At 56.2% G+C, this 54,239-nt stretch carries 56 protein-coding genes and 2 tRNA genes (2 of these 58 running past the window's edge); 30 read left to right on the top strand and 28 right to left on the bottom strand.

Annotated elements, in window-relative coordinates:
* On the top strand, positions 1-191 hold the end of the coding sequence (rimM, locus tag YBN1229_RS04730) for a ribosome maturation factor RimM (protein ID WP_046477096.1). It extends 358 nt beyond the left edge of the window; only the last 191 of its 549 coding nucleotides appear in the window; its start codon lies off the left edge, out of view; it ends in the stop codon at positions 189-191.
* Positions 192-217: 26 nt separating this feature from the next.
* Here the strand turns inward: rimM and YBN1229_RS04725 are convergent, their stop codons facing one another.
* On the bottom strand, positions 218-1,456 hold the full coding sequence (locus YBN1229_RS04725) for an FAD-dependent monooxygenase (protein WP_046477094.1): 1,239 nt from the start codon (positions 1,454-1,456) through the stop codon (positions 218-220).
* Between the two features lie 133 nt (positions 1,457-1,589).
* Here YBN1229_RS04725 and tesB point away from each other — a divergent pair, with 133 nt between their 5' ends.
* The 3 genes from tesB to YBN1229_RS04710 all read left to right on the top strand — a co-directional run bounded on the left by tesB (position 1,590) and on the right by YBN1229_RS04710 (position 4,469).
* Complete coding sequence (tesB, locus tag YBN1229_RS04720; RefSeq protein WP_046477092.1) at positions 1,590-2,480, top strand: acyl-CoA thioesterase II; 891 nt, start codon at positions 1,590-1,592, stop codon at positions 2,478-2,480.
* 269 nt (positions 2,481-2,749) lie between these two features.
* A complete protein-coding gene (locus tag YBN1229_RS04715; protein WP_046477090.1) occupies positions 2,750-3,088 on the top strand; it encodes a P-II family nitrogen regulator in 339 nt (112 codons plus the stop codon).
* A gap of 19 nt (positions 3,089-3,107) precedes the next feature.
* A complete protein-coding gene (locus YBN1229_RS04710; RefSeq protein WP_046477089.1) occupies positions 3,108-4,469 on the top strand; it encodes an ammonium transporter in 1,362 nt (453 codons plus the stop codon).
* 122 nt (positions 4,470-4,591) lie between these two features.
* On the opposite strand, the gene YBN1229_RS04705 is transcribed toward YBN1229_RS04710, so the two are convergent.
* Positions 4,592-5,008, bottom strand: coding sequence for a L,D-transpeptidase family protein (locus tag YBN1229_RS04705; RefSeq protein WP_244465008.1), 417 nt, complete (start codon positions 5,006-5,008; stop codon positions 4,592-4,594).
* A gap of 341 nt (positions 5,009-5,349) precedes the next feature.
* Here YBN1229_RS04705 and YBN1229_RS04700 point away from each other — a divergent pair, with 341 nt between their 5' ends.
* Positions 5,350-6,036, top strand: a complete 687-nt coding sequence (locus tag YBN1229_RS04700; RefSeq protein ID WP_046477087.1) for a response regulator transcription factor — start codon at positions 5,350-5,352, stop codon at positions 6,034-6,036.
* Between the two features lie 17 nt (positions 6,037-6,053).
* Here YBN1229_RS04700 and YBN1229_RS04695 read toward each other — a convergent pair whose 3' ends face one another.
* Positions 6,054-7,496 (bottom strand): mannose-1-phosphate guanylyltransferase/mannose-6-phosphate isomerase, encoded by a 1,443-nt coding sequence (locus YBN1229_RS04695; RefSeq protein ID WP_046477085.1) that lies wholly within the window; start codon positions 7,494-7,496, stop codon positions 6,054-6,056.
* A 379-nt stretch (positions 7,497-7,875) separates the two neighbouring features.
* Here YBN1229_RS04695 and YBN1229_RS04690 point away from each other — a divergent pair.
* Together YBN1229_RS04690 and YBN1229_RS04685 are read left to right on the top strand one after the other, a co-directional pair.
* Positions 7,876-7,952: transfer RNA gene (locus tag YBN1229_RS04690), tRNA-Arg, on the top strand.
* A gap of 12 nt (positions 7,953-7,964) precedes the next feature.
* The gene (locus YBN1229_RS04685) at positions 7,965-8,360 is read left to right on the top strand and encodes an autotransporter domain-containing protein (protein WP_152024957.1); all 396 of its coding nucleotides are present in this window, start codon (positions 7,965-7,967) and stop codon (positions 8,358-8,360) included.
* A 66-nt stretch (positions 8,361-8,426) separates the two neighbouring features.
* Here the strand turns inward: YBN1229_RS04685 and YBN1229_RS04680 are convergent, their stop codons facing one another.
* The 5 genes from YBN1229_RS04680 to YBN1229_RS04660 all read right to left on the bottom strand — a co-directional run bounded on the left by YBN1229_RS04680 (position 8,427) and on the right by YBN1229_RS04660 (position 16,297).
* Positions 8,427-10,214 (bottom strand): potassium/proton antiporter, encoded by a 1,788-nt coding sequence (locus tag YBN1229_RS04680; RefSeq protein WP_090227115.1) that lies wholly within the window; start codon positions 10,212-10,214, stop codon positions 8,427-8,429.
* A 384-nt stretch (positions 10,215-10,598) separates the two neighbouring features.
* Complete coding sequence (rnk, locus tag YBN1229_RS04675) at positions 10,599-11,051, bottom strand: nucleoside diphosphate kinase regulator (protein WP_046477082.1); 453 nt, start codon at positions 11,049-11,051, stop codon at positions 10,599-10,601.
* 417 nt (positions 11,052-11,468) lie between these two features.
* Entirely contained in the window at positions 11,469-14,603 is a 3,135-nt protein-coding gene (locus YBN1229_RS04670; protein WP_046477080.1) for an efflux RND transporter permease subunit, read from the bottom strand.
* A 14-nt stretch (positions 14,604-14,617) separates the two neighbouring features.
* Positions 14,618-15,748, bottom strand: coding sequence for an efflux RND transporter periplasmic adaptor subunit (locus YBN1229_RS04665; protein WP_052743708.1), 1,131 nt, complete (start codon positions 15,746-15,748; stop codon positions 14,618-14,620).
* Between the two features lie 267 nt (positions 15,749-16,015).
* Positions 16,016-16,297, bottom strand: a complete 282-nt coding sequence (locus YBN1229_RS04660) for a hypothetical protein (RefSeq protein ID WP_046477078.1) — start codon at positions 16,295-16,297, stop codon at positions 16,016-16,018.
* A gap of 353 nt (positions 16,298-16,650) precedes the next feature.
* Here YBN1229_RS04660 and YBN1229_RS04655 point away from each other — a divergent pair, with 353 nt between their 5' ends.
* The 3 genes from YBN1229_RS04655 (at position 16,651) to gcvT (ending at position 20,249) form a co-directional block, all read left to right on the top strand.
* The gene (locus YBN1229_RS04655; protein ID WP_046477076.1) at positions 16,651-17,070 is read left to right on the top strand and encodes an NUDIX hydrolase; all 420 of its coding nucleotides are present in this window, start codon (positions 16,651-16,653) and stop codon (positions 17,068-17,070) included.
* Positions 17,071-17,140: 70 nt separating this feature from the next.
* Positions 17,141-18,712 carry an inorganic phosphate transporter gene (locus YBN1229_RS04650; RefSeq protein ID WP_082101017.1) on the top strand — a complete coding sequence of 524 codons (1,572 nt, stop codon included), beginning with the start codon at positions 17,141-17,143 and terminating at the stop codon, positions 18,710-18,712.
* Positions 18,713-19,070: 358 nt separating this feature from the next.
* The gene (gene gcvT, locus YBN1229_RS04645; protein WP_046477073.1) at positions 19,071-20,249 is read left to right on the top strand and encodes a glycine cleavage system aminomethyltransferase GcvT; all 1,179 of its coding nucleotides are present in this window, start codon (positions 19,071-19,073) and stop codon (positions 20,247-20,249) included.
* 24 nt (positions 20,250-20,273) lie between these two features.
* On the opposite strand, the gene YBN1229_RS04640 is transcribed toward gcvT, so the two are convergent.
* Entirely contained in the window at positions 20,274-21,179 is a 906-nt protein-coding gene (locus YBN1229_RS04640) for a LysR family transcriptional regulator (RefSeq protein WP_046477072.1), read from the bottom strand.
* A 125-nt stretch (positions 21,180-21,304) separates the two neighbouring features.
* Between YBN1229_RS04640 and YBN1229_RS04635 the strand changes: the two genes are divergently transcribed.
* Positions 21,305-22,009, top strand: coding sequence for a pirin family protein (locus tag YBN1229_RS04635; RefSeq protein ID WP_046477070.1), 705 nt, complete (start codon positions 21,305-21,307; stop codon positions 22,007-22,009).
* Between the two features lie 129 nt (positions 22,010-22,138).
* Positions 22,139-22,606, top strand: a complete 468-nt coding sequence (locus YBN1229_RS04630; protein ID WP_046477068.1) for a DoxX family protein — start codon at positions 22,139-22,141, stop codon at positions 22,604-22,606.
* 45 nt (positions 22,607-22,651) lie between these two features.
* Here YBN1229_RS04630 and YBN1229_RS04625 read toward each other — a convergent pair whose 3' ends face one another.
* Both YBN1229_RS04625 and YBN1229_RS04620 read right to left on the bottom strand, forming a co-directional pair.
* Positions 22,652-23,809, bottom strand: coding sequence for an AI-2E family transporter (locus YBN1229_RS04625; RefSeq protein WP_052743707.1), 1,158 nt, complete (start codon positions 23,807-23,809; stop codon positions 22,652-22,654).
* 66 nt (positions 23,810-23,875) lie between these two features.
* On the bottom strand, positions 23,876-24,379 hold the full coding sequence (locus YBN1229_RS04620; RefSeq protein WP_046477067.1) for a DUF883 C-terminal domain-containing protein: 504 nt from the start codon (positions 24,377-24,379) through the stop codon (positions 23,876-23,878).
* A 223-nt stretch (positions 24,380-24,602) separates the two neighbouring features.
* On the opposite strand from YBN1229_RS04620, the gene YBN1229_RS04615 reads away from it, so the two are divergent.
* From YBN1229_RS04615 to YBN1229_RS04605, 3 genes are read left to right on the top strand one after another with little or no spacing between them, the layout of a single operon-like run.
* Positions 24,603-24,893 carry a DUF883 family protein gene (locus YBN1229_RS04615; protein WP_046477065.1) on the top strand — a complete coding sequence of 97 codons (291 nt, stop codon included), beginning with the start codon at positions 24,603-24,605 and terminating at the stop codon, positions 24,891-24,893.
* A 57-nt stretch (positions 24,894-24,950) separates the two neighbouring features.
* Entirely contained in the window at positions 24,951-25,181 is a 231-nt protein-coding gene (locus YBN1229_RS04610; protein WP_052743706.1) for a glycine zipper domain-containing protein, read from the top strand.
* Positions 25,182-25,202: 21 nt separating this feature from the next.
* Positions 25,203-25,610, top strand: a complete 408-nt coding sequence (locus YBN1229_RS04605) for a hypothetical protein (protein WP_046477063.1) — start codon at positions 25,203-25,205, stop codon at positions 25,608-25,610.
* Positions 25,611-25,670: 60 nt separating this feature from the next.
* On the opposite strand, the gene YBN1229_RS04600 is transcribed toward YBN1229_RS04605, so the two are convergent.
* A complete protein-coding gene (locus YBN1229_RS04600) occupies positions 25,671-27,245 on the bottom strand; it encodes a GTPase family protein (RefSeq protein WP_052743705.1) in 1,575 nt (524 codons plus the stop codon).
* Positions 27,242-28,525: a GTPase family protein gene (locus tag YBN1229_RS04595; RefSeq protein WP_052743704.1), complete on the bottom strand. Its 1,284-nt coding sequence runs from the start codon at positions 28,523-28,525 to the stop codon at positions 27,242-27,244. The genes YBN1229_RS04600 and YBN1229_RS04595 overlap by 4 nt, the downstream gene beginning before the upstream one ends.
* A 253-nt stretch (positions 28,526-28,778) precedes the next feature.
* Between YBN1229_RS04595 and YBN1229_RS04590 the strand changes: the two genes are divergently transcribed.
* The gene (locus YBN1229_RS04590; protein WP_046477058.1) at positions 28,779-29,765 is read left to right on the top strand and encodes a glutathione S-transferase family protein; all 987 of its coding nucleotides are present in this window, start codon (positions 28,779-28,781) and stop codon (positions 29,763-29,765) included.
* Positions 29,766-29,781: 16 nt separating this feature from the next.
* On the opposite strand, the gene YBN1229_RS04585 is transcribed toward YBN1229_RS04590, so the two are convergent.
* From YBN1229_RS04585 to YBN1229_RS04575, 3 genes are all read right to left on the bottom strand, one after another.
* Entirely contained in the window at positions 29,782-30,345 is a 564-nt protein-coding gene (locus YBN1229_RS04585) for a type 1 glutamine amidotransferase domain-containing protein (protein ID WP_170832413.1), read from the bottom strand.
* A gap of 232 nt (positions 30,346-30,577) precedes the next feature.
* On the bottom strand, positions 30,578-31,492 hold the full coding sequence (locus YBN1229_RS04580; RefSeq protein WP_046477056.1) for a hypothetical protein: 915 nt from the start codon (positions 31,490-31,492) through the stop codon (positions 30,578-30,580).
* Positions 31,493-31,535: 43 nt separating this feature from the next.
* Positions 31,536-31,691: a DUF3309 family protein gene (locus tag YBN1229_RS04575; protein ID WP_197540907.1), complete on the bottom strand. Its 156-nt coding sequence runs from the start codon at positions 31,689-31,691 to the stop codon at positions 31,536-31,538.
* 186 nt (positions 31,692-31,877) lie between these two features.
* Here YBN1229_RS04575 and YBN1229_RS04570 point away from each other — a divergent pair, with 186 nt between their 5' ends.
* The 4 genes from YBN1229_RS04570 to YBN1229_RS04555 are packed head-to-tail and all read left to right on the top strand — an operon-like array spanning position 31,878 to position 34,256.
* The gene (locus tag YBN1229_RS04570; RefSeq protein WP_046477052.1) at positions 31,878-32,633 is read left to right on the top strand and encodes a dienelactone hydrolase family protein; all 756 of its coding nucleotides are present in this window, start codon (positions 31,878-31,880) and stop codon (positions 32,631-32,633) included.
* Positions 32,634-32,682: 49 nt separating this feature from the next.
* A complete protein-coding gene (locus tag YBN1229_RS04565) occupies positions 32,683-33,063 on the top strand; it encodes a DUF6152 family protein (RefSeq protein ID WP_046477049.1) in 381 nt (126 codons plus the stop codon).
* An 18-nt stretch (positions 33,064-33,081) separates the two neighbouring features.
* Positions 33,082-33,567, top strand: coding sequence for a hypothetical protein (locus YBN1229_RS04560; protein WP_052743703.1), 486 nt, complete (start codon positions 33,082-33,084; stop codon positions 33,565-33,567).
* A gap of 44 nt (positions 33,568-33,611) precedes the next feature.
* A complete protein-coding gene (locus YBN1229_RS04555) occupies positions 33,612-34,256 on the top strand; it encodes a histidine phosphatase family protein (protein WP_082101016.1) in 645 nt (214 codons plus the stop codon).
* A gap of 4 nt (positions 34,257-34,260) precedes the next feature.
* On the opposite strand, the gene YBN1229_RS04550 is transcribed toward YBN1229_RS04555, so the two are convergent.
* The 5 genes from YBN1229_RS04550 to YBN1229_RS04530 all read right to left on the bottom strand — a co-directional run bounded on the left by YBN1229_RS04550 (position 34,261) and on the right by YBN1229_RS04530 (position 37,936).
* Positions 34,261-34,671, bottom strand: coding sequence for a (R)-mandelonitrile lyase (locus tag YBN1229_RS04550; RefSeq protein ID WP_046477046.1), 411 nt, complete (start codon positions 34,669-34,671; stop codon positions 34,261-34,263).
* Positions 34,672-34,695: 24 nt separating this feature from the next.
* The gene (locus YBN1229_RS04545) at positions 34,696-35,733 is read right to left on the bottom strand and encodes a succinylglutamate desuccinylase/aspartoacylase family protein (protein ID WP_046477043.1); all 1,038 of its coding nucleotides are present in this window, start codon (positions 35,731-35,733) and stop codon (positions 34,696-34,698) included.
* Between the two features lie 3 nt (positions 35,734-35,736).
* Positions 35,737-36,642, bottom strand: coding sequence for a 30S ribosomal protein S6--L-glutamate ligase (gene rimK / locus YBN1229_RS04540; protein ID WP_046477038.1), 906 nt, complete (start codon positions 36,640-36,642; stop codon positions 35,737-35,739).
* 55 nt (positions 36,643-36,697) lie between these two features.
* Positions 36,698-37,192 carry an ATP-dependent zinc protease family protein gene (locus YBN1229_RS04535; RefSeq protein ID WP_046477032.1) on the bottom strand — a complete coding sequence of 165 codons (495 nt, stop codon included), beginning with the start codon at positions 37,190-37,192 and terminating at the stop codon, positions 36,698-36,700.
* Positions 37,193-37,333: 141 nt separating this feature from the next.
* Positions 37,334-37,936: a 2-hydroxychromene-2-carboxylate isomerase gene (locus YBN1229_RS04530; protein WP_046477027.1), complete on the bottom strand. Its 603-nt coding sequence runs from the start codon at positions 37,934-37,936 to the stop codon at positions 37,334-37,336.
* Positions 37,937-38,243: 307 nt separating this feature from the next.
* Between YBN1229_RS04530 and ppk2 the strand changes: the two genes are divergently transcribed.
* A complete protein-coding gene (gene ppk2 / locus YBN1229_RS04525) occupies positions 38,244-39,173 on the top strand; it encodes a polyphosphate kinase 2 (protein WP_244465006.1) in 930 nt (309 codons plus the stop codon).
* 75 nt (positions 39,174-39,248) lie between these two features.
* On the opposite strand, the gene YBN1229_RS04520 is transcribed toward ppk2, so the two are convergent.
* The 3 genes from YBN1229_RS04520 to YBN1229_RS04510 form a co-directional block, all read right to left on the bottom strand.
* Positions 39,249-39,324: transfer RNA gene (locus tag YBN1229_RS04520), tRNA-Arg, on the bottom strand.
* A gap of 72 nt (positions 39,325-39,396) precedes the next feature.
* Entirely contained in the window at positions 39,397-40,158 is a 762-nt protein-coding gene (locus YBN1229_RS04515) for an ABC transporter permease (protein WP_046477024.1), read from the bottom strand.
* Complete coding sequence (locus YBN1229_RS04510; RefSeq protein WP_046477021.1) at positions 40,155-41,081, bottom strand: ABC transporter ATP-binding protein; 927 nt, start codon at positions 41,079-41,081, stop codon at positions 40,155-40,157. The genes YBN1229_RS04515 and YBN1229_RS04510 overlap by 4 nt, the downstream gene beginning before the upstream one ends.
* Positions 41,082-41,364: 283 nt before the next feature.
* On the opposite strand from YBN1229_RS04510, the gene YBN1229_RS04505 reads away from it, so the two are divergent.
* Positions 41,365-42,513, top strand: coding sequence for a putative sulfate/molybdate transporter (locus YBN1229_RS04505; RefSeq protein ID WP_046477017.1), 1,149 nt, complete (start codon positions 41,365-41,367; stop codon positions 42,511-42,513).
* A gap of 90 nt (positions 42,514-42,603) precedes the next feature.
* Here YBN1229_RS04505 and YBN1229_RS04500 read toward each other — a convergent pair whose 3' ends face one another.
* Positions 42,604-44,202, bottom strand: a complete 1,599-nt coding sequence (locus YBN1229_RS04500) for a glucan biosynthesis protein (RefSeq protein ID WP_052743702.1) — start codon at positions 44,200-44,202, stop codon at positions 42,604-42,606.
* A 430-nt stretch (positions 44,203-44,632) separates the two neighbouring features.
* Between YBN1229_RS04500 and YBN1229_RS04490 the strand changes: the two genes are divergently transcribed.
* Complete coding sequence (locus tag YBN1229_RS04490) at positions 44,633-45,370, top strand: DUF4336 domain-containing protein (RefSeq protein WP_046477008.1); 738 nt, start codon at positions 44,633-44,635, stop codon at positions 45,368-45,370.
* 24 nt (positions 45,371-45,394) lie between these two features.
* Here the strand turns inward: YBN1229_RS04490 and YBN1229_RS04485 are convergent, their stop codons facing one another.
* Both YBN1229_RS04485 and YBN1229_RS04480 read right to left on the bottom strand, forming a co-directional pair.
* Positions 45,395-45,760 (bottom strand): GFA family protein, encoded by a 366-nt coding sequence (locus YBN1229_RS04485; RefSeq protein ID WP_280136732.1) that lies wholly within the window; start codon positions 45,758-45,760, stop codon positions 45,395-45,397.
* A 158-nt stretch (positions 45,761-45,918) separates the two neighbouring features.
* A complete protein-coding gene (locus YBN1229_RS04480; RefSeq protein WP_046477006.1) occupies positions 45,919-46,248 on the bottom strand; it encodes an ArsR/SmtB family transcription factor in 330 nt (109 codons plus the stop codon).
* Between the two features lie 51 nt (positions 46,249-46,299).
* Between YBN1229_RS04480 and YBN1229_RS04475 the strand changes: the two genes are divergently transcribed.
* A complete protein-coding gene (locus YBN1229_RS04475) occupies positions 46,300-46,755 on the top strand; it encodes an SRPBCC domain-containing protein (RefSeq protein WP_046477004.1) in 456 nt (151 codons plus the stop codon).
* Positions 46,756-46,765: 10 nt separating this feature from the next.
* Here YBN1229_RS04475 and YBN1229_RS04470 read toward each other — a convergent pair whose 3' ends face one another.
* Complete coding sequence (locus YBN1229_RS04470; RefSeq protein ID WP_432264127.1) at positions 46,766-48,235, bottom strand: AMP nucleosidase; 1,470 nt, start codon at positions 48,233-48,235, stop codon at positions 46,766-46,768.
* Positions 48,236-48,450: 215 nt separating this feature from the next.
* Between YBN1229_RS04470 and phnC the strand changes: the two genes are divergently transcribed.
* The 6 genes from phnC to YBN1229_RS04440 form a co-directional block, all read left to right on the top strand.
* Positions 48,451-49,212, top strand: coding sequence for a phosphonate ABC transporter ATP-binding protein (gene phnC / locus YBN1229_RS04465; protein WP_046477002.1), 762 nt, complete (start codon positions 48,451-48,453; stop codon positions 49,210-49,212).
* Positions 49,213-49,241: 29 nt separating this feature from the next.
* Positions 49,242-50,114, top strand: coding sequence for a phosphate/phosphite/phosphonate ABC transporter substrate-binding protein (phnD, locus tag YBN1229_RS18630; protein WP_046476999.1), 873 nt, complete (start codon positions 49,242-49,244; stop codon positions 50,112-50,114).
* A 6-nt stretch (positions 50,115-50,120) separates the two neighbouring features.
* Complete coding sequence (phnE, locus tag YBN1229_RS18625) at positions 50,121-50,924, top strand: phosphonate ABC transporter, permease protein PhnE (RefSeq protein WP_046476997.1); 804 nt, start codon at positions 50,121-50,123, stop codon at positions 50,922-50,924.
* Positions 50,925-50,934: 10 nt separating this feature from the next.
* Complete coding sequence (locus tag YBN1229_RS04450) at positions 50,935-51,927, top strand: NAD(P)-dependent oxidoreductase (RefSeq protein WP_052743700.1); 993 nt, start codon at positions 50,935-50,937, stop codon at positions 51,925-51,927.
* A 29-nt stretch (positions 51,928-51,956) separates the two neighbouring features.
* Positions 51,957-52,814, top strand: coding sequence for a LysR family transcriptional regulator (locus YBN1229_RS04445; RefSeq protein WP_046476994.1), 858 nt, complete (start codon positions 51,957-51,959; stop codon positions 52,812-52,814).
* A 230-nt stretch (positions 52,815-53,044) separates the two neighbouring features.
* A protein-coding gene (locus YBN1229_RS04440; protein ID WP_046476993.1) for a fatty acid desaturase family protein crosses the window boundary here: on the top strand, positions 53,045-54,239 show its 5' portion. It continues 167 nt past the right edge of the window; the window shows 1,195 of its 1,362 coding nt (coding positions 1-1,195); its start codon is at positions 53,045-53,047; its stop codon lies beyond the right edge, outside the window.

The following is a 54,239-nucleotide window of genomic DNA, read 5'->3' as shown; positions in this document are numbered from 1 at the left end:
TCGGTGTCGAAAACTATGGAGCCGGCGATCTTCTGGAGATTCGGCTGAATGGCGTGCGTCGGACGGAGCTCGTCCCTTTCAGCGAGGCTTTTGTACCCGAAGTCGATATTTCGGCCGGAAAAGTTATCGTCGCGTGGCCGTTGGAGTTCGAGATCGCCAATGAGGCGAAGGATTCGGACGAAAACGAATAGGTGCGTATTTCCGGCCCCGTGTGACCTTAAAGGGGTTGGCCCTGTAAGAGACGAGGTGGATTGCCGGTCAGTCCGGCAGCTTCTTTGACGAAGGCGGCTTTTGCAATAGGCAAACGGTCGACGAGGCCGAGGCCGGCTTCACGCAAAGATCGCAGCAGCGTTGTATCGTTTGAGAAGAGGCGGTTAAGGCCGTCAAATGCTGCGGTGGAGAGCGTTGAATCAAACCGACGCCAGCGTTCGTAGCGCTCGAGCGCTTGTTGGTCACCCGCGTCGAGACCTACGCGGACGCTTTCCGTTATTGTTTCAGCCAAAGCGGCCACGTCGCGAAGTCCAAGATTTAAACCTTGTCCGGCAATCGGGTGAACACCTCGCGCCGTGTCGCCGACAAGCGCCAGTCGAGGTGCGATAAAACCTCGGGCTAAATGCATCGAAAGCGGCCATGAAGCCCGGGTTCCGACTAAAGAGAGTTCACCGAGCTTGTGACCAAAACGCCGGGTAAGCTCATCCAAGAAAGTCGTGTCGTCCATGCCCATGAGGCGATCGGCTTCCTGGCGTTCCTCAGTCCAGGTCACGCAGCTGCGATTGCCGGGTAATGGGAGAACTGCGAAGGGCCCTGACGGCAGGAAATGCTGGACGGCGCGGCCATTGTGCGGATCTTCATGGGCGACGGTCGTGCAGATACCGGACTGTTTATAATCCCACGAGATCAGCCCAATGCCCGCCAAGTCGCGGATCTTCGAGCGCCGTCCGTCCGCTGCCACCAGGAGGCTGCAGTTAAAGGTGCGGCCATCTGCGAGCGTCACAGTGAGGCCGCCCGGAATTTCATCGAACGACGCTGCTTCAGCTCCAGATATCCAGTCGACGTTCCTGGCTTCCTTTGTCGCTTGGCGTAGCGATGCTGCGATTAACGCGTCGGGCACAATGAACGAGGCAGGTTCACCGTCATCGAGGTGGTTGTCATATGTGAGTAGGACGGGGCGAATGCCGGCTTCGAGGCTTGAATCCGTGATTTCAATTTCGCTGACGGGCTGTGCGTTGTCGGCGATGCTGCTCCAAATGCCGAGTGTCTCCAGCATGCGTTTCGAAGCGGATGACAACGCAAACGCGCGTGGACTCGTGTTGGGGCGCGCAGGATCTTCGGATCCCGGGTTGCGATCGAGAATGGCGATAGAGAGGTCCCCACGCAGCGCTTGGGAGAGAGCGCAGGCAAGGCTCAGCGCGGTGTAGTTGGCACCGGAAATGACGATGTCGTAGCGTTGGGTCATAGGGACTCGTAGGTTCGCAGTGTTAGATGTCTCTGGTGAGGGCGTGCTTGCCCCGTGTTCCGGCGTGTGCGAAAGGGTTGTGGTACCTGAATATTGTCTCTCTTCTGCCCCTTGGGTAAGCCATTCCGACGCAATGAGCAAAGACGTAGGGTCGATTACGACTGAGCTGCTTTCCATTCTCGATCTTGAGCGGCTTGAAGACAATCTCTTCCGGGGCGTGAGTCTATGGGAGGGATGGCAACGGGTTTATGGCGGCCAAGTGCTCGCGCAAGCGCTAACCGCAGCTATTCGGACAGTTGAGCCTGCCCGGCAGGTACATTCATTACATAGCTATTTTCTTCTGGCTGGTGATCCGCAACATCCCATCATCTATGATGTCGAGCGGCTGCGTGAAGGTGGGAGTTTCTCGACACGCAGAGTCAAAGCCATACAGCATGGCGCCGTTATCTTCATAATGAGCGCTTCCTTCCACAAGGCGGAGGACGGTTTTGAACATGCCGCCGAAATGCCGGATGTGCCTGGCCCCGAAAAGCTGTTGAGCGCCAGTGAGTTAGTCGCAGACAGAATCAACGAAATTCCTGATTCCATGCGAGATTATTGGAGTCGGCCGCAGCCATTTGACATGCGTCCGGTCGATATTTCCCGCTATCTCAATCAGACCGCCCGGCCGCCGCAACAGTCGATTTGGATTAAGTCGACAGAGGCGCTGCCGGAAGATCCGGCGGCCCATCAGGTGGTGCTCGCTTACGCATCTGATTTTACCCTGCTCGATACGGCTTTGATCGCGCATGGCAAAACCTTGTTTGATACAGATGTCCAGTTAGCGAGTCTGGATCACGCGCTTTGGTTTCATAGACCGCTTCGCGCAGACGAATGGCTTCTCTATGTGCAGGATAGCCCGAATGCTTCAGGTGCTCGCGGTTTCTGCAGAGGGCAGGTGTTCACGCGTGAAGGCGTCTTAGTTGCATCGAGTGCGCAGGAAGGTCTGATGCGCCGGCGATCAACTAATTTCTCGATCCGGTGATCAAGTGGTGCATAAATTTTATGCAATCTAGGTCATTTGCGTAAAATTTAATCATAATGGTGGTGGCCAATCCGTCATCACCCGGGGTGCGCCTCAAATATTATCACACGATTTCATCGCTTTAGATCGAAATTTCGAATCTGGCACAGCTCTTGAGTCTTAACGATCCGGTAGCTGAGGGCCCTTGGGCTTTCGGTCGTCCGCGGCGGGTGCGACCGTCGTACCGCAATTTCATATTGCTGGTTCAGAACCGTTAAACGGGGTCGAGCATGAAATTACTGACTGCGATAATAAAACCGTTCAAGCTGGAAGAGGTGCGTACCGCGCTCACCGACCTTGGACTTCAGGGAATGACGGTAACCGAGGTCAAGGGTTACGGTCGACAAAAGGGTCATACAGAGATCTACCGCGGCGCTGAGTACGCTGTGAGTTTCCTTCCCAAAATCAAAATCGAAATCGTTATCCCATCCGACCAAGTTGAGAAGGCGGTTGAGGCTGTGCAGACCGCAGCCAAGACCGGTCAGATCGGCGACGGCAAAATCTTCATTTCACCCATCGATCACACCGTTCGCGTTCGTACCGGCGAGATCGATGTGACGGCGCTTTGAGTAGCAGGAGGGAATCTGAATGAACTTCTTTAAATCTAAGCTCGGAGCCGGACTGCTCGGAGCCGGATTGCTGGGCCTGATGATCGAACCAAGTGTGGCTCAAGAGGCCGCAGCTGCGGCCGCTGATCCTAAGACTGCTGCTACGGCGGCAAACGTTGACTACGTCTTCAACACGCTGCTCTTCCTTATGGCCGGTTTCCTCGTGATGTTCATGGCGGCTGGTTTCGCAATGCTCGAAGCTGGTCTTGTCCGTTCCAAGAACGTCGCTATGCAGTGCACCAAGAACATCGCGCTGTACTCGATCGGCGGTATCATGTTTTGGCTCGTCGGCTACAACCTGATGTATCCTGGCGAGTCATGGATCATTGCAAATTACATTGGTGCGATTGCGCCGGTTTCCTTGCCTGATCCGGCCGCGGATACCGCCAACGCTTATGCCACCGGATCCGACTGGTTCTTCCAGATGGTGTTCTGCGCCACCACGGCATCGATCGTGTCTGGTACGCTGGCAGAACGCATCAAGCTTTGGCCGTTTCTTATCTTCATCGTGGTCCTGACGGGATTCATCTACCCAATTCAGGGTTCCTGGGAGTGGGGTGCAGGCTGGCTCGATGACATGGGCTTTTCTGACTTCGCAGGCTCGACGCTTGTTCACTCTACCGGTGGCTGGGCCGCTCTGGCCGGTGCTCTTCTGCTCGGCGCACGGCACGGCAAGTACGGACCTGACGGTCAGGTCAACCCAATGCCTGGTTCCTCCATGCCATTGGCGACGCTTGGTACGTTGATCCTGTGGCTTGGCTGGTTCGGCTTTAACGGCGGTTCTCAGCTTGCTCTTGGTTCGCTTGAGAATGCTTCGGCCGTTTCGCGCATCTTTGTGAACACCAACATGGCTGCGGCTGCGGGTGTCATGGTTGCTCTTCTCATGACGCAGATCATCTACGGCAAAGTCGATCTGACCATGGGCCTGAACGGTGCCCTGGCTGGCTTGGTGTCCATCACCGCTGAGCCACTGGCTCCTGCTATCTGGCAGGCGGTTGTTATCGGCGCCGTCGGCGGTGTGATTGTCGTTCTTACGGTCCCGCTGCTCGACAAATTGCGCATCGATGACGTTGTTGGTGCGATCCCTGTTCACCTCTGCGCAGGTATCTGGGGTACGCTGATCGTCGCTTGGACCAACGCTGAAGCAAACCTCGCCGTCCAGGGTCTCGGCGTCGCTGCTATCGGTGCCTTCGTCTTCCTGGCGTCCTTCGTGATTTGGGTAATCCTGAAATTCACGATTGGCATCCGCGCATCGCTCGAGGAAGAGATGCAAGGGCTCGACAAGGCGGAAATTGGTCTGGAAGCGTACCCTGAGTTTGGGGTCGGCAGCCAACGACTCTAAGTGCTCTTCCACTAGACTGATGGGCAGGGACCTCCCCGATCCTGCTCTAGCCTTGACCCGGCATGACGATGCCGGGTCATTTTTTTATAACATCCCAACATCGCCATTTCGAAGATTGGGAGTTAGCGCCAGTGATAAGGGCCGATGTGAAGATCCTGTCCCGGCCGCATCATGCCAACGAGTTGGATCAGGTCGTTCCGGCGGAGCGCGATGCAACCCTCAGTGGGCGCGAAGTCCGGTGTCGCGACGTGTATGAATATAGCGCTGCCTCGACGACGGCTTCGTTGGACGTCATTGTAGCCCACGACGATGATGAGGTCGTACAGGTGGTCGTGGCGCCAAAGACGTTCTGCGCTCGCCCTGTAGGGGTGGGATACGGGGCGATTGTAGTTCGGGTCACAGGGAGCGTCGCACCAACCGTCGGTTGGACGAATTGCCTGCAAAGGTAAGCCTGTTATAGGGCGTTGAATCCGATCGGCGCGATAATAGGCTCGGCGTAGCGCCCAGCGTCCTATCGGAGTCGCACCGTCGCCTTCCATCTTTATGCTTGAGAGGCCGCTGCGGCCTAATGCACACGGAAATTGCCGACTATCGAATTGAACTACGCCGACTGCTGCATGTGCATTCTTAACGTTCACGGTCAATTGACGGAAATGTGGTTCGATGTTCCATCCTTTCAGGTATTTTCAGCGCCTTGGATCTGTTGGCTGATAACCAGCTATTCGACGGCGAACCATTGTTTTCCCAGGTTGTCCGGTTACGTACAGTGACAACAACCTGCGGCATTGGCGCAGGACGCATGCGGCGGTTGAACCCTATGGTATCAGCACGACAGGTGATAGAATTTATAGAAGCAATCCATTGATATGGAGCATTCATTATGAGCACGGCCCGCAAGATCCTCATTGTCGATGACGATGATGACCTTCGCGATTCCTTAAGAGATCAGCTGTCACTCCACGATGAATTCGAGGTTAGTGTCGCTGAGACTGCGGCACGCGGAATAGAAATTGCCAAGTTCGAACACCACGATCTTGTGCTGTTCGACGTTGGTCTTCCGGATATGGATGGGCGCGAAGCGGTTAAGCAACTGCGCAAGACCGGCTTTAAAAGCCCCATCGTTATGCTGACGGCAAATGATTCCGATGCGGATCAAATCCTTGGTCTCGATGCGGGTGCGAACGACTATGTGACGAAGCCCTTCAAATTCGCGGTGCTTCTCGCGCGGATTCGCGCCCAGCTTCGTCAGCACGAGCAGAGCGAAGATGCGGTGTTTACGATCGGGCCGTATTCCTTCAAGCCTGCGTCCAAGCTGCTGCTCGACGCGAAGGGATCGAAGATCCGGCTAACCGAAAAAGAAACTTCGATTTTGAAGTATCTCTATCGGGCCGGGGAGAAAGTGGTGACCCGTGATGTGCTGCTGCACGAAGTTTGGGGTTACAATGCCGGCGTTACGACGCATACGCTCGAAACGCATATCTATCGTTTGCGTCAGAAGATCGAGACGGATCCGTCCAATGCGGAGCTTCTCGTGACGGAAACAGGCGGTTACAAGCTCGTGCCCTGAGGTACGAGCTTCCCCCTCTATTTGGTTTCCTCAGCAGAGCGCTTGTAAATGTCGTCCGAACGGATGATGTCGTCTTCGCCCAGATAGCTACCCATCTGCACTTCTATCAGTTCCAGCGGGACCTTTCCGGGATTCTCCAGGCGATGCCATTGCGTGGCGACGATGTAGACGCTCTCGTTTTCCCGAACCAGCGATTCCTTGTCGCCGATAACGACCTTGGCTGTGCCTTGCACCACGATCCAGTGTTCGGAGCGATGGTGGTGCATTTGCATGGAAAGCTTGCCGCCCGGTTTGACGTGCAGTTTCTTGACCTGAAACCGTGGCGCTAAGCTCAGGGTTTCGAAAAAACCCCAAGGGCGGTAGTTGCGGACGTGTTGTTCGTGCTCTTTGCGGCCTTCATCTTTCAAGCGTTTGACAATGCCCGATACATCCTGAGCGCGTGTGCGATCAGCGACGAGCAATGCGTCCGGCGTATCGACGATGATGAGATTTTCAACGCCGAGGGTGGCCACGATCGGTTTGTCGGAATGGATAAAGCAGCCTTGCGTTCCTTCCGTTACGGCGTTGCCATTGATGTAGTTGTCGTCGGCATCGTGTTGCGCGACGTCCCACAGAGACGACCATGAGCCGACGTCGTTCCAGCCGACGTCGATGGGCAGCATGGCGGCGCGATCGGTTTTCTCCATGACGGCATAGTCGATCGAAATACTGGGCGCCGAGGCGAATGCCTTTGCCTCAAGGCGGAGGAAGCCGAGATCGGTTTCGGCATTCTGGACAGCTGCGGTTGCCGCTTTGAGAATGCCGGGTTCGAGGTTTGCGAGTTCGTTGATGAACGTCCCGGCCCGCAGAACGAAGATGCCGCTGTTCCAAAAGTAGTCGCCGGAAGCGAGGTATTGTTCTGCGGTCTTTTTATCGGGTTTTTCAAAGAAGGCGTCGACGTGAAACACGCCGTTGAACTCCGTGAACGGTGAGCCTCGGCGGATGTAACCGTATCCCGTATTCGCTTCGGACGGCGTAATTCCGAAAAGAACGAGGCGACCGGATTTGGCGACCTTGGCCGCAGCCAATATACTTTCACGGAAAGCGGTCTCATTGCCGATGATGTGGTCGGATGGCATGACCGCGAGAATGGCCTCGGGATCATTCTTCATTGCGATAAGGGCCGCGGCGGCGATCGCTGGCGCCGTATTGCGGGCAGCAGGTTCGAGAACGATGGCCTGGGCTTCTATCCCGGCAGATTCAAGTTCTTCCTTGATCAGAAATCGATGGTCGTTGTTGCACGAGAGAATGGGTGCGCCGAATCCTTCTTCCGCGGGAAGGCGGCGCAGGGTTGCCCCGAGGAAACTCGTTTCTTGATCATTGAGGAAGCGGATGAACTGCTTGGGGTACATGGACCGCGAGCGTGGCCATAGGCGCGTGCCGGAACCGCCCGATAGGATCACTGGCGTAATCGTCGCCATACCGTTCAACACCTTCCGATTAAGATTTGGGGGAACCGCAGGGGCGGTGAGTGACCGAGCCCTACGCCCACTCTACAGGCCTGACATTACCGAGCTGAAAAAAATTCTCTAACACGATGGTGAACATGACCGCGAATGTGTCAGCGCAGTTAATTTCCGTTTGTTCAGAGCGATGGTTTGGCCACGCGCGTGGGTAGAGCGGGAACCATTACCGCTGAAGTTAGAGAACTTTTCGAGCATTTGCAGCCACGGTTGTTTGATCGAGACCGAAGCATGTTAGTTTAACGTTTGTTGGCTCTATTGACGTTCTCAGCGTGAGACGGTTAATCGAGCTGGAGAACCTCGCATAGATCTGGTCATCTTGGCGAGGACGTGGTCAGGCCCCGTAGCTCAGCAGGATAGAGCATCAGATTCCTAATCTGAGGGTCACAGGTTCGAATCCTGTCGGGGTCACCATTTCTTTGGTGCATGCAAGTCGGAGCCAGTCCGTTTTGGAGGCTGGTTTATCCTATTTGTGCCTTGGCCCGCCCCCGGTGCGGTACACTGGCACCAGGTAATTCGATTGGCATCGGTCTCAGAGCTTCCACGATGATGACGTTCGGCAGTGTTACGGCTGCTGCGCATGGTCTGCTCGGTTGGCGCCACGCCTTCGGCGACACTGTCCCACTGGCCGCGCACAGTGTCGTCGGCAGCGGTTCTTTCTTAATTGCCGGAGCTCCTATTGCCGATGACACAGCGCTTATCGAGGCGGGTATCGACTTCAATCTTGCTGTAAACTCCAGCTTGAACTTTTCTTATTCCGGCCAGCTTGCCTCGGACGCGTACGATCACGGAGTGAACGCCGTTCTCTCCGTGCGATTCTGATCTGCGGCCCGAAATCCGAACTGGCTGCCGCTGCCGGAATGGGGGCGATGGGGCTTTGTCGGCGTTCTATTTTTTCGAGCGGAATGAGTGCAGGGCCTCAAGCCACCGGATAAAGAACGGTTGATTGTCGACGGGCTCGTATTCGGGCCCAAGATAGAGGCCAACCGCTTTAATGCGTCCCGAGCCGTCGATGTCGCGGACAATCAAATCCATACTCCCGAAATCCACGCGGTCGCCGGGTTCGGGTGGCCCTGACAGACGGTCTTCCATGTATTCGGCAATGGTCAATTCTGAACCAACCTTTGAACGCACACCATACATGTCTGCCAGCCGCTCCAACGGCTGCGTTGGGTCCAGCTGGAATTGCCCGAACAGTGTCGGATCATCTTCATCCACGCTCGTTGCGGCGCTGGCAAAGAGACGGTCGAGCATTGGGACGAGACGCGGTGGCGTGAAGATGTAGATATGGTCGCCGGTCTGGAGCCGTCCGGCATCATGCAATCGTAGGGAAGCGCCATCGCGGAGAATGAGCGATGGCCGGGCCCATCGCGGTAACCTTGCGCCAGTTGCGATGGGGCTGTCGGGGACGATACGGTAAGATACAAGCTCATGGGATGTGCCGCCGGGGAGCTCGAGTTCTATCTTTTCCAGCGGACCGGTTTTCGGTGGCACGATCTGCCCCAGCCAGCGGGCGACCGGACGTATGGTCCAACCCTGCAGAAGCAGTGATACCAGCACCGCAATGAATGTAATGTTGAAATACAGCTGGCTGCTTGGCAGGCCGCCTGTGATTGGTAGCACGGCAAGCAACACCGATACGGCGCCGCGCAGGCCGACCCAGGAAATGAACGCGGTATCCTGTGGCCGATAGTTGAAGGGGAGTAGACATAACCAGACGGCGATTGGCCGGGCGATAAAGGTCAGCACCGCAGCGACGACAATGCCCTGCACGATGGCGTCTGGAAACTGGGAGGGACTAGCCAACAGCCCCAGTAACAAGAACATTGCGATCTGGAAAACCCAAGTCAGGCTGTCCTGGAATTTACGGAGCGAGATGATGCCGCTGAATTTGGCATTGCCTGCAATGACACCAGCGACGAAAACGGCAACAAAGCCACTGCCGCCGACCATGCCGGTTATACCGAAGCAGAGCACCGCCAATCCCAATGTAATTAAGGGGTAGAGGCCTGCTTCGAGGTTTAGCCTGGTGACCACCTGAATAATTACGAAGCCCCCCAGTACGCCGAATGCCAAGCCCAACCCGGCTTGTTGGAACGCGGTTATTGCGAAGGCGAGCAGCCCTGAGGGTGTATCAGGACGTGCGAGAAGTTCGACAAATACGGTGGTGAGTAGGATAGCGATCGGGTCGTTCGAACTCGATTCGACTTCCAGAGTCGAACGCACGCGGTCGCGGATTGTCACGCCACCGACGCGAAGAAGGAAGAAGACCGCGGCGGCGTCCGTCGATCCAATAATCGAGCCAAGCAACATGCCTTCCAGTAATGAGAAGCCGAAGACAAAATGTGCGGCGAGCCCGACGATACTGGCGGTGATGACCACGCCTGCAGTTGCCAAAAGTAGGGATGGGCCTGCCGAGAGCCTCAAGGACTGCAGTTTGGTGTTGAAACCGCTGTCATACAGGATGATGGCGAGGGCTATGCTGCCGAAGAAATAGACGGATTCTGCATCGTCAAATTGGATACCCCCTATACCGTCTTCGCCAGCAAGCAGGCCGATGGAGAGGAAGACGAGAAGAAGCGGGGCACCGAAGCGGAAAGCGATGATGCTCGTCAATGCCGAAATAATCAGTAGTGAAGATCCTACTATGATTATTCCGTACATGGACGTCAGCATTGCGTTCTCGATCTCCTCTCCGGCTTGTTCATTAAAGCGATCCGATCTCGGCGAGCGTATCGTCGCAAACCAACAGTCGGAAGTCCCGTTAGGACGACAGACCAGCGACGTTATCGATGCGAGGAATGCCCGAACTATCGTACGTGACCGTGCGGTTCTGTCTAGAGGTCAGAACACCGTGTTACTGGGAAAAATGCGCACGGTTACTGGAAGTTTGAGAAAAATTGAGGCTCTTGCCGGGGGACGAGGCAGAATTGGGAGATTGATACGCAGTTGAATTGAAATTGAACTGAGGCGCAGCAGGGGGAAGCGATTGTGAGAACAACTTCCGGAGCGAGAAAGGATTGACCGGCGTTGCGCCGGTCTCCGTGGCATCAGACTTCTCTATGCGGCAGCAGGACCGGGGTCCGTATCGTCCGTCGGTGGAAGTGTGTCGATGGTTCCTTCAACCTTGACGACGGTCATGGATCGGCGATGACCATCACGCGTCATCCATGAAATAGATTGCCCTTCGGACAGTCCAATGAGGGCCGTACCGATTGGTGTCAGAATCGAGATCTTTCCTTCCGCGATGTCGGCCTGGCCTGGAAAGACAAGTGAGACCCGGCGCTCGCGCCCGTCGTCGGCTTTGTAGAGGACGGTTGAGCCCATCTGCACCGTTGTCGGGGGAACGGATTGAGCGGGAACGACTTCCGCACGCTCCATTTCGTTGAGGAGTTCTTCGGCAACTTCCGGCGCTCGATCGAGTGCCGTTGTCGCGAGTGTCGTCAAGCGGCGCTGATCTGCGTCACTGACAATGATGCCGGGCTTTTTTGGAAATTGAATGGTGTCGGTCATGGCTAGGCGCACCTTGCGATATTTGTCCGTGGACTTGTCCTACGGTTCAAATGAAATGGTTGAGGCGGTTGCGCACCGAGGCCGATATGCGGAACTTTCCGCTAAGAGCAATTGCGTATCGGAAAGACGCGCCCCAGGCTCGGAGGGTGCGCGTTGGCCGAGCTGGGGTTACTATTCTGCGATGAGCAGAATCCGAAGCGCACGTGGCGCACTAATGCTGGCCAAAGTTTTCATAACGATCAGTTTGGGGTTTCCGCGACTGTTGTCAAGCCAGAGCTTGCAGTGCTGTTTCTGGGCCGGCTGCAACGAAGTTTAGATCGTCGCAGGAAAAAAAGGCTGAATTTGGCAGCGGACAAGCTGAGGTTGGAGAGGCGATCCTCGCCAACTGCCAAGCTCAGCTTGCGTGCCGATGTGAGATCAGGTCGTCTCTGAAGTTTGTTTTCTTCCGGTCGCTCGGTGGAAGCGTTCTCTCATCTTCTGGAAGATCACGTAGAGCGGTGGCACGATGAAGATGCCGAGAATACTCGCGCCAAGCATGCCGGCCAGGACCGGGACGCCAACGGCAAACATGCTACCGGCGCCGGGCCCACTCGCCAGTACGAGTGGGATCAGACCCATGATAAACGCGATACTCGTCATCATAACCGGCCGGAAACGCAGGCGGGCACCGTTGATCGCAGACTCGAGAACACTTTCACCTTCGGCGCGTCTTTCGACGGAAAACGCGACGATCAGAATAGCGTTTTTGGCAGCCAGAGCGATCAACACGACGATGCCGATCTGGGCATAAAGCGTGAAACTCAGACCGACGAGCCACAGTCCAAGAAGTGCGGCGAATATGGCGACAGTTACCGAGAGGACCACGGGAATTGGGATCGTCCAGCTCTCATAAAGGCCTACGAGGAAGAGGAAAGCAAAGACTATTGCGAGTCCGAGCACGATCGGTGTTTGGCCTGCGGATTGGATCTGCTCGAGCGCCTGTCCCGTCCATTCGAACGAATAGCCTGGGGGCAGGGTACTCTTTGCGACTTGCTCCATGACCGTGATGGCTTCACCTGTGCCAATTCCAGGGGCAGCCTGGCCGTTAATCGAGATCGCACGGTAGTTGTTGTAGCGCGTGAGGGTACGGGGGCCGACATCTAGTCGCGCGGTGGCAATGGCCGACATAGGGGTCATTTCTCCGGCGGCATTTTTGACGTACACGCCGTAGATGTCGTCGATAGCGCCGCGGAACTGGCGCTGGGCTTGAATGCGTACCGTCCAGGTGCGGCCATAAAGGTTGAAGTCGTTGATGTAATAGCCGCCGAGTGTTGACTGGAGTGCAGCGAAGACACTGGCGAGGTTGATGTTCAACGCCCGTGTCTTATCGCGATCGATATCGAGCCGGACAATCGGTGTTTCAGCGTCGAACGTGGAGAAGACCGAGGTCAATTGAGGTTGCTGGTTTGCAGCCACGATGAGCCCGCGCATAGCCCCCGCCATGTCGGAGGCTTCTTGTCCCTGGAGGGCCTCCAGCATGAATTCAAAGCCACCTACCTGACCAAGACCAGAGATTGATGGGGGGTTGAGCGGTATGAAATTGCCATCCGGAATCGTCGAGAGCTGTCCATAGAGCCGTCGAACAACTGCTGTAGAACCCATGTTCCGTGCTTCGCGCTCGCCATACGGTTTCAAGCGAATGAACATCACGCCCGCGTTGGAAGCGGCGCCGCCTCCGAGGAAGTCGAGACCAAGAATTGTGGTAACGCCGTCGACGGCTGGATCTTTTGAAACGATCGCTTCTGCTTTGGCGGCGGCCTCAGAAGTTCTATTCAGCGACGCACCGGCAGGAAGATTAACGATGGCCATGATGAACCCGCGGTCCTCGTCGGGGAGGAAGCCAGAGGGCGTTTGAGAGAAGAACCAATAGGTCAGACCGGCTACGGCCGCGAGCGCCACGATGCTTAGCATCGCGACTCTGACTGCCTTAGAGACTAGCGCTGCGTAGCCATCCCCGATGTGATCGATGCCGCGCGTGATCCGGCCCATGATGCCTTTTGGAGCGCCGGGTGTCAGGAATACGGCGCACAGAGCCGGCGACAACGTCAGAGCGTTGATGGCCGAAATGACCATCGCGGCCGAAATGGTGACGGCGAACTGGCGGAAGAGGACACCTGATGAGCCGGGCAAGAACGCCACAGGAATGAACACCGACAATAGTACCAGCGTAATTGCGATGACCGGTCCAGCAATCTGCGACATGGCCTTGCTTGTGGCTTCGGCCGGTGTGAGGTGCGGCTCCTCGTGCATGACGCGCTCGACGTTCTCGACGACGATGATGGCGTCATCGACGACGATACCAATGGCGAGAACGAGAGCCAGGAGAGAAATGGTATTGGCCGAATAGCCGAAGGCAAGCAGGACCGCGAACGTCGAAATGATCGCTACGGGAACGGCAATGAGCGGAATGATTGTTGGGCGGAAACGGCCGAGGAACAAAAAGACGACAATAGCCACGAGTGCGAACGCTTCGAGAAGAGTACTGATTACCTTCTCGATCATGGCGCCGACAAACTCAGCAGTGTTGTAAACATACTCGAATTCGACCCCCTCGGGGAACCGCGGTCTCAGGGATTCGAGTTTGTCGGTAACGGCCTGTGCAACCGACACGGCGTTTGCACCCGGTGATAGATACACACCGACAGGGGCGGCGGGGTTTCCTTGATAACGGGCTTCGGAGTCAAACGAGGCGGCTTCGAGCTTGACGTCCGCCACATCTTTCACACGGACGAAGGCGCCGTTTTCACCGCCGCGGACAATAATGTTTGCGAACTCGTCTTCGGACACAAGGCGGCCTTGTGTGACGATCGAAAGCTGCATGCGCTGGTCAGAAGACAATGGCGCGGCACCAATGCGGCCCGCTGCGGCCTGCACGTTTTGCGACTGGATCGCTTGGATGACATCCTGCGCCGAGAGATCGAAGTTAGCCAGACGCTCGGGATCAATCCAGATACGCATGGAGTAGTCGCGCGCACCGAAGATGGAGGCATCGCCAACGCCGGGCACGCGTTTGATCTCGTCCAGAATGGAGATGTTTACGAAGTTTGAGAGGAAGAGCTGATCTTTACTGCCGTCAGGTGAGTGGAACAGAAAGACCTGCAAAAGGTCAGTTGAAACCTTGGCTACCGTCAAACCTGTACGGCGGACCTCTTCGGGTAATTTCGAAGTTGCGAGACCCGTACGGTTCTGAACGTTGACCGTGTTGATGTCGGGGTTGGTTCCGAGCGTAAAAGCGACCGTCAGACTGTAAGAGCCATCATTGGACGAGGTCGACTTCATATAGCGCATGTCCGAGACGCCGTTGATGGCGTTCTCGAGCGGCTGAGCGATGCTTTCCTCCACCGTCACCGCGTCTGCACCGCCATAGTTGGCGCTGACACGAACCGTTGGTGGGGCAATGTCTGGATACTGCGCGACAGGAATAACAAGTGTAGCGATGACCCCAGCGAGGGTCATCACGATGGAAATGACCATCGCCAGACGTGGGCGACGAATGAAGACGTCAAAAATCATCGCTGAGCGCCGCCTTAGTTCTGAGCCGAGATGTCTGCTTTTGCGAGATGTGGCTCGACGAGCGAGCCCGGCCGTGCCTTCAGGTGTCCACTGACTATCACGCGGTCACCCTCCTCCAGGCCTTTATTGATGATGACGTTCGGCGAGACTTGGTCTCCGAGCTCAACGCGTCGCATCTCAACCTTGTTATCTTTGTTCACGACAAGAACATAGGCCCCCTCCTGATCGAGTAGGACGGCTGATTGAGACATCACCAGCTTCTTTTCGGCTGTTTTGGAAATAACCGATACGCCAAGGAGCTGCTGATCGACGAGGAGGCGCTCTGGATTGGGAATGGACGCGCGAATTGTCACCGTGTCCGTGCCCGCATTGCCTTCCACTTCGGCGAAGCTAATGGAACCATCGTGCTTGTAAATTGAGCCGTCCGGAAGCGTTAGCCGGACAATGACGTTATCTGAATTGAAGCCTTCACGGCGGGCGTGGAGCAATACACGCTGCGGCACCGCAAACGCGACGTACATCGGGTCCTGCCGGACGACGGTCACGAGGGGATTACTGCTGGGCGTGACGTACTCACCGACTGCATAAGTCGCGCGGCCTGTTCTTCCGTCCATAGGGGATCGGATGACCGTGTAATTCAAATCGAGTTGTGCCTTCGTTAGATTAGCTTTTTCGGCTTCGACGGCGGCTTTGGCTTGCGACAGCTTCGCGTCGGCGTCGTCCAGCGTAGCTTGAGACGTCGTTCCCTTGTCTGTCAGAGGCTTAATGCGGTCGTATGTGGCTTGGGCGAGCGCTTGTCCGGCTTGAGCGCTGGCGAGATTGGCTTTGGCCAACTCAACAGCTGCTTCATAGGGTTCACGTTCCAGTTCGAACAGGATTTGTCCGGCTTTGACTTCGGCCCCCTCTTCGAAGCCGCGACTTTTTATGAAGCCTGAAACTCGCGCCTTAATCGTGACTTTGTCGATGGCCTGCACACGTCCGGTGAACGTCTGTTGTGGCGAGATTTCCTGGTTGTGTACCGCGTCCACGATAACGCTTGGTGGCGGTTGATTGGCTCCAGGCGTTTGGCTGCGTGCTTCTTTTGGCCATACCGAACACACCGAAAGGCATATGGCGAGAACGGTGAGAATAGGCTTCGGCGTCATTCAGACGGCTCCTCACAGGAGTTCAATGGCTGAGGGAAAAACCCGTTTAGATCTTATAAGCAAGATTGGCTCGGAAGGTGCCGGCAACGGCACGCTGGGCTAACCTACGATAGAGGCGGGGCTCAACCAAGCTGAGTTTCGCGGTTCCAGCGCATAATGTTTGGCCCGTGAAGCGTCGTCTCACGGGCCAAACAATGACATACGTGCGCAGACGGATGAGGTCCAGGGAGAGTAGGTAAACTTATTGTTGCGTGAGGGGCTAGGGCCTCAGCGACGTTCGTGATCGCGTTGCCAATATACAAACAGCACGGTGACAACCGCCGTGAGGATCATCGTGGCCAGAATGTCAGTTCGGTAGATAAAGGCCAGCCAAGTGTCGAATCCTTTGAAGGTCTTGCCTTTAGCGACCAACAGACCATTGCCTACGACGACGGCCAATACGACCAACGCCGTTAATGCTACGGCGGAAGCGATTTGGATAAGTCTTTTGAAGAACCGCGGAACGGACAACTTTTTGCCGGGTAGGACCAGGGTCGTCTTCACGGACATGGCTCGTCTCTCCGATTTGGCCGATCGGCAAAACATACCTGATTCGTGGCTGGCAAGGGGGATGCTGGCTGTTTCCTCGTGCGTGCGCGCACGGCTGATTTGTCGGTTTTTTCGCGCTTCGTTCGCCTTTTCTGACTGAGATAACTTGTTAAAAGGCTTTTAGTCAGATTGGACAAATCGACTGTTCTGGGATGACCTGCCGCGCAGGATGATGCACATAGAGGGCGGAATAGGGCACGGGACAGCGGGTGGCGGTCGCATCAGTCGCCGTGTCAATTAGGATTTGCGTTGTCCGAGGTCCTTAGGGGCTACGGGAGGGAGGTTGCGCCACGGCGGAACCTGAAAAAGGCGTTATGAAAACCGAACTCGTACAATACGGAGCTTTGCCTTACGTCGTTGTCGACAACGAGCCACTGATTTGTCTTGTGACCACTCGGGAAACGAAACGATGGATCATCCCGAAAGGTTGGTCGAAGGTCGGTATGCCGGACTCGACGGTCGCGTCACGGGAGGCCTTCGAGGAAGCGGGCGTCTCAGGGACGATAAGCGAAAAAGTCCTCGGATCGTACGAATATCGTAAGAAACTACATGCTTTTGCTTATGCAAAGTGTCGAGTTAGCGTTTTCGCGCTGCATGTCGATCGTCAACTTCTCGATTGGCCGGAGCGGCGGCAACGTCAAATTGCTTGGCTTGTTCCGCATGACGCTGCAAACCGTGTCAGCGAACGCGGTTTAGCCAATTTGATTGCTGCGTTCGCATACGAGGAAGTATGAGGCGCACGACCGTAATTCCTTTGAAGCCGAGCGTTGACGCCGCGATCTTGACGATGGTCCATAAAGTTCAATGACAATTTCCAACGACGGCAGACTGGTTCGAGGGAGCGCAACACCTGCAACCGACGAGGCGGGCGATGTGGCTCAGCCGGTCTTGCGCAAAGCCTCTCTTGATAAAGATCTGCGAAAGATCGCACACCTTGAGGAAGCGACCCGGTCGATTTCCTTCGGGCTTATGGCTCCAGGCTTGGCGCTGCTGTTTCTCGCGTTTGCTGGAAGCGTTGCTGCAATTTACATCGGTGCGGAACCGAACGCTGTCGTCATCATAGCTGCCGCGGTTATCGGCGGCTATATGGCCCTCAATATCGGCGCGAATGATGTCGCCAACAATGTTGGCCCCGCGGTGGGTTCACGCGCGATGACGTTGTTTGGCGCACTTATTATTGCGGCGATCTTCGAGTGCGCTGGTGCGCTTATCGCGGGTGGAGACGTCGTCGAAACCATTGCCAAAGGGATTATCAGTCCCAGCGTTCTGCCGAGTGAGCAGCAGTTTGTCTGGGCTATGATGGCCGCATTGTTGTCATCAGCACTTTGGATTCACCTTGCGACCTATATCGGTGCGCCAGTGTCGACGACGCATGCGGTTGTTGGCGGAGTCGTGGGCGCGGGCATTGCCTCAGTCGGCTTCGGTGCAGTGAACTGGACGACGATGGGGGCAATTGCGGCAAGCTGGGTTATATCGCCTTTGCTGGGCGGCGTGATCGCCGCGATATTTCTAGCCTTCATTAAAACGTACATCGTTTATCGTGACGACAAGATTGATGCGGCGCGTTTCTGGGTCCCGATCCTTATTGCGATCATGGCCGCGTCGTTTACGGCCTATCTGATAATGAAGGGGCTCAATCACATTTGGAAGCCCGACGGAACGACGCTCTTACTTACCACCGTCGCGACGTTTTTCGTGTCATTGGCAGTTCTGCGGCCTCTCATTCGCCGGCAATCGGAGGGGATGGAGAACCGTAACAGGTCCTTGCGAAAGCTCTTTCATGTTCCGCTCATCTGTTCGGCAGCATTGTTGTCGTTCGCCCACGGTGCCAACGATGTTGCGAATGCGATCGGCCCCCTTGCAGCTATTCTCAATGCAGTCGAGCAAGGTTCTGTCGGGGCGGCTGTGGATGTTCCTGTTTGGATTATGCTCATAGGAGCGCTGGGTATCAGTATCGGCCTATTTCTCTATGGGCCCCGGCTCATACGAATGGTCGGTCAGCAGATCACGAAGATGAATCCGATGCGCGCCTATTGCGTCGCGCTGTCCGCGGCGATCACCGTTATTCTCGCTTCAGCGCTGGGTTTGCCGGTTAGTTCCACGCATATCGCGGTCGGTGCGGTTTTCGGGGTTGGGTTTTTCCGTGAATATTATACGACCCACAGCCGCCGCCGCCGCGAGTACATGCTCAAGAAGAACAAAGGGAAAAAACAGACGGCGCGCCACTACGTGGTTGACTCCCAAAAGTTGCAGCGCCGGAAGCTTGTTCGCCGCTCGCACTTCATGGTCATTGTCGCAGCTTGGCTCGTAACGGTTCCCGCAGCGGCAACCCTTTCGGCCATCCTCTATACCGTCATTATGCTTTGGCAGGGTTGAGTTGCTGTTTGTTTATCGAATGATATCAAAATTTTTGAACGAACGACGTAAGAGCCGCGTGTTTGAAGCAATTTGAGCTCTAGTAGGGTTGACTGCGACAGGCAGGCGCACCATCCTTGCACCGCAATGTAAGTTGGCCCGTGGCAGAACCGTGTGTCTCAATATGCCACCGGAAATCGAGAAACGATCCGAAGAGCCAACACTGGGAGGGCGCCGGCTTGGCCGAGACCCTGTCAAGAATGATAGAATACTGCATTAGGCAGTAACGGTCCGAACATGTATGGACGGGAGCGGCTTCGGCTCCGCTTGCAGATCCCTAAGGGGTCGGCGTGCGCCGAATGTATCCGGGAGCCTAACTATGAGTGATGACTCGGTTGAAACTGAGGAATTGAAAATTACACCTTTGTATGACCTGCACGTAGAGCTTGGCGGTCATATGGCGGAGTTCGCCGGATACGACATGCCGTTGCACTTTGGTGATGGGCTGTTGAAGGAACATTTACACACGCGCACCCAGGCCGGATTGTTCGACATCTCGCATATGGGACAGATCCGGATACGCCCAAAATCTGGCCATATGGCAGATGTCGCGGAAGCCCTGGAACGGCTCGTTCCGGCTGACATTGCCGGCCTGAGTGTAGGCCAGATGCGCTATTGTCTCTTCACGAACTCACGCGGACGGATCCTTGATGACTTTCTCGTCATTCATGGTGGAGACCATTTTCTGCTCGTGACAAATTCGGGCCGCAAGAGTGCTGACGAAGCCTACCTGCAGCAGCACATTTCAGATGAGTGCTCGATTGAGCCTCTCGACCGCGGGCTCATCGCATTGCAGGGGCCCGAAGCCGAGGTCGCCCTTTCCGATGTTGCACCGCGTTGTGCCGAGCTGCGGTTCAGGGAGGCCGCGGAGTTCGAAATTCTTGGTGCGTCTTGTGTGGTCTCCAGATCAGGCTACACCGGTGAGGATGGTTTCGAGATTTCCGTTCCGGCCGACAGAGCCCGTGAGATTGCCGAGGCGTTGCTCGAGCACGAGGCCGTTGCCCCGATTGGATTGGGTGCGCGCAACTCGCTTCGTTTGGAAGCGGGCTTGTGCCTGTATGGTTGTGACATCGATGAAACGACAACACCCGTAGAGGCCGGCTTGAGTTGGGCTATTGCGAAATGCCGTCGTCCGGGTGGCACTCGCCCTGCAGGATTTCCCGGTTCCGACGTGATTTTACAGCAGCTCGAGAATGGTACAGGGCGGCGTCGCGTCGGGTTAAGACCTCTCGGGCGGACACCTCTGCGCACCGGCGCTCTCCTGGTCGCTGAGGAGGAAGACGAACTGGCTGTCGGAAACGTCACTTCGGGCGGGTTTGGTCCAAGCCTTGGCGGTGCGCCAATCTCTATGGCTTACGTGGATGCCTCGTTTGCCGTTCCGGGTGCCGGGGTCGTTGCGGAAGTTCGCGGGCAATTCTTGCCGGCTATGGTTGTTGAGCTGCCGTTTGTTGCCCCGCACTACAGACGTGGAAATGGGAACAGTTTACGGTCTAAGTGATGTCGGTGCTTAGGGCACTGTTCCTCAGTCAATTTCCCAGGGTGGTTTTGAACCAAAGCGTTTGACCAGGAAATCGATGAAGACGCGCGTCTTCGCCGCGAGATATCGGTTCGGTGCATAGAGTGCCGATATGCTCAAATCGTCTGGTGGATAATCTGCGAGTACGACTTGCAGGTCGCCTGCCCGGATCGCTGGGCCGATAATGAATGTTGGCAGGCTGGTGATACCGTGGCCGGCGATGGCCGCAACGCCCAGGATCTCTCCATTGTTGCAGCACATTTTTGAGTTTACCGGGACCGTGAGAAGTTTTTCGCCGTCTCGTAGACGCCATCGCTGCATGGCTGTGGCGTAGCCGTATGTCAGGCAGTCGTGGCGGGATAGCTCTGAGGGATGCGTTGGAATCCCGCGCTTCTCCAGATATGCCGGCGCGGCTGCGAGTACCAGACGTGCGGGTGCAAGTCGTCGCGCAATCAAGCTTGAGTCGGTGAGTTCTCCAATCCGGATCGTTATGTCGACGCCCTCGGCGATGGGATCGATGAAGCGGTCATTGAGCGTCATCTCGACGGATAAATCCGGATAGAGCTGCATGAACTCGGCGATGCTTTCGGCCAGGTAAAGCGTTCCGAACGATGTTGGAGCATTGATCTTGAGGATGCCTCGCGGTTCATCATGAAGACGCGAGATTTGGGCTTCTGTCTCTTCGACCTCGGCCAGGATCGAAATGCAGCGTTCATAGTAGGCCAGGCCTGCCTCTGTCGGGCTTACTCGGCGCGTGGTGCGATCAAGAAGCCGAGCGGCGAGGAGCGTTTCCAGTTCCATCACCGCTTTGCTGACGGCCGATCGTGTCAGCCCCAGTTCGCGGCCTGCCTCGGCGAAGCTGCCGGTGGCAACGACCTTCGCGAAGGCATTCATGGCGTCGAGCTTATCCATTTATTGGTTCCGTTTTGGAAGCAGTTTGGGTTTGATCCTCCCAATTGTATCCCTGCGTCACGGATGTCAAATATCTCTCCAGATGCTGGGCGCTATGGCCTGGATGCAAAATGAAGAGGTTTGCCATGCTGACACTGCGAAGAGCTGAGGAGCGCGGGCGTGCCAACTTTGGCTGGCTCGACAGCCGGCACACGTTCTCGTTCGGTCACTATCATGATCCCAAACACATGGGTTTTGGTCCATTGCGCGTGATCAATGATGATCGGGTCGCTGGCGGCGGTGGGTTTCCCACACACCCGCACGCCGACATGGAAATCGTTTCCTATGTGCTGGATGGTGCTTTGGAACACGTCGACAGCCTCGGCACGGGATCCGTGATACGTCCTGGCGACGTCCAACGGATGTCTGCCGGTACGGGTATCCGCCATAGTGAATTCAACGCGTCTGCAGATAAGCAGGTCCATTTCCTGCAAATCTGGATCATTCCCGAGTCTCGCGGACTTGAACCGAGCTATGAGCAGAAAAACTTCAGCGACGATGACAAGCGCGGTGTTCTGAAACTCGTTGGTTCGGGGGATGGCCGTGAAGGTTCTGTGATCATTCATCGAGACGTCGATCTTTATGCGACGTTGCCTGGAAAGGGCGGAAGGATCACGCATGAGATCGCGCGGGGTCGTATCGGGTGGGTTCATATCGCCCGCGGTTCCGCGTCGGTCAACGGAGAAGACCTAAAAGCTGGAGATGGCGCTGCGATTGGGCAGCCGGGCAAGATCGAGCTGACAGGAACTTCCGATGAGGCTGAGATCTTGTTGTTCGATATGGCCATCTAATTGCGGTTACTCTACCGAGATCGCCGGTCGTGAGCCTGTGACCTTGTCGGTTTAGTCCGGTGTGGATACCGGCGCGCGGGCGGCGGTTCTCGGAGGTTCTTTCAGGAAATTTCTTCAGGAGCTACGAAGATGAATACAAATATCCATACCAGTCGAGCTATCGCCGATGACCGTGTATCCGTGGCCAGCGCGGAATTGAGTTGGACGATCGTGCGTGTCGCGACGGGTCTAATTCTAATGCCTCACGGCGCACAAAAGCTGTTTGGCTGGTTTGGTGGCGGCGGCCTTTCTGGTACGGCGCAATATTTCGAACAAACCTTCGGCTTGCATCCCGGCCTTTTGTTTGCAGGCGCCGCCGGACTGACCGAATTTGTCGGTGGTCTGTTTCTGGCGATTGGGTTTTTGACCCGGCTTTCAGCCGCCGCGGTTGTCGCGCTGATGAGCTATGCCGTCATCGCAGTTCATTGGAGCAACGGCTTTTTCTGGACCAACGGTGGCATCGAGTATCCGTTGCTTTGGGGGTTGGTGGCGCTTGCCATCGTCATTCGTGGCGGCGGGGAGTACTCGGTGGATCGTGCCGTCGGCTGGAAGTACTGAGCGTGTTGCCTCTAAGTGATCGAGCCGGGAAGCAGTCTGGCTTGATCATTTCGTTGGTGCTGGGCGAGAGCGTCGTTTCACGTTCGGTACGAGATGATAGAGCGTCATTGAACCGATGATCAAAATTGGAACGGCGAGGAACGCGCCGATCGGTCCCCAAAGCCAAAGCCAGAATGCAATAGAGACGAAGACGACGAGCGGATTGAGCGTCAGCCGTCCGCCGAGAATGGCTGGGGTTACAAATTGTCCCTCGAGTCCGTTGAGGGCGATGTACGCGATGGGTGGCGCCAAGGCCATTACCGAGTCGGGGAATGTGAGAAGTCCGACGCCGAGTAGGATGACCGCCATAACGGCTGGTCCGACGTAGACCGCGTAATTGAGAACCATGGCCAGCGCTCCCCACATGTAGGGCTGCGGGAGGCCGATGGCGTACATGGCGATTCCGACGCAAACGCCCAGGCCAAAATTAATGGCTGTGATCGTTGCGACGTAGCGGGACAAATAAGCTTCGGTGTCGCGCACAATACGTGCAACGCTAAATTGAAGCCTTCGTGTCGGAAGGAAGCGCAATCCGCTACGTTTCAAATTCGTCCGCGTCGCGAGAAAGAAATAGAATGTTGCGACGAAAATCAGCAATCTCGCAACCATGTCCGCCGCTGAGGATATAAGATCGGTAATAATCCCCTGCGGTTTGACCGTAACTTCCATCGGTTGGGCTTGCTCTGATTTCGCCGCATCCGAGACTTGCTTCTCGACCTGTTTCAGTTTGTCGATTGGCTCTTTGACCTTTAGCCACTGACGTTCGATGGCGTGAGTGATTTCGGGCAGGCGGCTCGACCAATTTTCCAGCGGGACAGCGAGTGCGAAAATCAAAAACCCGACCAATGTCACTAGGCTCAGGACAATACCGCCGGCCGCTATACTCGGACGGATGCCGCGCCGTTCCAACCAGCTCGATATCGGTCCGAACGTGAAGCCAACCAGAACGCCAGCTGCGACAGGGGCAAAAATGTACTGTCCAAGATACAGACAGATGCCCAGAGCCATGACGAACAGGGCGATGGTTGAGAATTGCACGAAGCTTTGTGTGAACCGTCTCACCTCAGCGGGAGCTTGAGGGGCGGTGTCATAATTTGGGCCAGTCGGCGCTTCAGCGCGCTCCGCCGCTGAGGGAAGCGCACTACCCACCGTATTTTGCGCCATGAAAATTTTTTCCGGTATTATTGACTTGTCACCTGATGTTCCGCGACGATCTACCCCTCGATAAAATCAGGTGCGGAGCCGAGACATTGCGGAACTGAACCAATCCCGAATTTTTTCAATCGCCGGCGTGGCGGCTTCGGTATCAATGCGCGAAATTGAATCGGCGACCTGTTCAAGACGCGAAGTAATCGGCTTGAAATTATACTGCGGAATCGCCGAGACGGGAATGTAACGACTGACGTCAGGCAATTGAAAGTCAGGCAATCTCGAGAAGGCGGATGTCTGTTGACGACGCCTTGGCGTAATTGCCAATGCCAATAAGCACCCGGCGATTGCGGCAAGGGATACAGTTGTCCAGGGATGCTCGCGCATCGCGACTTCAGTTTTTGCACGTGCGCGCGCCATGCGGCGGTCAGCAACTTGGGCTACGACGCCGGCAAGTTGGGTCAGATCTTCACGCATCTCTTTGAGATTGAGATCCGTTCCGCGGTCGTTAGTAGCGGTGTCCGAGACATTCATCGTCGATCCTGACTGTGCAGAAAAGGAACCGGTTGATTGCGGATTCGACATATCGAGATCCCTTTAGTTGTTTGGAGTTCCGGAAGATCAGGGCGAGGCGAACCTACGACTTATAAATAGTGAACCGAACAACGTGCGAGCGTGCGAGAGGTTCCCCAATAGAGACCATGTTGTTTGTGTGGACCGCTCTTGTCAGTGCGGAACTCGCCAGGCTGTCGAACGTTCTCAAGTCACGTTTCATCTTGGCGCTGGCAGAGCAGAAAGGATCTTTCCCATGTCCGCACAATTCAATCCCGCTTCGAATGCTGAAGCAAAGCCTGAGGCGCAGGAAGCCCGGCGAGAGATTAAAGATAACTACGAAGCTATTCGCGCCGATATCGCAGACCTTGCGAGCTCGGTGAAGAAACTCGCGGGTTCGGAATTCGGCGGCGTTATCGAGGACGCGCAAGAAGGTGCACAGATGCGCCTTGGTCAGCTGGAGCGCTCTATCCGCGAGAAGCCAACCCAAGCGGCTTTGATCGCAGCAGGTGTGGGCTTTCTTGTTGGTTTGTTGATCGTTCGCTGAGCGTGAATGTCAAAGGACTTCCGCTGCGTTTTTCATCTTTCATAAGGTATCAGTGAAATGGCGACTTATCGTGACCCCATAGCAAGCACAGAGAGTGGTTCGCGGCTTTCAGGCAACGGGGACTTTCAAGGTCTGCAAGCCAAAGCCGGCGAAGCAATCGAACAAGCTCAGCATCAAGCCAAAGAGCAGCTTGATCAGCTGCAAGATGCAATCCGGCGGAATCCCCTTGCAGCCGCAGGTATCGCGGCCGGAGTTGGCTTTGTCTTAGCGCTCATTGCCCGTCGATAAATAGTCGGGAAACGGATATCCATGTTGACAAACCTCGTCGGCTACCTCGGCACACGTGTTGCTAAACGCACCGTCGATAATATTGAGCGGAAGGTCGTGTGGGGCGCAACCGGTGCGGTCTTGTGTACGCTCGCGCTCGTATTCCTCATGATGGCAGCATACCTGTATCTTTCGCCGTGGCTCGGGCCTGTGTGGAGTGCAGTGCTCTTAGCTTTGATCTGCGCGGTTTTCGGCGTCGCGGCGTTTTTCGCGCCGTCGATCTTAACCTGGCTTGAAAGACAGGCACACGGCGAGGAAAACGGCACCATGAATGCCGTCGATGAAGAGGCCCATGCGGCTGTTGATTATTTTGGACCGCTGCAGGTTGGATTGAGCGCCTTCATGCTGGGGCTGAGCGCTGGTCGAAGTGTTCGGGGTATGCGCAAGTAAGGACGGCGTACATCGGCGTATCAGTTGTCTGCATAGCCCATCGGATTGTTGTCCGGTGGGCTAATTTCGTGACAGCTTTGTCGTGAGAACTCGACCAGCATTCACTGCCTGTGACCAGAGCGTGCGCCAACGCGGGCGATCGGAGGCCGATTGGGTTAGGCAGCGCAGAAGACGCGACCGCTCCGCGTTGGGCATTACGTCCAACATACGCCCCCAAATCGCGTCGACATTGTAGGTCTGCTCGGGAGCTAGGACGGCCGGGATGATCTCCTCCGGGAGAACGCCGAGATCTTCAGCCACTGCGCCCATAGTTTCGCGTATCGCTACAGCCTTAGGGCTTGAGGGCTTGGCAAGATCGTATGGCGGGTTCCATTCCTTGAAAGGTCGCAGTTTATCGATGTGCGTTAATACGTACACGACAGGCGGGGGTGCGCGATCCGTCAATGCTTGGAGCTTATCTCTAATCATGCTGAGAATTTTACGGTCGGTTTCGCGGTCGGCCCGGGCCGCTGAGATCACCCACACCACAAGGTCGGAGGCTGTTGCACGCTCGATCAAGCGCGCCAACGCTTCACCCTCTTCAGTGACCCCGGGGCCATCCACGAGAAGTGCCGCGGGGGCGTCGTCGCGGCGTAGCTCGTGAAACGTATAGCCGGCAGGTGTGGGCAGCACATCTATCGCGGCGCTCACGTCGCCACAGAGGGCGTTGACCAAGCTCGATTTGCCAGCACCCGTTTGGCCTGCGATCAGAATGCGCACCGGTTCTGCAAGCGCTGGCATGCTTTCTCTATCAACACGCGTGGTGTTGGTTACGGTTGTTTCGAGTTCTCTCGCGGTCACCTTCATGCGGCCGCTGTAAAGATCTATCGCGGCGCGGCCGACTTCCTTGACGTAGACTTGCGCAATCTTCTTTGAGGCCGCGATGCGGACGTTGTCGAGCATCTGCCGCTGTGCTTGCTCGCGCATTTCGCCACCGATTGCGGAAAGCGGATTCACGACGCCCCGTATGATGCGGTAGATGTCGTACGCCCGCTCGGCAATGGTGATGGCTGATCGCCACCTGTAAATGCTGAGTGCCTGGGCGACGGTGAGACGATCGCCGTAAGGTATCGAGTCGTTAAAGAAGCCACGAAGCTGGCCGCTGACCCGTTCCACTAACGCCAAAGCTTCGGGGACGGTGAAGCGCCATAACGGATCTTTCGCTGATGGATGCATCCGGCGCGCGACGGTTTCTACCGTTTTCGTTCCCAGTTCAATTATTGCGTCGCGGTTTGTCAGACGGTCAGTCGCAACATTTTCCGCCAAAGTATTCACGTCGTCCCAGGCTTCGAGTTCGCGGGCTGTCCACATTGGGTCGGTATCCGCGGGGATGTCGGATTCTGGGCGCGCTGGGTCCTTTTGGGCCAGTTTGTCGGCTTGGGTAATCGTGCTTCCAAGTATCCAACGCTCAAGCCCATAGACGACCAATGTAACCCCGCATGCGGCGGCGGCCCATATGAGGATCGCGTTGTTCTGCCAAAGCCAAATGCTGCCGAGTATTACGAGTGAGGTGATTGGCAAGACCAATGCGATCAGCAGCATAGCGGCGCGCACGTAGGTTGCACCCCACTGACTTTTCGTCTTCCGATCGGTCATTTGCTGGAGTCTCCGCTCGGGTTAGGAAATTCCCGATCCTTTACCATGCGCAGAGCTTCGGCCAGCGCTTCTGCATAAGCCAGACGTACAGCCCCTGGTTCGCTTGATCCGGTTTTTCGGCGTCGTGCGAAGACGCAGGCGGCACGGCCGAGAGCGTATGTCGTGGTGAAGCTCATGGCCGCGGCTGCTGCGGCACCTGCTGTTTGTCCATACACGGGGATTAGCTTTGCGAGTTGGCGTATTCCGTAGCTGCCGGCGTAACGTGCTAAGAGACCGCCGCCCAGAGCAGCGGCGAACTCAGCGTAGGCTCTTCGGTCCCACGGTATTCCGTAGAGCTCAGCGACCTTATGTAGAAGCTTCGCTTGTACAGCCGGGACCGCGACCGCGCCTGCAATGGGTACCACGTCTGCAGCCGCAGCCGCTGTGGCGTAACCTAGAATATAGGGACGGGCGCGTCGCCGTATTGGTTCGTCGGCGTCACTGCGTGCTTCGGTGAGCGCTGTAACGAGAGCTTGAGGTGCTATCCGTTCGAGAGCTTCGTGAAGTGCGGTCAAGCCATATTCGACCGGCTTATAGCCATCTTCTGGTTTGGTGAAATCTATGGGTACGAATGCGATCAGCCCGTCGCCTGGCAGGTTTTCGAACATACGACGTTGATGAGCGAGACTTCGGATCAGATCGTTCGGGACGCCTGCAGCTGCGAGTTTGGACGGATCCGTCGTCGCGAAAGGATAAGGGTCCGGATGCTGCATCGACGGATCGTAAGCTTCATGGAGCGAGGTTTGCGCAACGATGATGGGCCAAGAGCTGTGACGCTGACGGACTTGCTTCAGAGCGTCGATAATCGCTTGCTGCTGGTGATCAAGCGCCTTGATGACAACAATGAGTAAGTGCGCGTGGGCTTCTGCAAAGGCAAGATCTTCACTGGGGTCATAGGACGCTTCACCCAAACCGCGCGTGTCGAGGAAGCGGATGAGAGGCGCTTCGGGTGGGAAGTCGTAAATTCGCGCTGATGCAGTGCATGGCCGGAAGCCGGAACCTACGGGCGCGTCGGCCGTGGGGGTCAGTGCGCGAATGATCGAACTTTTGCCCGATTGGACCTTGCCTAAAAGCCATACGACTGGCGCCAGGGATCGAGCCTGTTCAGCCACGCGCTCATCTTCCCTCAGTTCTTGAGCCTGAGCGGTTTTCTGCCGGTCTGTTTCGGTGTTCCGCGAACGTTGGGACCAGGGTAGACGCTTCCAGGCCTGCGCGAAAACACCGTTGTCTGATTTGGGCATTCGACCTCGATGATCGGGAGCAGCGTGTCCGCGCTACTCTATTGAAAACTCCTGGAAGCGTGCTTTCGTTTCGTTTGAAAGTGGCAACTTCATTGAAGGTTCAGGTGGCTTCTGGTTAGCGGCAGTTGACGTTTTCCCTCTCGTCAGGAAACCACAGCTTAAGCTGTCAGTCCTCTAGCGGGAGCCACGTTACTTGAGCGGTGGCCAACGGGACATAGGTTGCGCGGCTCGCATATGCAAAGGAAGGTGCGATATGGGTCTTCTCGTCGACGGCGCTTGGCAGGATCGCTGGTACGATACTGAAAAGACGGGTGGACGTTTTGAGCGCCAAGCCTCTCAGTTCCGAAATTGGATTACTGCTGATGGTTCGGCCGGCTCAACTGGTGACGGCGGTTTCAAGGCCGAAGGGGGCCGGTATCATCTTTATGTCTCATACGCTTGCCCGTGGGCGCACCGAACGCTGATCGCGCGGCAAGTGAAGGGGCTTGACGATATTGTTTCGGTCGATGTTGTGCATCCGGTCATGGGGAAGGACGGTTGGACGTTTGCGGCGGACTTCGACGGCGCGACGGGCGATCGTGTCAACCAGACCCAAAGACTTTATGAGGTCTATCTGCTCGCTGATCCAAAATTCACGGGACGCGTCACGGTGCCAACGTTGTGGGACCGACAAACACGGCAAATCGTCAACAACGAGTCCTCTGAAATCCTACGGATGTTCAATTCCGCCTTCGACGATGCAGGCGCATCAGGACCTGATCTTTATCCTGACACGCTGCGTGAAAAGATCGACGATGTTAATGCCAGGGTCTATGACACGGTCAACAATGGCGTCTACAAGGCGGGGTTCGCGACCTCGCAACGCGCTTACGAAGAGGCCTTCCGTGAACTCTTCGCTACGCTCGATTGGTTGGATGACCGTTTGAGCCACCAGCGGTATGCAGTCGCTAATTCCACTCCGACGGAGGCGGATTGGCGCTTGTTCACGACGCTGGTGCGCTTTGATGCGGTTTACTTCGGTCACTTCAAGTGCAACTGGCGCGAGATCCGCAACTATCCCGCCCTGTCAGGATACTTGCGTGATCTCTACCAGCATATGGGGGTGGCGCATACTGTACATTTCGATCACATCAAGACGCACTATTACGCGTCACATCAAATGATCAACCCGACGCGGATTGTTCCGGTAGGGCCTGAATTTGATCTGGATGCGCCCCACGATCGAGCGACGTTATCGTAGTGGCCTTGACCGCCCGTTACTCCGCAGCGTGATGTTGTGGCGTTGCGCTACGCTCCATGACTTCGATGATGCTTGAGCAAAAAGAATCGAGATCGCCAGGGTTGCGGCTGGTCACAATATTGCGGTCCACCACAGCGGGTTCGTCTACCCATTCGGCGCCGGCGTTCATCATGTCCTTCTTGATGGACTGGTAAGACGTCGCGCGTAGCCCGCGTGCGATATCGGCTTCGATCAAAAGCCACGGAGCATGGCAGATTGCTGCGATTGGCCTGCCGGATTTGGCGAAGGCGCGGACAAATTGAACGGCCTTTTCGTTGACGCGAAGCAGATCAGGATTGATCTGGCCACCTGGGAGTACGAGCGCGTCATAATCGTCTGGGTCTGCGTCGGACAAGTTTACATCCACATCGACGTTGCCGCCCCAATCGTCACCGTTCCAACCACGGATTTTTTCCTCTTCTGGGGAAACAATATCGACCTGCGCGCCGACCTCCTTCAGTCGGCGCAGAGGTACGAGCAGTTCGGATTGCTCAAATCCGTTCGTGGCGAGGATTGCGATTTTTGACCTTGCGATGTTCATACGGCCTCCAATCATCACTAATGTTTCTTATTTTGGGCACGGACGCCATTCCAGCGACTGGAGTAGCGCTCCACGTAGGTTGGGATAATCCCAGTATGTCTCGATCGTTCACTTAGAAGATCAAATACAGAAGAACGATCACCACGAGGGGTACGCCCAACAGCCACATGATTACTCCGGGAAGCATTTTTAAAGTCTCCTTTCCGCTTTGCGTTGTGAGATGCGCTGGGCCTTAAGTCGCGAGGGTTTGCTCGTCGCGATGGCTGCCACCTAGAGAAGCTGCCCACCACGCAGCGACACCACTAAGAAGCAAAACGAGGGATGCCCAGAATCCGGCAAATGCGGCACCCTTCCTTGCGGCTTCCACGACACTTTTCGCTCTGTCGATTGCTCCGGTCACCGTTGAGCGAACGCGTTGTTCGGCCTGTTCAAGTGTGAGGCCAGTTTTGCTCTGTATGAGGCGCGCTAGATAGGTGCGGTCTTCCTCTTTAATCTCACCGTTGATGAGGCCCTCCCGCAGGATGCGCATGACTTCCTCGCGCTGTGCTCTGGACGGTCCTGTCTGAGTGGTGGTTGCGGGTTGTCCCGCAGGCGGTTGTTGCGTTTGGTTGGCAGGACTTTCGGGAGCGAATTCGCGCCACAGTGCATCACCGGCATCGTCTGCCACGGGCGCGACGATCTCGGCCGTACTGCGGGCGGCCGACAATGCGGTTTTGGTCGCGAGATTGGCGACGGAACTTCCGATTATGGCGGCGAGGCATGCCCCAATGATGAGAGAAAGCGCCCACACGACGAGCCCATTAGCTCCATCGCGGAAGCCCGTTTCGTCGCTTTTAAATCCGCTCATGCGAGCGCGCATACGTCCGGTGAAGTACGCCCCCATTCCAATGGAATAGATATACGTAAAGGCGAACCATATAGCTGCGATGATGCCGATGGACTCGGCCGATATGCCGTTTTCCGACCATGGTGAAGCTACGAATAACCCCACGGAGGAGCCGAACATTGTTAGTAGTAGGGACATGGCGGTTGCAATTACCGCGCCGGCGACAACTGCCGCCCAGTCGAGATATGGTCGTCTGCCGGTTACTTCGACGTCGGTAACGACGGCTGTGGTCGCGTTGGGGTCGAACGAAGTGGTTACCATGGTGTGCCTCGCTAGGAGTTGGAGCGCACCGAAGCTTCCGCGATTAGATACGGCCGAGAAGGGCTAGAACCACCAGAATTATGAGTATTGTGCCGATTATTCCGGATGGGGCTGGTCCCCAGCTCCGGCTGTAGGGCCATGCGGGTAAGGCTCCGATGAGCAGTAGGACAAGAAGAATGATAAGGATTGTTTCCAACAAATTCGGCGCCTCCGTTTTCATAAAGTATGAGCTTCTTCAACGCGCCTATTGATCAATCTGTTCCGAATCCAAGTCTTTCGATGGCTTAAATTTTTATCTCACTCTGACGATATGAATTGCCGATATACTTTTCGGGCAAGCGCTGAAAAGACGCGTATATGTCGAAAAACGAGATAGGGGAAAGCCATGAGAGTGATCGCTGCGGGACTTCTTTTGACGGGCATGATGCTGCCGATGGCGCCATCGGCATATGCAGGGGAGACGATTTCCTATGAGGTCGACGGGTCGGCTTACGAAGGATACTTCGCGAAGGCGCAATCTTCTCAGTCCAAGGGGCTGGTCGTGATCATTCATGATTGGGATGGCCTGACTGACTACGAGATCAAGCGTGCCGACATGATTTCCGACCTCGGTTATGACGCGGTCGCTATCGACCTTTTCGGTAAGGGAAACCGTCCCGTCGAACTCGAAGCGAAGAAAGCCGAAGTTGGAAAACTCTATAAGGACCGGGCCGCCATGCGCTCGCGTATTCTCGGTGGGTTGAAGGAGGCACATCGCCTTAGCAGCGGGAATGTCTTGGTGATCGGTTACTGCTTTGGTGGTGCTGCTGTGCTCGAACTCGCTCGTTCAGGCGAGGGTAAAGACATTCGCGGATACGTTTCATTTCATGGCGGGCTCGCTACGCCTGAAGGACAAAGCTATCCGACAGATACGGCACCCATTCTCATTGCCCATGGCGGAGGCGATACGGCTGTTTCGATGCGGGAGGTGGCGGCGTTGTCGGGCGAGTTGGAGAAGGCCAAGGTGACCTACGATATTGAGGTGTATTCTGGTGCGCCACACGCTTTTACAGTGATCGGAAGCGATCGCTATCAGGAACGGGCCGACCGGAAATCCTGGGCTGCGTTCGAGGACTTTCTTGAAACAAATCTTGGCGACTGACGTTCGCCGTCGGCGTCCTATCGTCTCGATTGTTTCCAGGAGAAGACACATGAGGCAACGCTTTGGGAAATTCTTTGCGGTGATCATTATGGCTTTGGCGACGGCGGCGATGACTACACCGCTGTTGGCTCACCATGGCTGGAGCTGGGCTGAACATGGCAACTCGGAAGTCACCGGTGTGGTGACGAAGGCAGAGTTGGGCAATCCCCATGGTATCGTCACGCTCGATGTCAAAGGTGATGTTTGGCAGGTTGAGGTTGGGCAACCTTGGCGTAACGAACGCGCTGGCCTGACGGACGCAATGATGTCGCCCGGCGTAACGCTAACTGCAAAAGGGCATCGTTCAGCGAAACCAGATCAGAAGCTGCTGAAGGCGGAGCGGATCGTGATCGACGGCAAAACCTTCGACCTTTATCCCGACCGAGACTAGACCGCGCGAGCCAGACATATGCTGACCGACGTTCTCGGCGACCTGCAGAACTTGTCGTTTGTCATGGAGCTGCGCCGGTCACGCTGGGCTTATCCCCTCGTCAATGCCGGACATATTTTGGGCATCGCCCTGCTTTTCGGGGCGATCGTTCCGCTCGATCTGAGATTGCTGGGGTTATGGAGATCCGTTCCTATAGGAACGCTGTCGCGTGTGCTGTTGCCTGTCGCGCTTTCGGGTCTGTTGATCGCAATTGCAATGGGTGGATTGTTGTTCGCGGTGCGTGCCGAGAAGTACGCGGCAATGGCATTCTTCCAAATCAAGGCTCTTGTGATTTTGGCTGCACTGACGAACGTTATGTTGCTGCATATTGCTGCGGAGTGGCGTGCGTCACAAGCTGATACCGACGTCGCGCCACCTTTACGGTTTAGGGTCGCGGGATTGATGTCGATCGGTTTGTGGACCTGTGCAATCGTGTTCGGACGTATGATTGCTTACGCTGAGTAAGCGGACACGACGACGTATATTTGCAGGTGTAAGGGAGGCAGCTTATGGGCATCGGGGCGCTTGCAGTCGTTCATGCGTTGCTACGTTCCCGAGCCATCACCATAGCAACGCTTACTGCCGTCTTATTCTGCTCATTGGGTTCTCTTGAGACCGGACTTTCGGCGGCGGAACGCCTGGGGGAGAATGCGCTTCGCAAGCTCGTCAACACGCCGGGACATTTTCTGATTATGCGGCATGCGACGGCTCCTGGTATCGGCGATCCTGGAAACTTTCAAATTGATGATTGCTCGACCCAACGCAATCTTTCGGAAACAGGACGGCGACAGGCACAACGTACGGGTGAGATGCTTCGATCACTTGGACTCAAGGACGTTAAAGTCTTTTCGAGCCGCTGGTGTCGTTGTCTTGAAACCGCACGGCTGCTCGAGCTGGGTCGCGTTGTTCCGATGGAGTCTTTGAATTCGTTTTTCCGAGAATGGGATCGGGAGAAGGAGCAGATTGCACAGTTGCGTGCTGATATTGCTGCGATGGATCTTAGCCGTCCTGCGGTGCTGGTGACGCATCAGGTTGTGATTTCGGGGCTTGCCGACACGTCGACGCGCTCGGGCGAGATTATCGTGATGCATCGCGAAGCTCCCGATCAGCTTAGGGTTGTCGGTTCGGCTATTGCGCGTGCGATTGATGAGTGAGAGATCACGCTGATTGGGGTTCAGCCGTGTAGTCATCATCGGAAACCTGTTCGAGCCACACGGCTTGAGAGCCATCCAACGCTTCCTGGAATGCCAGGTGTGCCATGGGCTTTGTCGGAGAGGCGCCATGCCAGTGCTTTTCGTTTGGGGCGATCCACACACTGTCGCCGGCATGGATCTCGCGGACCGGTTCCCCTTCCAGCTGTATGCGACCGACGCCTGAGACCACGTAGAGCGTTTGACCGAGCGGGTGCGTGTGCCAAGCAGTGCGCGCTCCGGCTTCGAAGGTGACAAGAAAGCCTTTGATGCGGGCTGGATGCGGAGCATCGACAATAGGATCCTGCCAGACCGTTCCGGTGAAGTAGCTTTCGGGTGCGCGTCTCGTCGGAGCGCTAGGAGATCTGCGGATTTCCATTGTGGTTATTCCCTGTTTCTTATCTTAGACGATTTCGTCCTCGTCGAAGATCGGATCTTCTCCAATCGCATCGGAGATTCCACCGATCTGGCCGGTTGCTGGTTTCGGATGCGCGACCTTCGCGACATGGAACAAGGCATCGGCGCGATTCACAACCGAAACATTCGTTCTGCCGATGATGATGCCGTCTACTTCAGCGAGGACGGGGACATCGGTGCCTTCATATGGATTGGTGATGCCGCCGATGATATCACCAGCGGCGATGCTGTCGCCCAAGCCTCTGAGGGCGCGAAAAATCCCTCCATCCGGTGCCCGTATCCATTTGCTGGACGTCGCAAAGACGGATCTGTGTTTTTGGCGGTTCGCGTGTTTTGGGCCGAGCATGCCCAGATGATGCATCACGTGCAAAATGCCTCTCACGCCACCGCGTACGGAAAACTCGTCGAGACGCAGGGCTTCGCCGGCTTCGTAGACGATGACTTCCAACCCAGCTTCGCGTGCGGCTTTGCGCAATGATCCCTCACGCAGACCGGATTGCAGGATGACGGGCGCGCCGAAAGCTTCCGCGAGATCTCTCAACTCCGGCGTCACGACGTCCACCCGAAGCTGTGGGAGGTTTGCGCGATTGTTGGAGCCGGAATGGAGGTCAATTCCGAAGTCCGAGCGCCGTGCGATTTGTTCCATGAAGAGATGCGCCAGCTGAGCGGCGAGTGAGCCATGGAGATAGCCGGGGAACATCCGGTTGAGGTCGCGGCCGTCGGGCAGATACCGGCTTTTGCTGAGGAAGCCGAACACATTGACGATAGGCACGCACAACAACGTGCCCTGTAGCGATTTCAGGCCCGGCGTATTCAGCAGCCGCCGGATAATTTCGACTCCGAGGATTTCATCACCGTGTAGGGCTGCGCTGACAAATAGTGTGGGTCCGTCGCGGCGGCCATGTACAACGCGTATTGGCAGGGTAACCGGCGTGTGGTTCGAGAGGTGTGCGACCGGCAAATCGACGAGGCCTTGGCTACCTGCTGTCACCGATGCCCCGCCGATTTTGAATGGAGTTCGCACGCGTTAACCTCGGCCTTTCGTTCGGGTTTTGCCAGGCTTTGCGTGTGTTTCGAGAAATTCGATCATTTTGCTGGCGACATCGATACCTGTGGCCTTTTCCAGGCCTTCAATTCCGGGAGATGAGTTTACCTCCATAATAACCGGTCCATGGTTCGCGCGCAGCATGTCGACGCCGCAGACGTTAAGGCCCATGGCTTTCGCGGCACCTACAGCTGCTGCGCGTTCCTGTGGCGTGATGCGGATAGGGGTTGCCGTGCCGCCCCGGTGCAAGTTTGAGCGGAAATCACCTTCAGCCCCTTGGCGCTGCATAGCTGCGATGACGCGATCTCCGATGACAAAACAGCGGATGTCGCTGCCGCCAGCTTCCTTGATGAACTCCTGGACAAGGATGTTTACGTTGGCGCCGGCAAAGGCTTCGATAACAGACTGCGCCGATTTCGGAGTTTCAGCGAGGACAACGCCGATCCCTTGTGTTCCCTCCAGGAGCTTGATCACGACCGGTGCCCCGCCTGCGAGCTCCACGACTTCAGCCGCCTTTTTAGGATCTTGCGCGAAAATTGTTACAGGCAGGCCGATACCCTTGCGGGACAGGAGCTGCATGGACCGCAGTTTGTCGCGGGAACGGCCGATGCCGACGGATTCGTTTAGAGGATAGACGCCCATCATTTCGAACTGGCGCAATACGGCCAGTCCAAAGAACGTGATGGATGCGCCGATGCGCGGAATGACGGCATCGTAACCGCTCAGAAGTTGTCCGTTGAGATAAAGCGAGGGCTTGTGAGAAGCGATATTGATCGTCACCCGCAGGGTCGGGATCACATCGATCTGATGCCCACGTTGTTCAGCAACTTCTATGAGGCGGCGGTGCGTATAGAGTTTTGGGTTCACGCACATGAGCGCGATCTTCATTGCCGTCTCCTGTTCACCTTCTCAAAGGTGGGCAGCTATGGGGATGTATAGTTTCTCAGGCTTGCTGGCCGAGAATGAACGAACGTCCGGGATCGATGAGGAATTTGCTACGTACGGCCGATCGGCCAAGGAGCATGCGGAAGCCCATTTCGTCGCGTTGCGTGAGTGACAGTTCAATCGGCCAAGTGTAGGGGCCCAGCTGCACCAGGGTGCGAACTATGTGGCGAATTTGAGTTTGTCCGCCAGAATTGCGGATTGACCTTTGGTCGAGCAGTTGTGCTTCGCAGGATAGAGCGTGTTGATCATTCCTCTGCAGGGGGTGGAGGTCGAATTGGACGAAGCGTTTTCCGTTGCGGGTTATGGTTTTGATATTCCATGCATGCAATGCCGAGGTGCGTGCCCCGGTATCGACTTTCGCTTTAACTATGGCGCCGCCTAGTTCCGGTAGCTGAACCCACTCGCGCCAGCCAATACGGGGTTTATCGCTACGTTTTCTTTGAGGTTTGGCCACCGAGCCGCGGGGTCTGATCTCTTCACGGTTTTGGCCCATCTTTGGAGCTCCGATTCCGGGATGCTGGCAAGCAATGCCTGCGTGTGAGGATGTTCGTTGCGCACAATGCATAAGATTGGGCATTGAATCACGCATCCACCCTAGAATGCGGCCCGGTCAGCGGATGGGTGGGTAACGCGGTTACCAACCGCCTTTTTTCAACCAATCCTCCATCATGCCCATACGGTCCCATCCCCAGAAGGGTTCGTCGTCCGCGAAGAAAAAGGGTGATCCGAAGACGCCCCGGGCGATGGCTCCTTCTGCCAGGGATTTTGTATGTGCCTTAATTTCCGGACTCTGGGCTCCCTGCACAAGCGCTTCGGGCGTGGCGTTAAATTCAGGTGCTAAGGATGAGACTGCGACGATGTCGGACGTGTCCAGCCCGTTGCCGTAATATTCGGCGAATACACGTTGGGCAAAACGGGGTGCGGCTGCCGCATCTTGAGACTCGATCCAATAGAATGCTCGGGTTGCCGCCAACGCGATCAGGGGGTGGTTTTTGGGGAGGTGAAACTCCAAACCTTCTGCGCGTGCAAGACGGGCCCAGTCACGTCGTGCATAGTCGCGTTTGAGTGGTGTGGATGACAGTCCGCGTGCGCCGGTCACCTGGTAGGCCGTTCCGAGCATATAGGGGCGCCACAGCACCTGACGTTCGACTCGCTTTGCGAGAGCTTCAATGCGTGCCGCGGCGAAGAACGCATACCCGGAAGAGAAATCGAACCAGAATTCTATGGGCTTGGTCACGGGCTAGACCCTCGCTCTGTCAATAGACCCGTACGCGTTTGCAGCTGTCATATGACATGCGCGCTCGGTGTTAGATGCTGTTCTAAAGCGGAGTTTGTGTAAGGAAACTTGTATCGTTCGGCTGAGACGGAAAATATCATGTTTCTTATTGTAATCAATGCCTTGGTTTGGGGTATCCGAGCACGGAATTTGTGAAATTGTGTCACGGCTCGCGCAGTGACATGAAAGCTTTAAAATTCGCGATGAAACTGTCCCACGACAAAGCACTTTCGTTGTCGTGGGAAAGTGTCGATTTTTTTCCGGATACATGCAGGACTGGATCGAAGACATGGGTGATGGTGCCAATCCCAATTGGCTTGAAGCTGAACTCGAAGAGACGCTTGATGAAACGCTTGAGGCTGAGCTCTCAGAGCCCATGCTGAGTGCGGAGCTTCGCCGCATGTACCGTGAGGCGCATCCCAATGCGCTCGACCGGCGCACGTATATCGTACACTTGCTTCGACTTCAGGCTGAACTGATCAAGCTGCAAACGTGGGTCGAGTATACCGGCTCAAGGATTCTGATTATTTTTGAAGGCCGCGATTCGGCCGGCAAAGGCGGTGTAATCAAACGCATCACCCAGCGGCTTAATCCACGTATTGCTCGTGTCGTTGCGCTGCCGAAGCCGACGGAGCGTGAGCAGACACAGTGGTACTTTCAGCGCTACGTGCCTCACCTACCCTCCGGCGGCGAAATGGTTCTGTTTGATCGCTCCTGGTATAATCGCGCCGGTGTGGAACGCGTGATGGGGTTTGCGAGCGAAGCCCAGGTGGAAGACTTTTTCCGTGACGTTCCTGAGTTTGAACGCATGCTCGTGCGCTCTGGCATCATCGTTCTCAAATACTGGCTTTCGATCACGGATGCGGAACAACAGCTGCGATTCAAGATCCGTATTGAAGATCCCATGAAGCAATGGAAGCTCTCACCGATGGACTTGCAGTCCCGCGTGCGATGGGAGGATTATACTAAAGCAAAGGAGGAGATGTTCGAGCGCACGAACATCCCGGAAGCGCCTTGGTATATTGTTGAAGGCAATGACAAGAAGCGTGAACGCCTCAACTGCATCGAACACATCCTCTCTAAGATACCTTACGAAGACGTGCCGACGGACAAGGTCCAACTGCCTGAGCGAATCTTCAATCCGGACTACGACCGGAAGACGCTGCCGCCGGAGCTGTACGTTCCTAAGATTTTCTGATTGCGCAGCTCAAAGCCCTCGATGTCTTTGACTGGGCATCGAGGGTGCATTCTTGTGTTGTCTTTGGTGCGCTAGTGGCGATCCCGGAAGGACTCGAACCTCCAACCCCTTGGTTCGAAGCCAAGTGCTCTATCCGTTGAGCTACGGGACCGGTTCTACAAATCTATTCCCTTGTGGTGTCTCATGATCTTCCAGCAAGAGTCCAGTGTTTTGGGGCGGCTGGTTAGTTCTTGATCTGGTAGCCGGTTTTGAAGATCCAGGCGATGATGACCAGACAAAGGACCAGGAAGGCCAGCGTCATTGTCAGACTGAGACCAACATTAAGATCGGCGACGCCGAAGAAGCTCCAACGAAAGCCACTGACGAGATATACGACGGGATTGAACAACGTCACCGTCTGCCAGACGGGTGGAAGCATGTTTATCGAATAAAATGTTCCGCCCAGAAACGTTAGCGGCGTCACGACGAGCAGAGGAATGATCTGCAACTTCTCAAAGCCATCAGCCCAAATTCCGATAATGAATCCGAAGAGGCTGAAGGTGACAGAGGTGAGTACTAAGAAGGCAACCATCCAGATTGGGTGGGCGATTTGAATCGGAACGAACAGGCCGGCAGTCGCCAATATAATCAGCCCCAGAATTATGGACTTGGTGGCAGCGGCGCCCACGTATCCTAAAACGATTTCGAAGTAAGAGACGGGGGCGGATAAGAGCTCGTAGATCGTGCCGGTAAACTTCGGGAAGTAGATGCCGAATGATGCGTTCGCGATGCTCTGCGTCAAGAGCTGGAGCATGATCAGGCCCGGTACGATGAATGACCCGTAGTCGATCCCGTCAATCTGCGTGATGCGGGAGCCGATGGCCCCGCCGAACACTACGAAGTAGAGTGACGTCGATATGACCGGCGAGACGATGCTTTGCATCAGCGTGCGCCACGTGCGGGCCAGCTCAAAGAGATAAATTGCTTGTACGGCGCGGAAATTCATGAGGGTCGTTTCACCAGGCTGACGAAGATCTGTTCGAGCGAGCTTTGTGTTGTGCTGAGGTCCTTGAACTTGATGCCTGCTTCATTGAGTTCAGCCAACAAGGACGTGATGCCGGTGCGCTCTCCCTGCGTATCGTAGGTATAGACAAGTTCCATCGCGTCGTCTGAAAGGGTGAGTCCGCGTGAGGCAAGCGCAGATGGGATCTTCTCGAGCGGGTGATGAAGCTGCAAGATGAGCTGCTTCTTGCCCAGCTTGTGCATCAAGGTCGATTTGTCTTCGACGAGTATCAATTCGCCGTTGTTGATGACGCCGATGCGGTCGGCCATCTCTTCAGCTTCTTCGATGTAGTGCGTCGTCAGAATTATCGTGACACCAGAATCACGTAAATCCCGCACAATCCGCCACATGTCTTTTCGCAGTTCGACGTCGACGCCTGCTGTCGGTTCATCGAGGAAAAGGATTCGTGGCTCATGAGACAGGGCCTTGGCGATCAGTACGCGCCGCTTCATGCCGCCGGACAGCGTCATGATCCTGTTGTCTTTTTTGTCCCAAAGCGAAAGATCGCGCAGGACTTTCTCGATGTGTGCCGGATTTGGCGGTTTTCCGAACAGGCCGCGGCTGAAGGCGACAGTGTCCCAGACGGATTCAAAGGCGTTGTTGGGTAATTCTTGAGGGACTAAGCCGATCAAGGAGCGCGTCGTGCGATAGTCTGTAATGATGTCGTGGCCGTTCACGTGGACCGAGCCGCCGCTCGGTGAGACAATCCCGCAGATGATACTGATGAGCGTGGTTTTGCCGGCGCCGTTGGGGCCTAACAGCGCGAAGATCTCGCCGGAACGAATTTCAAGATCTATGCCTTTGAGGGCCTGAAAGCCCGAGGCATAGGTCTTGGACAGATTGGCAACGGAAATCGTTGGAGGCATGAAGATCTGCTTAAGGAGGTGAGATTGAATGGCTCGGCGGCGAGTTACTTGGGGTAGCGGGTTGTCATTTCCAAGGCGTGTTAGCCGATGCGCTTATGATTGGTGGCTGGGGCTAACACACCGGGGCGTGTATGAGAAGTCCGACAATAGACGTCGTCTCCGATGAGCTTTTTCTCGGGGTATTCATTTCGCGGCGAGAAAGGAGTAAGTCAGATTAAGGGGGCCGGCTCCTATTTGAGTGTTTTATTGATCCGTTGTGTTCGGGACCGGGAAAACTGAGGCTGTGGTGGTGCAAAAGGGCGAGAGGTTCATTTTCAATCTGCGCGAGGTCAACGGTGCCATGGGTGACCTCGGCACCTTGTTGCCGCTGACTCTTGGGACCATTGCGGTTGCTGGATTGGCGCCGATGCCAGTTCTTCTCGGCTTTGCGGTCTTCTACATCGGGACCGCGCTTTATTATCGCCTGCCTATTCCTGTCCAACCTATGAAAGTTGTGGCGGCCGTGCTGCTGACGGCGCAACTCAGCCACGAAACGCTTGTTGCCAGCGGTGTCATTATCGGTGCCGTCCTGCTCCTGCTGGGGGCGACAGGGTGGATGACGCGATTGGCTCGGCTCGTGCCGCAGTCGGTGCTTGCGGGGCTTCAACTTGGTCTCGGCATCGCCCTTGCCCTGGTGAGCCTCGGATTAATGGCGACCGCGCCGCTTTTGGCCTTTGTGACGCTTGGCCTGGTACTCGGCCTGGGTCGCCTCCCAGGATATCCTTCGGCACTGATCGCAGTCGCTGTCGCGGTGGTTCTGGCGCAGGTGTTCGATGTACCAGGGATCGCGGGGAACATCGCGGCGTCGGCGATGATTTCTGTTCCGTCCGTGCCTTCCGTGGAGGACATCCAACAAGCGTTGTCGCTGTATGTGCTGCCGCAGCTCCCGCTGACGCTCGCCAATGCCGTGGTCCTGACAGCGCTTATCGCGGGGGACTATTTCGGAGAACGTGCTTCGCACGTGACGCCGGGGCGTTTGTCGATTTCGAGCGGGCTGGCGAACTTGTTGCTGACGCCGTTTGGAGCGCTGCCAATGTGCCATGGAGCCGGAGGCTTGGCGGCGCATTATCGCTTTGGTGCCCGAAGCGGGGCTGCGCCTCTTCTGATCGGTGTCACGCTGCTTATGTTTGCTCTTTTGCCGGGCGGACTTGGCCTCGATGCTATTTCGGCGGTGCCAGCGGCCGGACTTGGGGCACTGTTGATCGTAGCTGCAGGAGAGTTGGCGCTGACGCGGCGGCTGTTTGATTGCAAGCCATCGTGCTGGCCGGTGATCGCCGCAACAGCTGGTGTAACGGTGTGGTTCGATCCGTTCTGGGGCCTCGTCGCTGGATCGGGTGCTGAGCTTGTTCGTGTGGCTGTCGTCCGTCACCTTCAGAAGCGTGCGAACATCTGATCAATCAGGTGATGTGGGCCGGTGGCGCGGCCCAGCCCACTACCTGTTGGCTTGCGTCACCGGACATGGCAACCGGCGGTCAAACTTAGCTCAGCCAAAGGTCGAGATGTTGCGGTGATCGAATTGATAGAGCCATGTTTCCGTCAGTGGCTCGCCGTTTAGCTCCAGATACATGCGTAGCTCGGCGATTTCGCGTGGCTCTACCTCCAGATCGAAGACTGCGCGCCAGATATTCCCGTTCGGTACGGGCTCTGCGAACGTCCGGATAACTCTGCCCGTTGAGGCTGTGACCTTCACTTCCGGGAAGACGCCATATGGGATTTTCGTCATAACCGATGGGCGGTTGAATTCGACGGCAAACCGGTAGTTGTTTGGTGGACGCGGTTTACCTGGTTCCCCACCGTTGCCAATCCGTGTCGCTGTCGTGGTGGCTATATTTTCAGCGGGATAGGGTTCGTCCGCGAGCCAATGCAAGCGGTAGTTCAGCGTATACTCGTTGCCCGCTTTTGCCTTGCCTGCTGGAACCCAGAATGCGCCGATGTTGTCGTGAATTTCGTCGTCGGTTGGAATTTCGAGAAGTTCTATGGAGCCTTTCCCAAGCGGTTTGAGCGGCTCAACCCATAAGCTCGGACGGCGGTCGTACATCACGCCATCTTGGTAGTGATCGAAATTGCGATCGCGTTGCAGGAGGCCGAAACCGCGCGGATTGTTGTCCTCGAACGCAGAGACCGTGGCGGAGGGCGGATTGTTGAGCGGGCGCCAAATTCGTTCACCGCTTCCCGTCCACATCGCCAAGCCATCCGAGTCATGGACTTCCGGACGCCAGTCACGGATACGCTCGCGACCGTATTCGCCGTACCAGAACATAGAGGTCAGCGGAATGAGGCCGAGCCGTTCGACATCGCGCCGTAGGTAGAGGGCGGATTCGATGTCCATCACCACGCCCTTGCTACGGTCGCGGCCACGCTTCAACGCAAAACGGAACGCTCCCGTAATGCTTGGACCATTGAGAAGTGCGCAGACAATCACCGGAGTTTCGGGGTCGGCCTGTTCTGCAATGTAGAACTCCGTGAAGTCGGGAAACTCCTCGGCCTTGTTTGGAACAGCTGCATCGATGGCAACTCCGCGTGCCGAAAGACCGTACTGGCCGAGTGCGCCAATGGCTCGGAAGTAGGAAGCACCAAGAAAAGCTACCCAATCCTGTGTGCGCCAATCCGAGGCTCCGTTCCATTCTTGCAAACGGAAGCCAGCAAAACCGGAATCCGGAGGCAATTTGCGCGCGGGGCTGTCTTCCGGCATTTCGAATAGGGATGGGTTATATGGGACCTCGCGGGCGATACCGCTTTCGACGAGATGCATTTTGACGGCTTTGCCGAAGTACTGGCCCAGGTGGAAGAAGTTGAGCGGATAGGCTCCGCCTCCATTCGCATACGGAGCGCGATCGGGCTTAAACTTCAGCTTGCCATGCTGCTCATAGTCGATCTGTTGAATGACGTCCGGCATCGGGCGGTAGGGCGGCACGTAGGCCTCTTTCGCCATACGGCGTGCTCTTGCGACGAGTTCCTCGTAGCTAAATGGAGTGCCGGGGGCTTCTTGCGCCAGTGCCGGGCGAAGAGCGGGGGGGAGTCCCATAAAGACCGCTAGGCCGGCAGTGGTGCGGAAAAGGTCTCGTCGGTTTAGTGAGGTCATGGCGCGTTCGTGCCCTTATCTAGTAGGGGACTCGCATTTGGAACTTTGGCGGATATTTGGATAGCGGGCGGTGAATTTCCAGGTGTTCTTCTAGATCGGCGTGCTCTCGCGAGATCTGTAAACCGGGTGCCAAAGAGCCATAGGGCTGGCTAGGTTCCGTTTACCTATTGGTTAATTCAGCGCTTAAAAGGACACTTCGGCATATTCGTGGCTGTAATTAACTAACTAACTGTCGTTGAACCCAGCGTTTTTTGGGGGACTATCCAGCCATAACTTCATTGAATTGACGTACAAATTTTGACGTTTGGTGTAGAGCGGAACTTCTGTGTGGAGATAGTGCCTGCCCGTGTCAGGATGACGCGGGTCTGATATCCGAATTTGCCGAAAGATTTGACCTTCGCCCTTCGAGTCCCAGAGATAACCAATAACCATGGCCGTCGAACAGTACGCCCCTCTCAATACTCTGAAGCCGGTGGCGGACGACGTATGGATTGTGGATGGGCCACTCATTCGCTTCGGCATGCCCATGTTCAAGATGCCTTTTCCAACCCGCATGAGCATTGTCCGGCTGGCGGGTGGAGATCTGTTTGTGCATTCTCCCACCCCGCTGACGCGCGATTTAAAAGCCGAAGTCGAAGCGTTGGGTTGTCCGCGTTGGATCATCGGACCCAACCGGATCCACTATTGGTGGATTCCGGAGTGGCGGGAAGCCTTTGCAGATGCGGATGTCTATCTGGCGCCCCGCATAAAGGAGCAAGCGGGAGACCGCATCGATTTCGCTGCCTTACCGCTTGAGGCTGAGCACGGATATCCCTGGGACGAGGCCATCGACACACTGCCGGTCGTGGGGGACTTCATGACGGAAGTCGAGTTCTTTCACCGCGCCAGCCGGACACTCATTCTGACGGATTTCATCGAGAACTTCGAACCGCAGAAACTTGGTTTGGTCATGCGTATGTTGACCTGGGCCGGCGGTGTGCAAGATCCCGACGGCCAGATGCCGCGCGACATGCGACTGACTTTTGTGCGGCAGAAACCGCAGCTTCGCGCGGCCATCGAGACAATGATCTCGTGGGATCCAGAGCGTGTCATCATCGCTCACGGACGATGGTATCCAGCGAATGGCGCGGCCGAGTTACGGCGCGCCTTCAGGTGGATACTCAATTGAAGCGCGTTGGAATGATCTGCAGTCTTAACTTTCGGGTCCTTTCGGAAACTGCGGAACGTTGGGATCAATCAGGTGCCAGGGTGGCGCCGATCCCGTCCAAAACTGAGCTTCGGACTTGAACAAGGATGGATCATCCAGGCTGCCGACCTTGATTGAAACAACATCGGGAAAACTGGTGTCGGTGGCGAACAGTGGGCTGCCGCAGGTGCCGCAGAATTGCCGCGTCCTTTGGGCACCGCTTTCGGCGGTGTTGGCGTAACTCGCAGGCTGGCCTTTGGTGATGTTCAGTGATGATTTTGAGACCACGACTACATAGGCTGGCGCACCACCACATACGTGTTGGCAATCACGACAATGACATGCGGCGGAGCCTAGCAATGGCCCGTTCACCCGGAACCGGATTTCACCGCATAGACATCCTCCTTCGGCGTTGATTGTTTGCAATTTTACCTCCCTTGATTTGTGTCGCTTTTTTTGGAGCGATGCAAACGATGGTAGTTCAGGCAACTCCGTAATGCTAGCAGCGCCGCGGCATGTGTCCTAATCGCTTAAGTTCCTTCCAAGTCGTGTTTGAGCCGGGCGAGCAGTTCGACAGCTTCATGTGCGTAGGGCGAAATCCAGCGATCGTGGATTTCCTTGAATGGGGCAGCGTTCAGGTAGTTCCAGCGATTTCTGCCTTCCCGTCGAACAACGATCAGGCCGGCACGTTCAAGCACCTTCATGTGCTGCATCACAGTGCATCGGTCGAGCGCATCTTTAAAATGATCGCACAGTTCGCCGGTCGTACGCGGAGCGCTCTTGAGCAGATCCAGAATCTGGCGACGTCGCGAATCCGCAAGTGCCTTAAAGATCAGATCGTCGGTATCGATGTTTGACATGTTATAAAACTATAACATATCTTCGGAGCCGTCGCAAATGGAGGTCAGTCGATGGAGCCGAAGTTCCAAGTTCAGCTTAAAATCGGAAAGCCGGTGGCTGAAGTTTTTGATGCTGTCGTTAATCCCGACAAGCTCACACGCTACTTCATTCAGTCCACGAATGGGCCGTTGGTGGAAGGCGTGACGGTGCGATGGAAATTCGCTGAAGTGCCGGAGGCCATTGACGTGGTTGTTCGTGAGGTACGCCCAAGCGAACGCATTGTTTTCGAGTGGCCTGCGGAAGACGGAGATTACCGCACATGTGTGGAGATGACCTTCCTTGCGGTCGAAGATGAAAGCACGTTGGTGCTAATCAAAGAGTCGGGGTGGCGTCCCAATCCCACGGGCATTGAGGCTTCCTATGGCAACGCCGGTGGGTGGATGCACATGATGTGCTGCCTGAAGGCTTACCTTGAGTTTGGCATCAACCTGAGGACAGGCGCTGTTTGCGGAGCGGAGACGGCGTAGCCGTCGTCGCTTAGCGGAACGGCGGCTCGTCGAATGAGCGTAGTTTACGTGAGTGGAGGGATTCGCGACGATCCTTGAGAAGTTCAATCGCGGTCAGGCCGATTTCGAGGTGTTGTGCGACAGCGGTTTCATAAAATGCGTTGGCGGCGCCCGGCAGCTTGATCTCACCATGCAGGGGCTTGTCCGATACGCAGAGCAAGGTTCCATAAGGCACCCGAAGTCGAAATCCCTGGGCTGCGATCGTACCGCTTTCCATGTCGACGGCTATGGCGCGCGAGAGGTTGATGCGTCTGCGTTCTTGCGCGAAGCGGAGCTCCCAATTGCGGTCATCGTTGGTCACGACCGTGCCGGTACGCAATCGCTGTTTCAGGGCATCACCATATTGTCCCGTCACCTGAGCAGCGGCGTCCTGCAAGGCAACCTGGATCTCGGCTAGGGCGGGTATGGGGATGTCTGGTGGAATCAGGGCGTCGAGGATGTGATCCTGGCGCAGGTAGGCATGTGCCAGCACATAGTCGCCGATGGACTGGCTCTCGCGTAGGCCACCACAATGGCCCACCATCAGCCAGCAATGCGGGCGGAGTACAGCGAGGTGATCGGTTATGTTCTTCGCATTGGGGGGCCCGACGCCGATGTTGATGAGCGAAACGCCTTCACCTCCTTCCGCGACCAGATGGTAGGCGGGCATTTGATATCGATGCCATTGGGAGGCGGCGATGCGATCCTCTGCCTCCGATTGTTCCATGCCGGCCGTGATCTCGATGTTGCCGGGCATGATCAACTTTTGGAACTGACCGCTTGGCAGCAGTTGTCCGATCGCAAGCTGAACAAACTGATCGATATAGCGGTGATAGTTGGTGAGCAGTACCCATCGCTGCGTGTGTCGCCAATCACTGCCCGTGTAATGAACAAGGCGGCGTAGCGAGTAGTCGACTCGAGCCGCGTCGAAGAGCATGAGCGGATAGGCACGTCCAGGCTTCGGTTCGATCAATCCGTCAGCGATTTCGTCGCCGACGGCGGCGAGGTTCGGCGTCGGGAAATATCTCGCGAGCTCTCCTGCCGTAACGCCCGCTTTTGCAATTTCGTCTGTGCGTTCGAAAACGTAGGTGTAGGGAATTTCCTGGCTGCTTGAGGTGACCTCGATTGCAGCACCGTATTCATCGACCAAGGGGCCGAGTTGTTCCAGCAGATAGGCGCGGAAGAAGCCGGGATGTGTGATGGTCGTTTCGTAGATTCCGGCCCGTTGCAGCTTTGCGAACGCGCGCCGACTTACCGGCGGCGGCTGTGGTACGTCCTTGTAGAGAACGCGCAGGCGTGGGTAGCAAAATGCGCTGCGTTCTTCCGGCGAGGGCATGCGCCGTTCGAGAAGATATCTATCGAGGGCTTTTTCGAGTGCGCTCGTTGCTTTTCGGTAGAGCCGTTCAAGGTGTTCAACGGCTTCTTCAGGTTTGAGGTTTCTGAACGTTTTCAGTTTTGTCACCACGGCCTTCAATCTGGAAATTGCTGCGCTCTTCTTCCTAGGTGTGCTCCGCGCTGGGCATGTTGCCTGAGAAGATAATCACTCACGGGCTTCAACGAAGAGCGCTTTCTGTCATTGGCGTGTCATGTAGGGTTGGTAATCGGCATAACCGAACGTTGCTTAATATTGTTCGGATTATCCGATCAACGTAAGCGACGGACAGAGGGGATGCTTTCATGCTTTCAGTCCATGACGTCGCGGTCACCTATTCCAACGGCGTTACCGCTCTCCATCCGACCAGTCTAACCTTTAAGCGCGGCCAATTCATCGTGTTGCTCGGAGCGTCAGGAGCGGGCAAATCGACTTTGCTGCGGACACTCAACGGTCTTGTCCGGCCGACGCGCGGCGAGGTTCGCGTCGAGGGACGCGGTTCCATTTTCGCTAGACGTTCAGCTTTGAGAGCGCATCGCCGTTCGACCGGTATGGTGTTCCAACAGCATCATCTCATTGGCCGGTTGACCGCGCTTGAGAATGTTCTGACGGGGCGCCTCGCGGCGCACAGCACCTTCCGATCGATGCTCCCACTGCCGCGTGCAGATCGGATGATCGCATTGGAAGCGCTGGGGCGCGTGGGTCTCGTTGACCGCGCGCTTCATCGCGCCGATCAGCTCTCCGGGGGGCAGCAACAGCGTGTTGGTATCGCGCGCGCTATGGCGCAAAGGCCGGAGACAATTCTCGCGGATGAACCTGTAGCGAGTTTGGATCCCGCTACGGCTGTCAAGGTTCTAGACGATCTGCATCGCATCTGCCGTGAAGACGGAATCACTGCGATCATCAGTCTCCACCAAGTCGATCTTGCCCGCAGGTACGCCGATCACGTGATCGGTCTGGCCCAGGGGCGCATCGTATTCGAGGGTAATCCGGACACGCTCAGGCCGGATGCGCTCGATGAAATCTACCATGCCGATCAACCGCGGTTGGCGGAAGCGGCAGAGTAGGACCCTTCAAAATCGTGAGAGGTAGTATCATGAAGCGCCGTCACTTCATCGCGGCTTCGATCCTTGTTGGTCTTTGCGCCTTCACGGGGCAGCAGGCCATGGCCGCCGACAAAGCCGACCCAGATAAGCTGCGCGTCGCGCTCCTTCCGGATGAGAATGCTGCAACGATCATCCAGAACGCGCAGCCCTTAAAGGCGTATCTGGAAAAGACGCTCAAAAAGGACGTAGAGATCATTGTTACTACAGATTATTCGTCGATGATCGAGGCCATGCGGTTTGGCCGTATCGAGGTCGCCTATTTCGGTCCGTTCTCTTACGTGCTCGCAAAGTCCAAGGCGCCGGAAATCGAGCCGTTCGCTGTTGGCGTTGAAAAGGGTAAGCCAAACTATCAATCGATCCTGATTGCAAACGTCGATGGCCCGGTGAAGACGCTCGCCGACATCAAAGGTCATCCTTTCGCTTTTGGTGATCAGGCTTCCACGTCGAGCCACCTCGCTCCGCGCGCCCTGCTCGCGAAGAACGGTCTTATTGGCGATACCGATTACAAACCGGTTCACTTGGGCAAGCACGACGCCGTTGCACGCGCTGTTGCCGCGGGCCAAGCCCCTGCCGGAGCATTGTCGGAGACGATTTATCGCGTGTTGGTCGAAACCAAGAAGATCGATCCTTCGAAACTACGCCAGCTTGCTCTGTCCGACCCGATACCGAACTATCCAATGACGCTGCAGGGTTATCTGAAACCTGAGCTGAAAGAAGAAATCAGAAAGGCTTTCATTGAACTTAAGGATCCGGAAATCCTTCAGCTCTTCCGTGTCGAGGCTTTGGCTCCGGCAAGCGACAAGGACTACGACGTGTTGCGCGACATGGCGAAAGTCCTCAGCCTCGATGTCGCCAAGCTGTAATGATCGATGTCAGTAACGCGCTCTTATGAGTCGATCCTGGCAGAGGAGCGCCGCTCCGCTTTACGCGGGGTGGGGCTCGTCGCAGCGGTCCTCGCCGCGTGTCTCGCCTCACTGGCGATCACCGGCTTTTTTGATGCCGAACGCTTTGCGGAAAGTGGGCCGGCGATCCTTCAACTTGCCTCCGAGATGATGCCTCCGGATTTCAGCCGATGGCAGTCTTGGGTGAAACCTTTATTCGACACCCTTGCGATGTCGATCGCAGGCACGGCTCTCGCAGTTGTCTTTTCGTTACCGCTCGCGATCCTCGCGGCGCCGAATACCAGTCCCCATTCTGTTGTTTTGTTCGTGGTGCGGACGTTGCTTGCGTTTTTGCGGTCCGTGCCGGAAATCATTCTGGGGGTGCTGTTCGTCGCGGCAGTGGGGTTCGGGGCACTTCCCGGCGTATTGGCGCTGGCTCTGCACTCAGTCGGCATGGTCGGGAAATTCTATGCGGAAGCCATTGAGCACGTCGACCCTAAGCCGCTGGAAGCGGCGCGGGCAGCCGGTGCGACGCCGATGCAAGTCATCCTACATGCGGTAATGCCCCAGGTTCTGCCGCAACTGACCGACGTCACGGTTTATCGCTGGGAGTACCATTTCCGTGCCTCCGCAGTTCTCGGCATTGTCGGTGCGGGTGGCATCGGATTCGAACTCATGGCAGCGCTTCGACTGCTGGCTTACGATCAGGTGTCGGCCATCTTGCTTTCAATTCTCGTCTGCGTGGTGATTGTCGACAGTATCGGCGCTTACCTACGTAAATCTCTCAAGTAACGGTGACCCGATGAATGAACTTCCGCTCGTCGTTCTGACGAATCGTACTTTCTCTGAAACACGCACAGCGTTTGATGTTGTTGCACGCCTTGTTGCGAACGACCAGTCCGAGCCTTGGGCTTACGACGACGTTGTGGCGCGGTGCGAAGATGCTACCGGCGTCATGGCCTTTATGCCGGACTGTATTGATCGTGCGTTCCTTGATCGATGCCCAAAACTCAAGGTCATCGGTGCGGCATTGAAGGGGTTTGACAATATCGATGTCGCGGCGGCCAGCGAACGCGGCATCTGGGTGACTATCGTGCCAGATCTCCTGACTGAGCCGACTGCGGAGCTGGCGGTTGGACTGACGATCGCTCTCGGGCGACATGTCCGGTTCGGTGATGCGTCCATCCGCCAATCCGGGTTTCATGGCTGGCGGCCCGAGCACTATGGTACGGGGCTCAATGGCGCCACGGTCGGCATCATCGGATTTGGACGCGTTGGGCAAACCATTGCGCGCTGTCTGTCCGGTTTCGGGTGTCGCATCGTTGCGTTTGATGCGCATGGCGGCTTGGGGAGTGTGGCCGGGGTGGAAAGGCTCAATCTACCAGAGGTTCTTAGTCAGTCGGATGTTGTCATTCTTGGATTGCCTCTGACGAACGACACAATGGGCATGATTGGTGCGCATGCGATCCGTCAAATGAAACCAGGTGCTTTGCTGGTCAATCCGGCGCGCGGTTCGCTGGTTGATGAGGGTGCCGTGGCGGATGCGCTGGAGAGTGGGCATCTTGGCGGGTACGCGGCGGACGTCTTCGAATGCGAAGATTGGGCGCGTGCCGATAGGCCCCGTACAATTGATCCGAGGTTGACGGCGCCGCAGGCACGTACCGTGCTGACGCCCCATATCGGTTCAGCGGTAGATACGGTGCGTCGTGAAATCGAATTGTCTGCGGCCAGAAGTATAAAGGAAGCGCTCGCAGGCGTAGTTCCGAGTGGTGCCGTTAACAAGCCGCGTCTTTAAGCGGTTTAACCTCGCAAACAACGAAGAAGATGCTCAATCTGATTCATGCACGTACGTTCCTGACGGTCGTTGAGGTTCGTGGTGTCAGAGCGGCTGCACGCCAGCTCGATCTGGCACCCTCAACAGTCGCCGATCACATCCGGCAATTGGAAGAAGAACTGGCGACGCCGCTGATCGCGCGCGATCGCGGTGCGTTCGGCCTAACGCCACAAGGCGCGCGTTTGCTTCCTCTGGCGCGTGCGTTAGTGACGACGGCCGAGCGTTTGAGCATCCTCGTACATCAACCGTGGCTGCGCGTAGCTGCCGCGAGCAACATCGGCACATATATGCTGCAGCAACCCGTTGCAGCTTTCCAAAGAGAGACCGACATTGAAGTCGAAATGTGGATTGGTCGGAATATCGACGTTGCGGAGCGGATCCAAAGAGGTGAATCCGATCTCGCCGTGATGGAATGGTGGGAGCCGCGAAAGGGGTTTGTCGCTCAAACATGGTCGCGTGAACCGCTGGTTGTCATCGTCGGGCCTAAGCATCGATGGGCAAGCCTCGAGGCGGTGAATGTCCAGGAGTTGGTGACGGAACCGCTTCTCGGGGGGGAACCTGGCACTGGAACCGGCCGGTTGCTGCAACAGCAGTTTGGGGCGTTGGCAGATCGCTTGAAGACGACCGAGGGCTTTGGAAGCACGGAAGCCGTGAAGCGGGCAGTTCGTGCGGGGCGCGGCGCATCAATCGTTCTTGAAGCAGCGGTGACCGATGAGGTGGCAAGCGGTCAACTCGTGATGCTTCCCTTGGAAGGGATTGAACTTGCAAAAGAGATAAAGGTTATTGTGCCTGATGGTTTGCCGTCGACGGCTCCGGCGATGAAATTTTTGGCGACGTGCGTGAACTAAAATTTCAGTTCTTTGTTCAGTCAGCGCCTTTTGTGAAGCATATTTGCAACTGAAAATTATTGCCGCAGTCGGCCCCTATGCAGGTGGTCTCACTCGTTTCACCTAATTAGACCCTATAAGTTGGCGTATACATCGCCGAACTTGAATCCGGTAGATTGATGCCCAATTCCGCAACGTTGTGCGGAGTTGGGCGTTGGTGCAAGCGAAAGTGCCTACAGAAAGGCGTCAGCATGAGCACAAGTCCTGCCATTGCAACCGATAACCCTAGAGCAACGGGTCGCCGCTATTCTTCTGAGGAAATCCAAGCTCTTAAGGCGCGCGATAACGTTACGAACTTTCGTTATATCGCGGGTATTTACGCGGTAATTATCGGTACCGCTGTGATTACGATATGGGCGTATCAGTCGTATGCTGCTGGTGCGCTCGCTTTCGCTTGGTTGATACCGATCACGATTCTTGCGGTTCTTGCGATGGGCGCGTCTCAACATCAATTGGGGGGCGTTATTCACGAGGGGACGCACTACATCCTCTTTGCCGACCGGAAACTGAATGAGCTCGCTTCCGACTGGTTGGGCGGTTTTCCAATCTACACTTCAACGCAAGCCTATCGTTTGCATCATTTTGCACACCATCAGTTTGTGAACGATCCTGACCGCGATCCCATCGCGACGCAGGCAGCCGAGAGCGGACACTGGCTCGACTTTCCAGTCACCCACATGGAGCTCGCGAAGGGATTTTTTCGGCTCGTTTGGCCGGTTAACCTACTGAAATACATGGTCTCACGCGCCAAGCACAGCGCAATGCCGCAGGATAGCAATCCGTTTTCTGATGGTGACCACGTGGCGAGCCCGTTGGCGACTCAGATCGGCATACTCTTTGCCGTCGGAGTTCCGCTCGTAATGGTAGGCTTGGTTGCGTTTGGCTACTATGCTGCGGCCGCTATCTTTCTCGGCGTGACCTGGATTGCGATGGTGGCCTATTACGCATTTATCCCAGAGTCGCATTTTCCAAGAAGCCGGGTTCGGCCGGTCATCTCAGATCGCGCGACGATTATCGGACGCATGAGTTATTTGGCGGTTGTCTACGGAGCGTTGACACTGGCTGAGTATCTGACGGGCGCGCCCGCCTGGGGTTATTATGGGCTATTGTGGATTTTGCCGCTTTTCACGACGTTCCCCATATTCATGGTTCTCAGAGAGTGGGTTCAGCATGGCAATGCCGACCGGGGACGTTTGACCAATTCGCGTGTTTTTCTCGTCGATCCTATCAGCCGCTACGCGGTGTTCCCATTGGGTATGGATTACCATCTGCCGCATCACCTCTTCGCGTCGGTTCCGCACTACAAACTGAAGGATCTACACAGCCTCTTACTGCGTGATCCTGAGTATGCGGAGAAGGGAAGGATCGTGAAGGGTTGGACGGGTG

Source organism: Candidatus Filomicrobium marinum (genome assembly GCF_000981545.1).
GTDB lineage: Bacteria > Pseudomonadota > Alphaproteobacteria > Rhizobiales > Hyphomicrobiaceae > Filomicrobium > Filomicrobium insigne.
Note: the sequence above shows the minus strand (reverse complement) of the source record. Positions and strands in the feature narration are given on the sequence as shown.

What these genes read in the sequence shown, in the direction of transcription:
- YBN1229_RS04725 (WP_046477094.1), bottom strand. Translation starts at nt 1,456, where the DNA reads ATGACCCAACGCTACGACATCGTCATTTCCGGTGCCAACTACACCGCG.
- tesB (WP_046477092.1), top strand. Translation starts at nt 1,590, where the DNA reads ATGAGCAAAGACGTAGGGTCGATTACGACTGAGCTGCTTTCCATTCTC.
- YBN1229_RS04715 (WP_046477090.1), top strand. Translation starts at nt 2,750, where the DNA reads ATGAAATTACTGACTGCGATAATAAAACCGTTCAAGCTGGAAGAGGTG.
- YBN1229_RS04710 (WP_046477089.1), top strand. Translation starts at nt 3,108, where the DNA reads ATGAACTTCTTTAAATCTAAGCTCGGAGCCGGACTGCTCGGAGCCGGA.
- YBN1229_RS04705 (WP_244465008.1), bottom strand. Translation starts at nt 5,008, where the DNA reads ATGGAAGGCGACGGTGCGACTCCGATAGGACGCTGGGCGCTACGCCGA.
- YBN1229_RS04700 (WP_046477087.1), top strand. Translation starts at nt 5,350, where the DNA reads ATGAGCACGGCCCGCAAGATCCTCATTGTCGATGACGATGATGACCTT.
- YBN1229_RS04695 (WP_046477085.1), bottom strand. Translation starts at nt 7,496, where the DNA reads ATGGCGACGATTACGCCAGTGATCCTATCGGGCGGTTCCGGCACGCGC.
- YBN1229_RS04685 (WP_152024957.1), top strand. Translation starts at nt 7,965, where the DNA reads ATGCAAGTCGGAGCCAGTCCGTTTTGGAGGCTGGTTTATCCTATTTGT.
- YBN1229_RS04680 (WP_090227115.1), bottom strand. Translation starts at nt 10,214, where the DNA reads ATGCTGACGTCCATGTACGGAATAATCATAGTAGGATCTTCACTACTG.
- rnk (WP_046477082.1), bottom strand. Translation starts at nt 11,051, where the DNA reads ATGACCGACACCATTCAATTTCCAAAAAAGCCCGGCATCATTGTCAGT.
- YBN1229_RS04670 (WP_046477080.1), bottom strand. Translation starts at nt 14,603, where the DNA reads ATGATTTTTGACGTCTTCATTCGTCGCCCACGTCTGGCGATGGTCATT.
- YBN1229_RS04665 (WP_052743708.1), bottom strand. Translation starts at nt 15,748, where the DNA reads ATGACGCCGAAGCCTATTCTCACCGTTCTCGCCATATGCCTTTCGGTG.
- YBN1229_RS04660 (WP_046477078.1), bottom strand. Translation starts at nt 16,297, where the DNA reads ATGTCCGTGAAGACGACCCTGGTCCTACCCGGCAAAAAGTTGTCCGTT.
- YBN1229_RS04655 (WP_046477076.1), top strand. Translation starts at nt 16,651, where the DNA reads ATGAAAACCGAACTCGTACAATACGGAGCTTTGCCTTACGTCGTTGTC.
- YBN1229_RS04650 (WP_082101017.1), top strand. Translation starts at nt 17,141, where the DNA reads ATGACAATTTCCAACGACGGCAGACTGGTTCGAGGGAGCGCAACACCT.
- gcvT (WP_046477073.1), top strand. Translation starts at nt 19,071, where the DNA reads ATGAGTGATGACTCGGTTGAAACTGAGGAATTGAAAATTACACCTTTG.
- YBN1229_RS04640 (WP_046477072.1), bottom strand. Translation starts at nt 21,179, where the DNA reads ATGGATAAGCTCGACGCCATGAATGCCTTCGCGAAGGTCGTTGCCACC.
- YBN1229_RS04635 (WP_046477070.1), top strand. Translation starts at nt 21,305, where the DNA reads ATGCTGACACTGCGAAGAGCTGAGGAGCGCGGGCGTGCCAACTTTGGC.
- YBN1229_RS04630 (WP_046477068.1), top strand. Translation starts at nt 22,139, where the DNA reads ATGAATACAAATATCCATACCAGTCGAGCTATCGCCGATGACCGTGTA.
- YBN1229_RS04625 (WP_052743707.1), bottom strand. Translation starts at nt 23,809, where the DNA reads ATGGCGCAAAATACGGTGGGTAGTGCGCTTCCCTCAGCGGCGGAGCGC.
- YBN1229_RS04620 (WP_046477067.1), bottom strand. Translation starts at nt 24,379, where the DNA reads ATGTCGAATCCGCAATCAACCGGTTCCTTTTCTGCACAGTCAGGATCG.
- YBN1229_RS04615 (WP_046477065.1), top strand. Translation starts at nt 24,603, where the DNA reads ATGTCCGCACAATTCAATCCCGCTTCGAATGCTGAAGCAAAGCCTGAG.
- YBN1229_RS04610 (WP_052743706.1), top strand. Translation starts at nt 24,951, where the DNA reads ATGGCGACTTATCGTGACCCCATAGCAAGCACAGAGAGTGGTTCGCGG.
- YBN1229_RS04605 (WP_046477063.1), top strand. Translation starts at nt 25,203, where the DNA reads ATGTTGACAAACCTCGTCGGCTACCTCGGCACACGTGTTGCTAAACGC.
- YBN1229_RS04600 (WP_052743705.1), bottom strand. Translation starts at nt 27,245, where the DNA reads ATGACCGATCGGAAGACGAAAAGTCAGTGGGGTGCAACCTACGTGCGC.
- YBN1229_RS04595 (WP_052743704.1), bottom strand. Translation starts at nt 28,525, where the DNA reads ATGCCCAAATCAGACAACGGTGTTTTCGCGCAGGCCTGGAAGCGTCTA.
- YBN1229_RS04590 (WP_046477058.1), top strand. Translation starts at nt 28,779, where the DNA reads ATGGGTCTTCTCGTCGACGGCGCTTGGCAGGATCGCTGGTACGATACT.
- YBN1229_RS04585 (WP_170832413.1), bottom strand. Translation starts at nt 30,345, where the DNA reads ATGAACATCGCAAGGTCAAAAATCGCAATCCTCGCCACGAACGGATTT.
- YBN1229_RS04580 (WP_046477056.1), bottom strand. Translation starts at nt 31,492, where the DNA reads ATGGTAACCACTTCGTTCGACCCCAACGCGACCACAGCCGTCGTTACC.
- YBN1229_RS04570 (WP_046477052.1), top strand. Translation starts at nt 31,878, where the DNA reads ATGAGAGTGATCGCTGCGGGACTTCTTTTGACGGGCATGATGCTGCCG.
- YBN1229_RS04565 (WP_046477049.1), top strand. Translation starts at nt 32,683, where the DNA reads ATGAGGCAACGCTTTGGGAAATTCTTTGCGGTGATCATTATGGCTTTG.
- YBN1229_RS04560 (WP_052743703.1), top strand. Translation starts at nt 33,082, where the DNA reads ATGCTGACCGACGTTCTCGGCGACCTGCAGAACTTGTCGTTTGTCATG.
- YBN1229_RS04555 (WP_082101016.1), top strand. Translation starts at nt 33,612, where the DNA reads ATGGGCATCGGGGCGCTTGCAGTCGTTCATGCGTTGCTACGTTCCCGA.
- YBN1229_RS04550 (WP_046477046.1), bottom strand. Translation starts at nt 34,671, where the DNA reads ATGGAAATCCGCAGATCTCCTAGCGCTCCGACGAGACGCGCACCCGAA.
- rimK (WP_046477038.1), bottom strand. Translation starts at nt 36,642, where the DNA reads ATGAAGATCGCGCTCATGTGCGTGAACCCAAAACTCTATACGCACCGC.
- YBN1229_RS04535 (WP_046477032.1), bottom strand. Translation starts at nt 37,192, where the DNA reads ATGGGCCAAAACCGTGAAGAGATCAGACCCCGCGGCTCGGTGGCCAAA.
- ppk2 (WP_244465006.1), top strand. Translation starts at nt 38,244, where the DNA reads ATGCAGGACTGGATCGAAGACATGGGTGATGGTGCCAATCCCAATTGG.
- YBN1229_RS04515 (WP_046477024.1), bottom strand. Translation starts at nt 40,158, where the DNA reads ATGAATTTCCGCGCCGTACAAGCAATTTATCTCTTTGAGCTGGCCCGC.
- YBN1229_RS04510 (WP_046477021.1), bottom strand. Translation starts at nt 41,081, where the DNA reads ATGCCTCCAACGATTTCCGTTGCCAATCTGTCCAAGACCTATGCCTCG.
- YBN1229_RS04500 (WP_052743702.1), bottom strand. Translation starts at nt 44,202, where the DNA reads ATGACCTCACTAAACCGACGAGACCTTTTCCGCACCACTGCCGGCCTA.
- YBN1229_RS04490 (WP_046477008.1), top strand. Translation starts at nt 44,633, where the DNA reads ATGGCCGTCGAACAGTACGCCCCTCTCAATACTCTGAAGCCGGTGGCG.
- YBN1229_RS04480 (WP_046477006.1), bottom strand. Translation starts at nt 46,248, where the DNA reads ATGTCAAACATCGATACCGACGATCTGATCTTTAAGGCACTTGCGGAT.
- YBN1229_RS04475 (WP_046477004.1), top strand. Translation starts at nt 46,300, where the DNA reads ATGGAGCCGAAGTTCCAAGTTCAGCTTAAAATCGGAAAGCCGGTGGCT.
- phnC (WP_046477002.1), top strand. Translation starts at nt 48,451, where the DNA reads ATGCTTTCAGTCCATGACGTCGCGGTCACCTATTCCAACGGCGTTACC.
- phnD (WP_046476999.1), top strand. Translation starts at nt 49,242, where the DNA reads ATGAAGCGCCGTCACTTCATCGCGGCTTCGATCCTTGTTGGTCTTTGC.
- phnE (WP_046476997.1), top strand. Translation starts at nt 50,121, where the DNA reads ATGTCAGTAACGCGCTCTTATGAGTCGATCCTGGCAGAGGAGCGCCGC.
- YBN1229_RS04450 (WP_052743700.1), top strand. Translation starts at nt 50,935, where the DNA reads ATGAATGAACTTCCGCTCGTCGTTCTGACGAATCGTACTTTCTCTGAA.
- YBN1229_RS04445 (WP_046476994.1), top strand. Translation starts at nt 51,957, where the DNA reads ATGCTCAATCTGATTCATGCACGTACGTTCCTGACGGTCGTTGAGGTT.